Raw genomic sequence first — 57,671 nt, 5'->3', positions numbered from 1 at the left:
TCAGAACAATTGGCAGAGCGCTTACGGAAAGAAGGTCTTACCAATTTTAGAGTTTTAAATGCCCGCTATCATGAGCAAGAGGCTTATATTATTGCCCAAGCAGGGGTTCCTGGTGCTATAACCATTGCAACCAATATGGCTGGTCGTGGTACTGATATCCAGCTTGGCGGTAATATTGAAATGCGTATCCGACAAGAATTACAAGATATCCCCGAGGGAGAAGAGCGGACAGCTAAAATAGAAGCAATTAAAAAAGATGTTCAACAGCTTAAAGAAAAAGCATTGGCTGCAGGAGGTCTTTATGTCATTGCCACGGAACGCCATGAAAGCCGTCGTATTGATAACCAGTTACGTGGTCGCTCTGGTCGCCAAGGCGATCCTGGTCGTTCAAAGTTTTTTCTTTCTCTGCAAGATGATCTTATGCGTATCTTTGGCTCCAACCGTATGGACAGTATGCTGCAAAAACTGGGCTTGAAAGAAAATGAAGCAATTACCCATCCATGGATTAATAAAGCTCTTGAAAAAGCACAGAAAAAAGTCGAAGCACGCAATTTTGAAATTCGTAAAAATTTATTAAAATATGATGACGTCATGAATGATCAACGTAAGGTCATTTTTGAACAACGTATGGAAGTCATGGATTCAGACGATTTATCTGACATAATCCTTGAAATGCGTAATGAAGTAGTTGAAGATCTCGTAGAAACCTATATCCCATCTGGAACATATTCCGAAAAATGGGACGTAAAAACTCTACAAAAGGAAATTCACCAACTCTTCAATCTTGAACTTCCTGTAGAGGAATGGATAAAAGAAGATGGAATTGCCGAAGAGCAAATTTTTGAACGTATATCAGATGCTGTTACCAAACTTGAAAATGAACGTACTGAACGCTACTCCCCAGAAATTATGGCTTATTTTCATAAAGCCATGTTACTCGAAACTATTGATACATTATGGCGTGAGCACTTGGTAAGCTTAGATCATTTACGTTCCATTGTTGGCTTTCGTGGTTATGCACAACGAGATCCACTTAATGAATATAAAACAGAATCATTTGAACTCTTTCAAGTTATGCTTAAAAATTTGCGTAGAAGTGTTACTTCTAAACTTATGTGTTTCGAAATTACTCAGCAACCTACAGAACCACTTCCAACAGAGCATCATGATGCGAGTTCTCCTCGCTTAAACGATCAAAATAAAGAAAGTGGACAAGCTGCATGGACGTTATCACAGGGAAATAGGATTGTGAATCCTAAAGACCGTGATCCAAATGATTCAACCACATGGGGAAAAGTTGGGAGAAATGAACGTTGTCCTTGTGGTTCAGAGAAAAAATACAAACACTGTCATGGAGCCTTCGTTTGAGAAACAAACGATTAAGAAGATGAGTAAAAAGAGAAATTATGAACAGGAATTACGAACTGCGGGTTTGAGAGTAACACGTCAAAGACGTGTTATTCTTGATATTTTGACGGATACAAATGATCATCCAAACGCGTTTGAAATTTTTCAACGTGCCCATAAAATAGACTCTAGTATTTCCCTTTCAACAGTTTACCGAACCATGAAAACATTAGAAGGAAATGGGACAATTCACCGCCATACCTTTAGTGGTGGACCATCTCGTTTCGAGCAAGCAGATGGACAACACCATGATCACCTTATTGATGTGGAAACGGGAAAAGTGATTGAATTTCATTCTGATATCATTGAAAAGCTGCAAGAAGAAATTGCGAAATCTCTTGGCTATGATATTATCCACCATCGCCTTGAACTTTATGGAAAAAAACGTAACACTTAATACAATAATCTTGTATGTATAAGCAAAAATCTTCTTATATACATTGAATTTATATAGGTTTACCTTAGAAATTATAGATCCAATGGTAAAAAACTTTCTGCTTTATGGTGTCTTTTATCTGATGCTATAAAGCACTCAATTTCTAATATTAAAACGAAAAATATTATCATAAATTAGGCTCATATTATCATGGTTCCTCTTCCACAAGATCGCATGAAGCAACTTGAAAAGCGCTTTGAAATAATTGAGGGCCAAATGGCTCAAAATCCGAATACTGAAACGTACATAAAGTTAGCTTTTGAATATGCAGAATTACAACCAATTGTTAGCTCTATACGCGCATTAAATGCTCTTTACACAGAAATCACAGAGCTAGAAATGCTCACTCATGATAAAGTAACAGATATAGAGATACGTAACCTTGCTCAAGAGGAATTACCATTATTACATCAGAAAATAGAAAAACTTGAACAAGAGCTTCAGATTCTTCTTTTGCCTAAAGATGTTGCCGATGAAAAAAGTGCCATTATTGAAATTCGAGCAGGAACCGGTGGATCAGAAGCAGCACTTTTTGCTGGTGATCTTTTTCGCATGTATGAACGTTATGCCGCTTTTCATCATTGGAAAGTTGAAGTTGTTTCACTCAATGAGGGCGAAGTTGGTGGATATAAAGAAATTATTGCAACTATTTCAGGAAAAGGTGTCTTTTCTAAATTGAAATTTGAATCAGGCGTTCATCGTGTGCAACGCATCCCTGAAACAGAAACAGGTGGACGCATCCATACATCTGCTGCTACTGTTGCCGTCCTTCCAGAGGCAGAAGAAATTGATATTGAAATTCGTCCAGAAGATATTCGTATCGATACAATGCGTGCATCTGGAGCAGGAGGACAGCATGTCAATACAACTGACTCAGCTGTTCGTATCACCCATATTCCAACTGGAATTATGGTTGTACAAGCAGAAAAATCACAACATCAAAACCGTGCACGTGCGCTCCAAATCTTACGCGCACGCTTATTTGATATCGAACGACAAAAAGCCGAAAGTGAACGCTCAGCTTCCCGTAAAAACCAAGTCGGCTCTGGTGACCGCTCAGAACGTATTCGCACCTATAATTTTCCACAAGGACGTGTCACTGATCATCGTATTAATCTCACCTTGTATAAACTTGACCGCATCCTAGAAGGAGATCTTGAGGAACTTATTCAGGCACTCATATCCGATCACCAGACAGCACTTCTCATGGAAATGGATCATAATGGATGAAATTCATACTCTTAATGAGATTCTTTTTAAAACGCGGGAAAAACTACGTGCTCAAGGTGTTTCTGAAGCTCATCTTGATGCAAAAGTGCTTGTGGAATGGATAACAAATACAAATACATTGGCTAGAATTACCCAACCAGATATGTGCCTCTCTCTCGAACAAGTTGCACAGCTAGAACGAGCCATACAACGACGCCTTAATGGTGAACCTGTTTATCGTATTATTGGCAAAAGAGAGTTTTATGGCATATCTTTTACCCTATCTCAGGATACATTAGAACCCCGTTCCGATACAGAAACGCTCGTAGACCTTGTTTTGCCACTCCTCAAAAAACAAAGTGAAAAATCGGAAAAAATAACACTGCTTGATATGGGAACGGGAAGTGGCGCTATTGCTATTGCGATTCTCAAACAAATTTCCCAATCTTATGCAATAGCAGTTGATATTTCTGAAGATGCTCTTAAAACAGCTACAAAAAATGCAGAGAATGCAGGGGTTATGAACCGTTTTACCCCTCTTCTGAGCGATTGGTTTGATAGCGTCGCTGGTCAATTTAACCTTATTATTTCCAATCCACCCTATATTCCAGAAACAGATATCAAAAATCTTGCAAAAGAAGTCCGTTTACATGATCCCCTACGCGCATTGATTGGCGGAAAAGATGGTCTTCATTTTCACCGAAAACTTGCACATGATGCCCCAAATTACTTAAAAGAAAAAAGCTATGTGGCTGTTGAAATCGGCTATTCTCAAGAAAAAGAGGTCTGCAACTTATTTGAAAAGAATAGTTTCCAGTGTCTAGAAATACGCAATGATCTTAATGGCATCCCCCGTGCCATTCTCTTTTCATATCAAAACTAAAACTCCCAATCATCATCTGTAGTCGCAACCGCCTTACCAATCACATAAGAAGAACCAGATCCAGAAAAGAAATCATGATTTTCGTCAGAGTTTGGTGATAAAGCCGCTAAAATAGCAGGATTGACGTGACAAGCTTCTGGCGGAAAAAGAGCTTCAAACCCTAAGTTCATCAAAGCTTTATTTGCGTTATAATGAAGAAAAATTTTTACATCTTCTGTTAAACCAAGGGTATCATAAAGATCTTCAGTATATTTACATTCAATATTGTAAAGATCGAAGAGCAAACTAAACGCAAAATCTTTAATTTCTTTCTTTTCAGCTTCATCAAGCTTTGCAAATCCTAATTGAAATTTATAGCCTATATAATAACCATGGACCGCTTCATCACGGATGATAAGTCTAATGAGATCAGCTGTATTTGTTAATTTAGCACGACTTGACCAATACATTGGTAGATAAAAGCCCGAATAAAATAAAAAGCTTTCTAGTAAAGTCGAAGCAATTTTCTTTTTGAGCGGATTAGCTGCTTCATAACGTTCAAGCACTAATCTAGCCTTTTTCTGCAAATGAATATTTTCCTCTGACCATCTAAATGCATCATCGACTTCTGCAGTCGAACATAAAGTTGAAAAAATAGAGGAATAAGAACGTGCATGAACCGCTTCCATGAAGGCAATATTCGTCAATACTGCTTCCTCATGTTCCGTTATCGCATCAGCCATAAGTGAAATGGCTCCCACGGTATTTTGAATCGTATCCAAAAGCGTTAATCCTGTAAAAACACGAATCGTTAATTTGCGCTCATCTTCCGTCAAGCTTGACCATGAAGGGATATCATTAGAAAGTGGGACCTTTTCAGGCAACCAAAAATTTCCAGTTAAACGATTCCATACCTCCAGATCTTTCTCATCGCGCAATCTATTCCAATTAACAGCACTCACAACAGGATTCTTGGTCGTAATCTTTGTCATATGATCATCTCCCTATAAGCTGCATGAAACACAACCATCCACTTCTGTTCCTCTCAATGCGACCTGCCGCAATCGTATGTAATAAATACTTTTTATACCTTTTTTCCAAGCATAAATTTGGGCGCGGTTAATGTCACGCGTGCTAGCGGTATCAGGAAAAAATAACGTTAATGAGAGACCTTGATCTACATGTTGCGTAGCAGCAGCATAGGTATCAATAATTTTTTCAGGACCAATCTCATAAGCATCTTGGTAAAAATCTAAATTCGTATTATCCATGTAAGGAGCAGGATAATAAACACGCCCAATTTTTCCCTCTTTTCTAATTTCAATCTTTGAAGCAATTGGATGAATAGAAGATGTTGCATGATTGATATAAGAAATAGAACCCGTGGGAGGAACAGCCTGTAAATTGCGATTATAAAGCCCATACCTAACCACTAAATCTTTAAGTTCCTGCCAGTCTTTTTGATCTGGTATAGCAATGTTATTACGCGCAAAAAGCTCCCGGACAAGGGTAAATTCCGGTTTCCATTCTTTCTCAATATATTTTGCGAAAAAGCGACCATCTGCGTAAGCTGACTCTTTAAAGCCTGCAAATGTTTTCTGGCGCTCACTTGCAATTAAATTAGAAGCACGAATTGCATGATACGTCACAGTATAAAAATAGATATTGGTAAAATCGATAGCTTCTGGAGATCCATAATAGATCTGCTCACGCGCTAAAAACCCGTGCAAATTCATTTGCCCCAAACCGATTGCATGACTTTCAGCATTGCCTTTTGCAATAGAAGGCACGCATGCGATATTGCTCATATCAGAAACTGCGGTCAGAGCGCGAACAGCAGCTTCTACAGTTTTCCCAAAATCACAACTTTCCATTGCTTTTGCAATATTCATTGAACCAAGATTGCAAGATATATCGCTTCCAACAGTACGATAAGTCAAATCCGTCTCTAGTTCACTCGCTTCACTAACCTGCAAAATTTCTGAACATAAATTGCTCATACTTATACGACCCGCTATTGGGTTTGCTCGGTTGGCAGTATCTTCAAATAAAATATAAGGATAACCTGATTCAAATTGAATCTCTGCTAATGTCTGGAAAAAAACACGTGCACTTATTTTCTTTTTACGAATCTTGGCATTATCAACAAAAGAGCGATAATGCTCTGTCAAAGAAATATCGCTAAAAGGTTTCCCTGTAACACGCTCAATATCATAAGGTGAGAATAGATACATATCCTCATTATTACGTGCAAGCTCAAAGGTAATATCAGGAATAACGACACCAAGCGAAAGTGTTTTAATTCTGACCTTTTCATCAGCGTTCTCACGCTTTGTATCTAAAAACTTCATAATATCTAAATGATGTGCATGCAAATAAACAGCACCAGCCCCTTGCCGTGCACCAAGTTGATTGGCATAAGAAAAAGAATCTTCTAAGAGCTTCATCACAGGCAACACACCTGAAGATTGGTTTTCTATTTTCTTAATCGGTGCGCCAGCTTCCCGTAAATTTGTCAAACAAAGCGCAACACCTCCACCACGCTTTGAAAGTTGTAAAGCTGAGTTGACCGAACGTCCTATTGACTCCATATTGTCTTCAACACGCAGCAAAAAACATGATACCAACTCACCACGTTGCCTTTTTCCTGCATTTAAAAATGTTGGCGTCGCAGGTTGAAACCGACCTGTAATAATCTCATCTACAAAAGTCTCAGCAAGCGCTTTATCACCTTGTGCTAAATATAATGCGACAACACAGACACGGTCTTCATAACGCTCAAGATAGCGCTTCCCATCAAAAGTCTTGAGAGTGTAACTCGTATAATATTTAAACGCTCCCACAAATGTAGGAAAACGAAATTTAAAAGCATAAGCACGCCTGAAAAGCTTTTTGATAAAAGAAAAATCATAAAGCTCAAACAAAGCTTTTTCATAATATCCCTCTTCTATCAAATAATCTATTTTCTCCTCAAGATTATGAAAAAAAACTGTGTTTTTGTTCACATGCTGAAGAAAATATTGACGTGCAGCCAGACGATCCATATCAAACTGGATATGACCATTTTCATCATAAAGATTAAGCATTGCATTCAACGCATGATAATCCATGATCTGATCTGATTTTTGTGATTGTTCTATATCGGCTCTTTCCAAAATCTTTCCAATCCCTTCTTTACACAAATAATATCTTCATCAGTTCCACGTAATTCAAAACGATATAAGCAAGGCACAAAACATTTTTCAGAAATGATCTTGCTCGCTAAACTATAATAGCGACCAAAATTACGATTCCCACCACCAATGACACCACGAATGAATTTGCGGTTCTCTGGTTCATTGAGAAAGTGAATAACTGCTTTCGGTACAGCCCCCCTTCCTTCACCATCTGCATAAGTAGGAACGGCTAATACATAGGGCTCACCAACCAACAAAGATGGTTTTTTTTGATCAATCTTGAAGAGGCGCTGACCAAGCTGAGAGACAAAATGTTCCGTATTACCCGTTGCACTCGAATAATAAACAATAAGCCCCATTAAACACAAAGACCACTAATCATATCCGGTCTAAAACCAGACCAATGATTTTCACCACAAACAACAACAGGAACCTGACGATACCCCAAAGACTGAACAAAGATATATGCTTGTTCATCACGAGAAATGTCCACAACATGATAATCAATACCTTTCGCATCAAAGGCACGACGCGTAGCATCACATTGAACACAAGACGGCTTGCTATAAATAGTGATCGACATTTTTTTAACTTTCACAATTTTTAAAAATCAACCCTTAAAGGATACTAATTCTGACAACTTTATATAGAGACTCAAAAATGATAAAAACGGCCATGGTACGCAAAAACACACGACACACTCTGACTCAAACAACATATAACTTCTTAAGACATAAGATAAATTCTCACACAATAATTCAAAAATTACGACGAGAATGAACGATTATTCTACAACTTAAATGGTAAAGCTCCTCGGTTATAAAACAACCCTTTCCTTGCATTTAAATTCCCTCCTACTGCCTAAAAAAAACCAAAACCCCGACCCGCTTTCTGATACTAAATACGCTCTCATGATAAAAACGAACTTATAAAAATGAAAAGAAAACCTTCCAAGAAAAATATCAGCAGAAATACTGCCTCACCCTTGCTCAACAGCCCCTTTAACAATTACATCATGGGAATAACTTAGACGCCAAACGAAACACACTCTACCCTCACTTTGTGTCTATTTAGAATCACAAATCATTTTGATACTATATATAGTATACACACTCTCTTTTTCGTCAAGAAAAATCCAACCGTTTTTTTGAATTTTCCACGATCTTCCCACTAAAACTATCAACGTCCAAAATATACGTAATAATGTAACATTTTATTGACAAACGTTATATTATTACATAACTATTCGAGATCAATAAAAAGGTAGTGCAAATTATGGGACTGCATTTCAATAACGCGACATTAGGCTACGCTCATAGAGTAGCAATAAAAAGCTTTTCAGCAAAATTACAATCTGGCGCATTGGTCGCCATAACAGGTGATAACGGTGCTGGAAAGTCTACACTCCTCAAAACCATCGCTGGATTAATTAAACCCCTCCAAGGCAGAATCATAAAGCCCAAAAGAAGTCGAATTGCATATCTTGCTCAACAATGTGATATCGACAAAACATTTCCAATTGATGTAAGAACACTTATAAAAACAGGACTATGGTCTTTTTGTGGATTATGGAAAAGCCAACGTCCTTATCGCTCTAAAATTCAAAACGCACTTGAGACAGTTGGGCTCACAATGCTCGCAACCCATTCACTGGAAACGCTCTCAAGTGGACAGTTACAACGGGCTCTTTTCGCGCGTATTATTATACAAGATGCTGATATTATCTTGCTTGATGAGCCTTTTAATGGTGTTGACCATAATACCCAAAAAGATCTTCTTGCGTTGATCTCGCAATGGCAGAAACAAGGACGGACAGTTCTTACAGTCCTTCATGATCCTCTCATTGTGAAAAAATATTTTCCCAACATCATCCATATTGATAGACAGAACGCCTTTTATGGAGAAACAATACAGTTTCTTCCTAATAATAGGAGCTACCACGTCATTCCCCCGCTTACACCCAACTCTTTAGGGATCAACGCACCAAAACAAAACTTTTCTCTTAATGATTCTCATTCTATGAGGTTATAATTTAAGTGTACTCATTTTTTCTTGCTCCTTTCGTTGACTTCCATTTTATGCGAAATGCACTTATCGGTTCAGTTCTCTTATCTATCAGTGCCTGTCCTGTTGGTGTATTTTTGATGCTGCGTGGAATGAGTTTAACAGGGGATGCCATATCTCATGCTATTCTTCCTGGTGTTGCAGTCGCTTTTCTTTTTTCTGGCTTCTCCCTTATATCTATGACTCTTGGTGGTATCTTAGCTGGTGTCATTGTTGCTTTAGCAACTGCCTTGACTTCACGTAACAGCGTGCAGAAAGAAGATGCGTCTCTGACAGTCTTTTACCTGATTGCACTCGCGGCAGGTGTCATTATTGTTTCCCTTAAAAATTCCACGGTCGATCTCCTTCATTTCTTATTTGGTTCAGTGCTTGCTCTTGATACACAATCTCTTCTACTGATCGCAATCATAACGCTCATCACAGTGTGTAGCCTCAGCATTTTCTGGCGCGCCCTTGTCGTGGAAAGTTTTGATCCCTTCTTTTTTAAATCACTCTCTCCATTGAGCAAATACATTCATGTATCACTGCTCGGACTTGTAGTATTGAATCTTGTAGGAGGATTTCAATCACTGGGAACATTACTCTCTGTCGGCATTATGATGATTCCAGCAATTACTGCCCGTTTTTGGCTTTCACGTTTGGGACCTATCTGCATACTTTCCATTCTTCTAGGAATTGTCGCTAGTATCTGCGGACTCCTGCTTTCTTTTCACCTATCCCTTCCCTCTGGTCCCGCTATCATTATTGCCGCTGGATCTATTTATCTTTTTTCATGCTTCATAAGTCCACGCGGCTTTATTATGGTACGATTTCCCCACCTTTTGTATAAGTACCTTCTCATCTCAAGGAAATAATATGACTCAATTTTTTCAAAAATTTGTTTTTCTTGGTACTTTCTTATTGCTTTTCTTTTTTCCTTTCTCTGCTTCTGCACATAATAAAATTAAAGTTGTCGCGAGTTTTTCTATTCTTGCTGATTTTGTAAAAAATGTGGGAGGAGATCATATTTCGATGACCACTCTTGTAGGTCCTAATGCAAATACCCACACTTATGAACCCACGCCTCGTGATGCGCAAACTCTTAAAAAAGCTGAAATTATTTTCATTAATGGACTTCATTTAGAAGGTTTTATTGACCGCCTCATCACAGCGAGTGGCACAAAAGCGCTTCTCGTCAACGCAAGTGCCAATGTTTCACCCCTTGAACTTAAAAATCAAGAACACAGCACCCAGCAACATCACCATCACAGCAATATTGATCCACATGCTTGGCAAACTATCCCTAATGTTGAAATTTATATTAAGAATATCGCGGCTGCTTTCTGTAAAATTGATCAAAAATCCTGCGTAAATTATCGCAAAAACGCTGATTCCTACATTCAAAAACTTCAAAGAATGCAAAAAACACTTAAAGCAAAGCTTGCTACAATCCCAAAAGATAAACGAATTATTATTACATCTCATGATGCCTTTGACTATTTTGCCAAAGAATATGATTTTACCATACTTGCACCCCAAAGCGCTTCAACAGAATCTGAAGCGACTGCAGCCGATGTCGCCAAACTTATCAAACAAATTAAGACTTATAAAGCAGCCGCACTATTTGTCGAAAATATATTTACCCCCCGCCTTATAAAACAAATTTCAGAAGAAACAGGTTTAAAAATAGGTGGAACACTCTATTCTGATGCACTCTCAAACGAAAATGGCCCTGCTGCAACTTATCTTGATATGATAGAGCATAATATTGAGACTATTATCGATGCGATAACAAAATAAAAAAATGTCCCTATAAAATAAAAATAAAAAATCATAAGAGTTAGAACCTACAATAATATTTGATGATATTCTTATTGGGCGAAATCAGCTATGAGTAGGAGATAAAGATATAATAATTTTGAAATAGAAAACTTAAAATCTCTCAACAGACTTTTTAAATATCTTCTACATCACAGTCTGAGAGCTGTATCAAAAACGCCAAAATGAACCCTACTTTTCTTGTTCATAAAAGACACCATTAAACATTCAAAATAATCTTCGTAACCTTTAGAATCAAAATGTTAGAGTTGTTCATAAAGCACCAACCTGACGCATAACTTTGATGCGTTAACAAAAAATTTGAGAAATAAAAACGTCACAATAGATTTTTAAAATCACTATAATCGGGATAACAACAACTTCAAAACTAGGATTTCCAAATTATAAGATAAATAATACAACAGCTAAGAATCATCTCGATGATCATAAATGAATACGGTAAGAATTTTAGCCAAATGGCACTTTGTATCTATATTTTCGCTTTTTCCCCCTGTTGTTTTTCATATTTTGACTATTTCTCATTTATAGTAAGATCTTTATAAATTTATATTTCATTAAAATGTCTTCGCTCTCACAAAGGAAAACTGGAGAATCTAAACAAATTTATTTGACCTTTTAGTGGTTCCTGTTTAAATGAACTTGTTTATTTTTGAAATAAATTGTCATGGCATGTGCATGTGTAATACTGTAAACTTAGAGAGAACTTGCATTCCATCACTTAAGAAAGGGGGAAGCATGAATCGTTTTTGTTTTTCTATAGCGGCATTCACGGTTGCTGTCAGCATGACAACGGTGTCTCTTGCGCAAACAAAAATTAGTTTTTGGCATTCTATGAGTGGTGAACTGGGAAAACAAACTGAACGTCTCGTTCATGACTTTAATGCTAGTCAATCTGAGTATGAAGTCGTCCCATCGTTTCGTGGTGAATATGAAGAAGGCATGATTTCGCTCATTTCAGCATTTCGCGGAAAACAACAACCGGTTCTGGCGCAAATTTATGAAATAGGTACTGGAACTATGATGGCGGCGCAAGGTGCTGTTTACCCTATTTATCAGCTTATGGCTGATGCAAAACAAGAGTTCGATTCCGCTGATTATTTACCTGCTATTAGTGGTTATTATTCTGATATTCAGGGACGAATGCTTTCTATGCCATTTAATTCTTCAACAGCTATTCTTTATTATAATAAAGATATTTTTAAAAAAGCAGGACTTGATCCAGAACAACCACCTAAAACATGGCAAGATATAGAAAACTTCTCCCAAAAAATTCTTGAGACTAAAGCAGCAAGTTGTGGTTTCACAATGTCTTATGCTGCTCAATGGATTGGAATAGAAAATTTTTCAGCATTGCATAACATTCCTTTTGGAACGAAAGAAAATGGTTTTGGTGGTCTTGATTCACAACTTTCCTTTAATGGGCCTTTACAAGTGCGTATGTGGTCTGATCTTAAAAAATGGTCTGATCAAGGAATTTTCCGCTATGGAGGACCAGCAGGCGCATTGGATGCGACGCCCATGTTTATGACACAAAACTGTGCAATTTTTATGCAATCTTCAGGATCGCGTGCTGGAATCCTTTCCGAGGCGCAGTTTAACGTTGGGTTTGGTATGCTTCCCTATTATGATGATGTAAAAAGTGCACCACAAAACTCAATTATTGGAGGAGCTTCTATTTGGGCTTTAAGAGGGCATACTCCTGAGGAATATGCAGGTGCTGCCGCCTTCCTTAAATATATTTCGAGAGCAGATAATCAAGCTCGCTGGCACCAGATAACAGGATATCTGCCAATAACAAAAGCTGCTTACGAATTAAGTAAAAAAGAGCATTACTATAATAAAAATGTTGGAGCGGACATTGCCATTAAACAAATTAATCTCCACACACCAACTATAAATTCAAAAGGCATAAGATTTGGTAACTTACCGCAAATTCGTTCCATTCTTGATCAGGAATTAGAAGCCGTTCTTAATGGTTCAAAAACACCCCAAAAGGGATTAGACACAGCTGTTGAACGTGGTAATAAACTATTACGTGAATTTGAAAAAGTCAATCGTTAGAGTTTATTGTGATGACTAAGAGGGTTAATGGATCAACTTACAAGTTGAATGTTTTAATCCTCTCCTGTTCATCTTTCTAAGGTTTCGGTATTTAAAGAACTCTCCAAATGCAAGAAAAACATGCATATTTCAAAAATATCTTACTCTCTTACTGGCTGATTTTGCCTCAACTCATTATAACGATTTTGTTTTTCTTTTGGCCTGCAGCCCAAGCAATAAAATCATCCTTTGAGCGTGAGGATCCTTTCGGTTTTAAGACCACCTTTATTGGTTTTGACAATTATATCACCCTTTTTTCTGATCCTGCTTATCTAAAGTCACTTCTTACCACTGCAGTATTTTCCATTTCCGTCACTGTCACTTCAATGACAATATCACTTCTTTTAGCTGTCTGTGTTGATCGTGTCATCCACGCAAAAAAAGCTTACACAACGCTTTTACTCTGGCCCTATGCTGTTGCTCCAGTATTAGCTGGAATATTATGGTTGTTTATCTTTCATCCAACCATCGGGATTGCCCCAGCACTTCTCAAAAAAATAGGTGTTATATGGAATTATCGTATTAATGGTACTCAAGCAATGATTCTTATTGTGATTGCAGCCAGCTGGAAACAAATATCCTACAACTTTCTCTTTTTTCTTGCCGGCCTTCAATCTGTTCCCCGTTCTCAAATAGAAGCAGCGGCAATTGATGGTGCTCATCCTTTTAAACGATTTTGGACCATCGTTTTTCCGCAAATTTCACCAACTACTTTTTTTCTTCTTGTTGTCAATATCCAGTACGTTATGTTCGATACATTCGGTATTATCGATAACATAACCTCTGGAGGACCTGCACGTGCCACAAGCACTCTTGTCTATAAGATATATGATGATGGTTTTAAAAATCAAATCATTGGTGCCTCAGCGGCACAATCTACAATATTGATGTTGATGGTTATCGCTTTAACGTTTATTCAGTTTCGCTGGATTGAACGCCGCGTACAATATTAGGAAGCAAATTATGGTTGAAAACCGCCCTATTTTAAAAGCTCTCACCCATCTTGTTCTCATTATTGGCATTATCATTATTTGCTTTCCCGTTTATATCGCTATCATTGCATCAACCCATAGTTCAGAAGCATTCAACTCAGGCACACTTCCTCTTTTACCGGGAAGCTACACTCTGGAAAATTATAAAACAATCTTTGGCGATGGGCTTTCCCAACTTGGACTACCTAACCTTTGGCCACTTTTAATGAATTCACTTATTATGGCAATTGGTATTAGTGTTGGAAAAATTATTATTTCAATCCTTTCTGCTTATGCAATTGTCTACATGCGTTTTCCTTTTCGAAAAACTGCTTTTGCTCTCATCTTTATCACACTGATGTTGCCTGTAGAAATTCGTATTATCCCAACATATACAGTCGTTGCACAATTAGGTATGATAAACAGCTACGGTGGAATGATCATTCCACTCATTGCATCCGCAACTGCTACATTTTTATTTCGTCAATTTTTTCTAACTGTTCCTGATGAACTTTTAGAAGCAGCTCGTGTTGATGGTGCAGGTCCCTTTAAATTTTTTAAAGATATTCTTCTTCCTCTTAGCAAGAGCAATATAGCTGCCTTATTTATCATTATGTTCATCTACGGATGGGTCCAATATCTCTGGCCTCTTATCGTTACAACAGATCAAAATCATCAAACTATTCTTATTATTCTGAAGCAACTTATCGTTGAATCAATTCAACATGATCCTCAATGGAATATCCTTATGGCTGTATCGGTTGTTGCCATGGTGCCGCCTGTTCTTGTCGTCATTTGCATGCAACGGCTTTTTATCAAAGGCCTTATTGAAACGGAGAAATAACTGTGGCTATAATCCAGTTATCAAATATAAAAAAACAATATGACAACGGCATTATAGTCATTCATGATTTAAACTTAACAATTGCCGATAGAGAACTTCTTGTCCTTGTTGGTCCTTCAGGATGTGGCAAGTCAACACTGTTACGCATTATTGCAGGGCTTGAACAAGTTACCTCAGGTGAGCTCTTTATTGATAATGAGCGTATCAATGAACGCGAACCAGCTGATCGCGATGTTGCTATGGTTTTTCAAAATTACGCACTTTACCCCCATATGACAGTTCGTGGAAACTTAGAATATGGTCTTAAAAATCGTAAAACCCCTAAAGATGAGATAAAGAGACGTATCACACATGCTGCAAAACTTTTACAAATAGAGTCGTTTCTGGATCGTAAACCACGACAATTATCAGGAGGACAACGCCAACGTGTTGCCATGGGACGTGTGATTGTACGCAAACCACGCGTCTTTCTCTTTGACGAGCCTCTTTCAAACCTTGACGCGAAATTACGTGCGCAAATGTGTATCGAAATTAAAACACTCCAACGCTCCTTAGGAACAACCAGTCTCTATGTTACCCATGACCAACTAGAAGCCATGACATTAGCTGATAGAATCGTTGTTATTAACAAAGGCAATATAGAGCAAATTGGAACACCAATGGAAATTTATGATTACCCAGCAACAACATTTGTTGCCGGTTTTATTGGCTCACCTCCTATGAACTTTCTTGATCGTCAAAATCTAGAACAATATTTAGGTCACTCATTATCCTATAACAACGAAACTGATCTTTTAGCATTCAGACCAGAAATAATCTTATTAGGAGAATACCCAGATCAGGGACCTATCTTTCACACACAAATTGAACTTATCAAACCTATTGGAACAGGATGCCATATTTTAACGCGTTGGAATGACAATATTTTTACCATTGAAATAAAAGAACGCTTGACACACGACTATGGTAAAAACCTAAGTTTTACAGTCGCACATAAAAACTTTCATACTTTTAATAAAAGCACTGGAAAACGCACAACAAATAAGTAAAGATCGGATTTGGACATCATAACCAATCTTAATCAATATTGCTTACGTTTTTCTATCATTCCATTTCTTTAAGAAGCGTTGCTTTTTGTATTATAAGTGCGTGTTTTTATCTTTGTGTGCGCAACTGTAAAGCAAGATCAGGTTGATCTGTTGTGATATAATGCACAGGCATGTCAAGCCAATGCAATAACCGAGCTTTCCCGTTGATTGTCCATACTCCTACAGTAAAACCAGCATCAACCGCAGATTCAACAAAATCCCGTGGCACAATGGAGCCGTCTAAACTTAAATCCGAATATCCCTGTTGTCTCCACTCAGAAAAACGCTGGTGCATCCCCCCTTCAAAACTATCAATACACGGGCCAGATGTTATGCCTGCTTCAATAAAGGGGTGGAGACTTGCAGGATCAAAGCTGATTGCAGAAACGCGTTCTGTTAAATTTCGGCTTTTTACCAACGCCAGTGCTTTTTGAGATAAAGTCTTCTCACACTCAACTTTACCGCATGTTTTAATTTCAAGATGTAATGCAACATTGGTTGGTGCTAAAAGATCGAGCACTTCTTCTAGCAAAGGAGGAGCCTCAGCACTTCCTCTGACACGAAGTTGTTTGCGTGTTTCATTATCAATATCATGAATATATCCTGTTTTTCCAACCAATTGTTCTAGACGAAAATCGTGAAATACAACCACTTCACCGCTTTTAAGCATATGAACATCACATTCAATTTCATCAACTCCCAACGCAATTGCATGACGAAATGCCGAAAGTGTATTCTCAGGATAAAGATGAGCTCCACCACGATGTGCAACAATTTTTTTCTCAGACATATAAAATTTCACATTTCTCCGTTTTTAATGAATTAAATAACACAGGACCAGATAGTGATTTCTCAAAGTTGTGCCAAAAAAAACAATAAGTTTTTGAAAGCATTGTCTTTTCCTGATTATTTTCTCAAATATCAAACTCTCAAGGCATCTTTCTTAAGAAGTTTGTATTTTAATCTCTCACGCAATTATAAACTATAAATCATTTTAAAAAACATATTCTTATCTCATGTAACAGAAATACTACGAAAAATCTCATGCTGAGATTAAAAGGTTAGAACTTTCTTATTTCGTCAACCTTTCTACTCCTTACCAGAAACATACTGCCCGCTGGAATATCAACTTAAAATCGATTAGTCATTCTAGAATATCACGCCAACAGACTGCACAGATAATATACAGCAGCTTGAATACCTCTTCCGGACCAAGTGGCTTTGCCCCCTTCCTCAACCAAAAGAAAAGTTTATTATTAAGGGATTTATGCCGTTTTTATAGCAACTTTTTTGAAATTAAAATGGGAGACTGTCAAAATTATAGGTACTTTTCTGAGCTTGAACCATTCCAGATTGAATCTTTTCTTCTAGTGATTTGATAAACCGAATCAAAGCTGCGATATAATTGAAAATTAAAAGACTTTCTTCATAATTGAGGACTGGATTATCATGGACTAAGCTTTTATTGTTACGCACACCGTTAAAATCCTCTAACACTGAGATACTACTTTTCAGGATACGCTCAGTCATCCTTGACTCAAGATACCTCTCCTTTTTAAGCGCCTTCACATACTCACCAAAAACACTATTTAATGACTTATCACGAGTAATTTCGATATCGTACGCTTTGCATCTTGGTCGGAGGAACTTGTGGACGAAGGTATGTAGTCGATCCAAACCACCCTCAGGCTGATTCTTATCAATAGCGTCACGGATATGCTTTGCTACTAATTCAAAATCCAACTCATCAGTGGTAGCAATTAACGCATCCAGTTCGGCTACAGATTGGCAATTGAGGAGTCGCTGTGCAATTTCTTGACATTCATTAATCAGTTGTTGGTTATTTATTTTACAAAGCCACCCCTGTACAAGAGTATAGTTTATCACTCCTTCAATAACCGTACCCACAATATAGTTACCATTTCTATTCCAAAAAGCACGCATCCAGTTAGCTTTGGATGTTCCTATCACATAGTATTTTTCATCATCTATATTGATTTTATAGCTTCTAAAAAAATCGCTAAAAGTAAAGTTACTAAATTCCAACACATAACCGCTACGCATGCCAAAAAGTTGTTCTAATTTTGCACGTTCAATCATACTGAGATCAGACATTTTTCTACCTTTATTCTATAGGATACGATACAAAAATATATTTTGTTGAAGTGGACAGTAAGAGGAAGCATCACCTTGCCCGTGGCTCTGTTTTGCATGCAACCACCCCAATAATGCCCCACAATGCCTCTGTAAAAAATAGCCTCGTCACACGCCAAAACAGCCCTCCATTCACAACCATAGATTAGCAAGATCAGCATGAAACGAACCAATAACTGGTAGCCCCCTACCAAAAACAACGCATCTTTTACCATACAGCATCACATCAATATCTAAGCCTGTCAGTACGATAACATTGAGACAACCTCTTTTGCATCATACTCCCCAATGTGGGCTAGAACACTGTTCAACAAAAAACACGAAACTCAGTTCTGTATAATAATCTGGACTATCCCACTATGCCCACCAAGGCTAAAGATAATTTCTCTTCCGAGAAAAATCCAAAATAGAACACAGCTCACCCCTTAACATATCCAGAAATCAACGTCTCATACCCAACAAGATAAGTGATTAAACTTATGCGAGAACACATCGCGTTAACAACACGAATACTGATTCATAGATAACAGATCATCTCTATTGATTTACGAAAAAAACAGAAGTACTGAAAGCTCGATTATTTTAATATTTTTCAGCAAATTTTAGGACACAATAATAAAACTTTTTCACATGTTTATAAAACTATCGTTTTTGTACATCCCGCGGTATACGATAATACAGCTTAAAAATTTAAAGAAACGAATAGGAGACTCAATATGGGAAAGACATTCCAAAAAATATACCAATCTATAAATCGCCAATATCATCATCCACAAAGCATAATATTGTACATTGGCTTTTTGAAAGAATCCAAAATTATCGGTGCCATGTCCCTTGCTATTGATAAAGTACAACTGGATAAATGTTCTAACAATCGGTTTAAAATGGCTAAAAAACACATGAGTGCTCTTTCATTATCGTTCCTCATTTCAGAAAGAGCATAAGCTGCATCTTTCACGTAAAGTCCTCATAGCTTCCTGAAAATCTATCCTTTTCGTTCTTATTGTTTCATCCTAGTGAGTAAAAAAGCGTTTGCAGTAACCTCAGCCAGCAGCTTAAAATTCTGCTTACCACCTTTGTCAATACAATTCTAAAAAGACAATAGCGGTTGTCTAGTGTACGACCTTCCCTGACTTTCAAGCCTATTATGCTCTAAAAGCCCTTGTATTAAGACCATTCATAAGAAGTGTATTACTTCTTTTTTTAATATTTTGATCCACATGCTCATGGCGCTTATAATACACAAGCAAATGATTTTGATTGATGTAACATAAAACAGATTTGAAACAAGAAAATTTAGAATCTTCAGTGCTCTTATTTTACATTTAAAATGATGAATTATCATTTATAAATCAATTATGTTACTATGATACTGTATTTCCGATAAGCATTCAGTAAAAGCGCCCATACTTTTCGCCCCAATTTATTTAAAACTTAGTCATCTCAAAAATACAGATTCCTTATTACGACAAACAATACTCATTGCCGAAATTGTAGCATCCACTTCCTTCACCTTGATGAGATAGTACCACGATACAAAGCCTATCATTTCTGCTTTTATATAAACTTCTGTCGATCAATCTTGTAGCAGAAAAACAAAGGCTTAAGTCTCCTTCTTTAGCACTTTCGCCAATTGTTGCTTTATAACAAACATAAAAATAAAAAAGCCTAAAAGCCTTATTGATTGAGTGCATTTCCACACCATTAAGTGCATTCCTTAAAATGTTGGATCATTCCCACTCAATGGTCCCAGGAGGTTTTGAAGTGACATCATAAACAACACGATTAATGCCCCTGACTTCATTAATAATACGTGCTGCGGTTTTGCTTAAAAATTCCATATCATAGGGATAAAAATCAGCAGTCATTCCATCGACAGATGTTACTGCACGAAGAGCGCAAACAAATTCATAAGTGCGCCCATCACCCATCACCCCAACAGTCTGAACAGGAAGAAGAACAGCAAAAGCTTGCCAAATTTTATCATAAAGACCAGCTTTACGAATTTCATCAAGATAAATAGCATCCGCTTCACATAAAATTTCTAATTTTTCACGTGTCACTGCACCTGGGCACCGAATTGCAAGACCAGGACCGGGAAAAGGATGACGACCAATAAATTGCTCTGGTAGTCCCAACTCTCGCCCTAGCGAGCGAACCTCATCCTTAAACAACTCCCGTAATGGTTCTACAAGTTTCATATTCATCTGTTCCGGCAACCCCCCTACATTATGATGGCTTTTAATTGTTACCGATTCACCAATGGCTGAAACACTCTCAATGACGTCTGGATAAAGTGTACCCTGTGCTAAAAACTCCGCCCCTCCAATTTTCTTGGTTTCTTCTTCAAATACTTCAATAAAAAGACGACCAATTGTTTTGCGCTTTTTCTCTGGATCTGTCTCACCTTCTAGAGCAGCGAGAAACATGTGGGCAGCATTTACATGGATAAGCTCTATATTATAATGGTCACGAAAGAGTGTAAGAACCTCTTCCGCTTCATTCTTGCGCATCAATCCGTGATCTACCAAAATACATGTCAGTTGATCTCCTATCGCTTCATGGAGAAGCACAGCCACAACTGACGAATCCACACCACCTGAAAGGCCACAAATGACACGACTTTTTCCAACTTTTTGCCGTATCATAGCAATTGCTTGCTCACGGTAGGAAGCCATGGACCAATCATCTTTAAGACCAGAGATATTATGAATAAAGTTTTTCAAAAGCTTCGTACCATCTGGTGTATGCACCACTTCAGGATGAAACTGTACTGCGTAAAAGCGCCTTTTTTCATCAGCAATCGCAGCATAAGGTGCCCCTTTTGATGTTCCTATAACATGAAACCCTTCTGGTAACATTGTTACACGATCACCATGACTCATCCATACTTGATAACAAGAGCCTTTTTCCCACACTCCGTCAAAAAGTGCACTTTTCTCTTGCACTTCCAAAAGAGCGCGCCCAAATTCACGCTCATATCCAGCTTCAACTTTCCCGCCAAGTTGAACACACATCACTTGTTCGCCATAGCAAATACCAAGGACTGGAACACCAATCTCAAAGACCTCCATCGGGGCACGTGGCGAACCATCATCAATCACTGAAAAAGGGCTACCCGATAAAATAATGGCTTTAGGTTTTATTCGTTTAAGGCTTTCTAAAGCAGATTGAAAAGGAACAATTTCACAATAAACACCTATTGCCCGCACTCGCCGTGCAATAAGTTGTGTCACTTGTGAACCAAAATCAATAATAAGAAGAGTGTCTGGATGTGAGATGCTCATAGAAAACCAATCAATCAATTATAAAAGCGAACAAATAGGATTTATTATTCAATCTTTCTCTTTTCACAAGTCTGTTTGTTTGAGAAAAATGTTCTTCTCATAAAATTTACAATAAAAAATGCAAAAATATGTATCAATGATTTTTTTGCAACACAGATAAAAAGAAACCATCTGTTTTTGTTGTTGCTGGCGATAAAGTGAGTCCATAACTCGAAAAGATTGGTTGAATAGATGAAAAATGAAAATATTTTTGCCAAAGTGTACGCATATTGATTGGGTAGAAATTGGAGTGTTGTTGAAGAAAATGAAAAATTTGCTCCTCATTTTCATCGACCAAGAGAGAACATGTAATATAAACCAAACGACCATTTGGCTTAAGATAATCTATAGCCTCATTTAAAATAGCCCTCTGTTCCGTTTGTCGTTGCCTTACCTGTTCTAACGTCAAATGCCATTTTGTATCTGGACGCCGCCGCCAGGTTCCTGTTCCACTACATGGTGCATCTAACAACACGATATCCATTTGACCTACGAACGGTTTTAGTTCTGCTAAATCCTCACATGGCTGTACATTACAAACACCAGCACGTCGAAGGCGATCAAAAATAGGCGCCAAACGAACTTTATCTGAATCGTAAGCATAAATTTTCCCCTGATTCTCCATAGAAGCAGCTAAAGCTAACGTTTTTCCACCAGCTCCAGCACAATAATCCAATAGCTGCATATTCGCTTTTGCTTCGGCAAGACAAGCAACAATCTGAGATCCTAAATCCTGTATTTCAAAGTGCCCCTCCTGAAAAGCAAACTCCACCTGAAGATTGGGATGACGCTCAAATTTTTCAATCGGTGCAACTCTTAAGGCTTGTGGAAACCATGGCAGCATTTCAGCTTTGTTTTTTGCTAATTCTTTAAGAACTTTTTCTGGTGTAGTCTTCAAACTATTCACACGCAAATCTAAAGGAGGACGTGTTGCTAATGCCGCAGCTTCAATAATAAAATTATCAGAATGTAAAGGGAGAAAATGTCCTTGACACCATTGAGGAATATCACCACGAATGTAATCTGGTGCATCAACTAATTGTTGTTTTTTCCATGATTGACGTTGTCTCGTTCCTAATCGCTGTGGCGAAAATCGATCTTCTTCTAATTCATCATCAATTTGTTCAATTGTCATTTGTCCAACATCTAATAAGGCACCAAAAGCGATATCCCTCATATCATCGCTTTCCATACGCCATTGTAAAGAATAACGCCGTCTTAAAACATCATAAACGATTGTAGCAATTGCTGCACGGTCGCTTGCCCCTGCAAAACGGTGAGAAATTCCCCAAGTTTTTAAAACTTCACTTGCAGGATAGTGCCGAGTTTCTATCTCTTGCAAAACATCTATCGCCGCACGCAAACGCCCACCTAAGCGCATTCACCTCTCCTATATAAGTTTTTATAAAACTCTCAACAATTTGAGAAAAAAATATTTTTCCTCATACCAATGAAATTTTGCTAACATTATAAAAATTTACATTGGAAGCTGAATAATTCTGATCACGCTTTTTATCGCATTGCAAACTTTTTGTCTCATATGCTCTCTGTTTTCCTATATCATTTCAAAGTCGATATATCACTCCTTGACATTACAAAACGAGCTATATCCTTGAAATCTCTCTCCAGATACATGCGGGTAAAAATCATCAAACTCTTCATTTTTTCATAAATTAAGTTTTTATAACTCTCTATAAAAGTGATAAACTTGCTTTTTATCTATATAGCTTACTGATTGTATATATGTTGTTTTAAGGTGAGGGATGCGTAAATTAAGTGAAGAAATAAAACTTTTTAACACTCCTCACAACCCATTCTTTGCAAAATGCTTCTAGTAATACTTTGAAGCCTTCTAAGTTTGTCGTGACACGCTATTTAAGATCTCATAAATTTGCTAATGATTTCATGTTGTAAGGAGCCAAAAGGCTTTATAGTGGAATTCTTGCGGCAATCATGAGTTTCTCTTCTTAAATTAGCTGCTATCTTTTGATCTAATTTATAGAGTCTATCATCTTTTCTTCCATTCCTACCGGAATAGACTTTTTTCCAATCTCTATAAACAGTATGAGATACTCAATATTGATATTTTTGAAAAAACTAGCTTTCTAAAAATGATAAAAATACTCTTATTTTATTGCTGATAGAATATTAACTTTTTGGAAAATGCTTGGAACCACTCTCTGACATAACCGTTTTTGCCACACTGGCTTTAAGTCAGATAATTTAAAAGGAGAAAATAATGAACACTTATAACAATGGGAAAATGGCTTCATCTAAAGGCCGTCACAACACAACTCCCTCAAACAATGGAAAGAAATCCATCCAAAGCGATCAGGCTAACACTCGCCAACGCTCGTCAAAATCAGATCGGAAGACGACAAAAAGCTAATTTCACATAACCTATGGAAAGAATTGGAATACTCGCTTTCAGTTCTTTCCCTTTTTAAACTATTACATCACAAAACAACGAAAAAAGACAATCCTTCTGCATTTTCTCAAAAGATCCTTTTACCATTGAACGTTGTTCTTATTATACATCAAACAGGTCCGCGATAATTTGGGCTCTCCCTTGTGATAGAAACGTCATGTGTATGACTTTCGTGAAGCCCTGCATTGGTGATACGAACAAATGTTGCTTTTTCACGAAATTCCGCTAAATCCTTCGCACCAACATAACCCATAGAAGCACGCAAACCACCAGCAAGCTGATGGAGGACTGAGGCTATAGGTCCCTTATAGGCTACTTGTCCCTCTACACCTTCAGGAACCAATTTAAGCTCATCACGCACTTCATCTTGAAAATAGCGATCTGCCGATCCCCTCGCCATAGCACCAACTGATCCCATACCACGATATGCTTTAAAAGACCGACCTTGATAAAGATAAACTTCACCAGGGCTTTCATCTGTACCTGCTAAAAGAGAACCGATCATAGCAGCACAAGCCCCACCAGCCAAAGCTTTAGCAAAATCACCAGAGGATTTAATCCCACCATCAGCAATAACGGGAATACCAGCTTTCTCAGCAACTTCTGCAGCACTCATAATAGCTGCCAGTTGAGGAACACCAACACCTGCCACAATTCGAGTTGTACAAATAGAACCAGGTCCAATACCAACCTTTATGGCATCTGCACCACTATCAATTAACGCTTGCGTTGCTTGAGAAGTCGCTACATTACCAGCAATAACAGCTGTAGAAGCTGCTATTTTTTTTATTCGTTCAACAGTTTCTAACACACGTTGAGAATGCCCATGAGCTGTATCAATGACAAGCACATCAACACCCGCATCAATAAGTCGCTCAGCCCGCTCAATCCCATCATTTCCTACACTACTCGCAGCTGCAACACGCAAACGACCTTGGGAATCCTTAGCAGCATTCGGATTTAATTGTGCTTTTTCAATATCCTTAACTGTTATCAAGCCAACGCAGCGATTTTGTTCATCTACAACCAATAATTTTTCAATACGGTGATGATGTAAAAGATACTTAGCTTCATTAAGTTGAACATTTTCACGCACTGTGATCAAATTTTCATGTGTCATTAATTCATGAATTTTCTGTTTTGGATCCGATGCAAAACGCACATCCCTATTTGTCAAAATGCCCACAAGTCGCCCAGCCGTCTCACCTTTAGCGCCATTTGCAACAACTGGAATGCCTGAAATACCATGTGAAAGCATCAAATTTTTTGCTTCTTCAAGTGTTGCATCTGGTCCAATTGTCACTGGATTAATCACCATACCAGATTCAAACTTCTTTACTTGGCGAACTTCTTCAGCCTGCTCTATAGAAGACATATTACGGTGGATAACACCAAGACCACCCGCTTGAGCCATAGCAATAGCCAAACGTGATTCTGTTACAGTATCCATTGCCGCAGAAAGCAACGGCAAGTTTAGTGTAATATCAGCTGCAATACGTGTTCTAAGATCTACTTGACTAGGCATAACACGAGAATGACCGGGCTGTAATAGCACATCATCAAAAGTCAGTGCCAATTCACCTGTCCCTGTTTCAACAATCTTTGCCATAGCCAAATTCCTTTAAATAAAAAAACACTGCACAGTGCTCTAAAATATAACTGCGGTTTCTTATACGTTGCGGATTGAAATGGAATTATGCCATGCCATAAAAAAAATAAAAAGAAAAATAATTTTTTAATTATAGTTTATAAAATTTATAGTTGCGACTCAATGGGTAACCAACTTACCATTTTAGCAAATGCGCGGCGCCAAAAATTGCTTTCTGGTTCATAGTCAATGCTATGCTGTTTTTCATTTTCAATAAAATCCCAATAAATGCGGTTATTATCACCAAGACGGAGACTATAACTCATTTCACCCGTCGTTTCTTCAGAAAAAAGTAAATTTAATCTTTCTGTAATGGGGGCACATTCAAAAAGAATACCCATTTCTGTATTCAGTGCAGCTGATCTTGGATCAAAATTTAAAGATCCAATAAAAGCCGTTTTTCGATCCACCAAAAAAGCTTTAGCATGTAAGCTCGCCTTACTTGATCGAAATAATCGCAACCCATGAATATTCCCATCTGGTTTCAACTCATAAAGCTTAACACCACTTTTCAATAATGCTTTACGATATGGTAAATAACCACCATGTACCAGCGCCACATCGGTAGCTGCTAAAGAGTTCGTAAGAATTTTAACATCAACACCCTTAGAAACCAAATTGCTAAAATTCTGCGTGCCCACTTTACCAGGAACAAAATAAGGTGATGTAATTTGAACTGTTTTTTGAGCATCCCCAATGACCTGTGAGAGTGCTTTCATAAGCCAGTTTCCAGCTTTTTTACGCAATGCTTTTTCTGGAGGATCAGAAAGCACCACAACGTTATCCGCTAAAAATAATCGCTTCCCTGCTTGAATAAAATATTCAAAATTAATGTGTTTTTTAACATAATCTAGATAAACTTTTGCAACCTTGGAATCGCGGAATTTGCGTAATTTATCTTTCCAAGAGCTAAGATCGCTTGCACTTTTAGGAACAACCAAAGTATGAATTGGTAAAACGACAGCACTATTCCAAAAGTCATCAAAAATACTTTCCACTTTTTTGACAGAAGGCCCTATTAACATCAGGTCTAAATCTCGAAAGTGTGATTCTTTACCAGCATCAAAATAAGAATCTGCAAGATTGCGTCCTCCCACAAACGCAACACGACCATCCACAATAAAAGCTTTATTATGCATTCTGCGTGTTACAGTAATTGCCCGCAATATAATCTCTAAACCACGACGTAAACCACCTTTACGAGAGCGCCCTGGATTAAACATTCTTACCTCAATATAAGGATGCTTATCCAAAGCAATATAAGCTGGATCACGCGCTTGAGCATTAATATCATCTAAAAGAAGACGTACTCGAACACCACGATCGGCAGCCTCCACGATTTCACTTAATAATAAACGCCCTGTTAAATCATCATCCCAAATATAATACATAAGATCAAGGCTACGTCCAGCCTGTGCTGCTCCTATCGCACGAACACAAAACGCATCCAAATTGTTAACAATGAGTGAAAGCGCATCTTTTTCAACTCCTAATCCATTCGTTTCTTCTGCTAACTGACTTATTATACGATCAAACTTGGTTTCATCTTCTTTAACAGTCAACGCATAAGAACATTCTCCTCTCGCACTTTTAATAAAACGTCCATATGTGTAAATCGCTAACATAGACGCAACCAAAAAAAATACGATAAAACCGATAACAATCTGTAACACAGTCAAAGAGGAACAACTTTCTATTTTTAAATCATCACATCATCATCAATATAAACCACAAGACTCAAGTTAATAACCTCATATTAACCATGCAATAGGTGGAATACTACTTTTTGCTTAAGAGAATATAAATCCAAGCTTATGATATTTACAAATATCATGCTCTATGCTTGGGGCCTACAGTAAACAATGTGCATCTTTTAACAGATAGAATGCTCTTACCGCTTATTAGAAATAAGCGAAGCAGTTTTTTCTGATCATGTTTTTTATAAATCCGAATTGGTTCGTAGAATTTACTTTTGTTCTTGATTTCTCTTTACTTTTAATTCCTCTACTTTTCTATAAAGCGTAGAGCGGCCTATATGCAAACGACGAGCAATCTCACTCATATGCCCCTTATAATGTTTAACCGCTTTCTCAATAATATCATGCTCCATCTCTATAAAAGTGCGAATATGCCCGTCAATATTTAAAAATTGTATCGATTCTTGTTCATGATTTTCTTGAACATCATTCTCAATAAAGTTTGGAACAGTTATTGGTGCATCTCCCATTAATTGAGGAAAATCCCGAACAGTCAATAATGGCCCCTTACTGAGTAAAACTGCGCGAAATAAAAGATTCTCAAGCTCAACCCGATTACCCGGCCAGTCATATTGCATGAGCAATGAAAGAGCTGAACCTGTCAATCCGTGCACGTGTGACCGCCCCGTTTCCGTAATAATGCGGTTAATCAAACATTGCGTAAGCTCTGGAAAATCATCTCTCAACTCCCGCAAAGCGGGAACACTAATCGATAATTGGGAAAGCTGTTCAAACAAACTGTGCGAAAAAAAATCTCCTTTGACAAGATCTGAAAGCCGCGATGATGAAATTGCCATAATACGAAAAGAAGGAGGTTTGTTTTTTATTGCTTTTGCCCTCTCTTGAAAGTAACTCGCGAAGCGTTTTTGCTGTATAGGCTCAAGCCGATCAACATCACAAAGGCAAAGTGTTCCCTTTTCAAGAGAAGAGGCTAAAGGTACAAACTCCTCAAACCATTGACGTTCTTCTTCCTCTGGATCGACAATAGCTGAACACTGAAAACGTATAAATCCCCCCTCTGATAATAAACCTTCATCATGAATAATACGGGCCAACGTTTCCCGACCAGTTCCAACTTCACCTTCTATGAGAAGATTCTGTAAAGAGGCCGCTGCATTCCTCGATTGTTCTAAAACTATCTGCATTGCCCTGCTTTTTATGCAAAGGTCAGAAAAGCGCAAGCAATTCTCATTTTTTCGCCGAAAAAAGCGAACTTCACGCTCCAATGCGGAAATAAGAGCAAGCGTATCCAAAGTAACTCTCAACCGCAGTGGTGTCACTGGATAAATCCAATAATCAATAGCTCCTGCCGTTAAAGCTTTTTGGAGGAGTTCTTGATTTTCTTGTTGCGCTATCACAACAATAGGAACGGAAACACCAGCTACTCTGATCATTTTAATTAAGTCACCTACACTCAAATCGCTCATAGCAACATCAAGGAGTGCAAGCACTATATTTTTACGTCTGTGTAAAAGATCAATCGCACGCAGACCATTTTCTGCTTCAATGACACGGTGACCAAAACCTCGAAGCATAGCAGAAAACTCTAAACGCCTTCCATAATCTTCACTCGCAACAAGAATGGGACCAACCATAATTTTAACAATCTCCTTTGAGACCATTAAGTCGCTTAATGTAAAAACTGTTATACATCATAAGAAATATTTTGCCTCTTACTTTTCACCTCTGCATTTCATTAAGCTGTTAATTAAATACAACATTAAGGCATTTTTTTCTATTTTTTTGCTTTTTCATTGATTTTCATAAAATTTTTCATATTGACACACGGGGAAATTTAACAATGTTATAGACGCTAGAGAGCAAAATAATATAAACAGAGTAAAATAAATGAAACATACCTACCGTATTTTATGTCTTACAATCGTTGCTTTGATAGTAAATGCCTGTGGCTTTGCGCACTATGGTGGACAAAATGTATCAACTAGAATTGATGGAAAGTGGGTTGATGAAAATGGTATTATTTCTTCTTTCCACGAGGGCATTTTTGAAACACGTGCAGCCGATACAAATGAAAAACTATCAGAGGGTACATATAGTTATGTTAATACCCAATATATAGAAATTGAAATACGCTCTATTCTTCGTGGAACAATATCTAAAGTTAGTTGTATGATATCAAATAATGCAACACATCTTCTCTGCACATCACATACAGGATCACAATTTTTTCTTAAGAGAAAGTCTTAATAAAGTAAAAGCTGTAGTTTGATAAAATATCATAAGAACACCTATATCAGGAGGTGCCAATTTTCCTCCTGATGAAAAGGTTTCATCTAAAATGGTGTAAAAATAGAGATATACTCTTCTATCAATAGTCAAATTTGCAAGCGCTGTGGAATACGGAAACAATCATCTTTCCTCAAAAACATTAATAAATAAACCCGCTGCATAAAAACTTTACATTATGTGAATACTTTAACTCACGCAGCACCAATGCGTAAAAGATCATGAAAGTGCACTATTCCCACTGGCTTTTTATTTTCAACCACAAAAAAAGCTCCAATATGGTGATCATTAATAAATGCCGTTGCTGCACCAACCAATGTATTTGGCTCTACCACTTTAGGATTTTTTGTCATCAAGTCATCAACTTTGAATTTTGATAAATTAAAGTGCATGTTGCGTGCAAGATCACCATCTGTCACAATCCCAATGAGTTCACCTTCATGATTCACAACACCAACACAACCAAAATGTTTTTCAACCAAAACATTCATCGCTTCAGTCATAGTTGCTCCCTGCACAACTAAGGGAACATGATCATCCCCATGCATAATATCACGCACATATTTCAGACTTGCTCCAAGTGAGCCACCAGGATGATAAATTTTAAAATCCGTTGCAGTAAACCCACGCATTTCTAAAAGAGCAACAGCTAAGGCATCTCCCATCGCTAACTGCATAATTGTTGAAGTTGTAGGCGCAAGCCCATGAGGACACGCCTCTTCTATCTTTGGCAATAAAAGTACGATATCAGCTTGCCTCCCTAATACAGAGTTTTCACCTGACGTCATAGCAATAAGCGGTATACGAAAACGTGCAGCATGATTGATAATGCCACTTAACTCCAAAGTCTCACCTGACCATGATAAGGCAAGAATAACATCATCAGATCCAATCATACCAAGATCACCGTGATTGGCTTCTGCCGCGTGAACAAAAAAAGCAGGTGTCCCTGTAGAAGCTAAAGTTGCAGCAATTTTTGTCCCTATATGACCACTCTTGCCAAGACCGGTAATCACCACATGACCATGAGCATTTTTTATGGTTTGAACCGCCATTTTAAAAGAGGACGAAAGATCTCCAAGAAGAGCTTTTTCTAGAGACTCAAGCCCTTGCTTTTCACTTGCAAGCGTTTTTTGCGCCGATGTGACAGCGCCCTGTAAAACTATATGAGGAATCTGTATTGTCATAATAAAGTGTGATAAATAAAATTAAACGAGAGCTCTATATCATATTTCAATTTTTATGGTTTCTAGTAAATTTTTTAATGAAGCAGAAACTTGGCTACATATATCAGAACGCGCTAAAGAAAATGCGACATTTGCTTCAATAAAACCAGATTTAGAACCACAGTCAAAGGTATGCCCTTCTAACTGAAAGCCAAAAAAATCCTGTTCATTTGAAAGCCGTACCATCGCATCTGTTAATTGAATCTCATTTCCTGCTCCTCTTTTTTGATCGGAGAGGATATTAAAAATTTCTGGTTGTAAAATGTAACGCCCATTGATGTATAGATTAGATGGAGCCGTCCCTTTTGCTGGTTTTTCTACCATTTTTGTAATTTTAAAACCGTTTGCAATCTGCTCCCCTTTTCCAACAATACCATATTTATGTGTTTCTTTAGGATCACATTCTTGAACCGCAATAACATTTCCTCCACCAATTTCATCATAAAGAGTCATCATCTCAGAAAGGCACCCTTTTTTAGCTTGTATCAGCATATCTGGTAACAATAAAGCAAAAGGCTCAGCCCCAACCAATTCACGCGCACACCAAAGAGCATGCCCTAATCCTAAAGGCTGTTGTTGCCTCGTAAAAGAAGTTGTGCCCGGTGAAGGCTGTAAATCATAGAGATGCTCTAACTCTTCTTTTTTTCCTCGTTCAAAAAGAGTTGTATATAACTCAACTTGCGTATCAAAATAATCTTCAATAACCGCTTTATTGCGTCCAGTAACAAAAATAAAATGTTCTATACCTGCTTCACGTGCCTCATCTACAACATATTGAATAACCGGCTTATCAACAACTGTCAGCATTTCTTTAGGAATTGTTTTTGTTGCAGGCAGAAAACGCGTTCCAAGACCCGCTACAGGAAATACAGCTTTCCGGATTTTACGTACTCTCACTTTCCTTCTCCCCATCTACTGTTTAATTTTCTCATTTCATTTAATGTATGTCTTAACTAAATAATAAAAAATATATCTTATTGTTTTAAAAGGAATACAAAAATATGATCGTTTATGGAGGATATTTTTCCAAAATAAATAATCTGTTTCAATAGTTCTTTATTTTCTTGATAACATCATCAATAACGCCAAATATATAAGCAAAATTCTTGGACATCAAAACATTTGGATATTGAGGGGGAATTTTAAAATGCCAAAAACACAATATAAAACATTCTCTTCTTTAAAGGAAGCAATCAATTGGAAAAAGCTTATCATAGGTTTAGCTGGTTTTCTTTCTGCTTTTGTAATGTTTTGTACATCATCTTTACATGCTGATAGCGGTTTTACACACTGGATTAAGGAATTTAAAAAAACAGCTCTCGCCAACAATATTTCACCCTCTACATTTGATATGGCTTTTAAAACCATTACAACAATGGATCCAGAAGTTTTAAAAAGAGCTGCATACCAACCAGAATTTGTTGCTCCTTCATGGAACTATTTCGATAATCGTGTTCACGATATTGCAATTTTGGAAGGGCATCGCCAAGCCCAAAAGTGGCACACATGGCTTCCTAAAATCGAAAAACGTTTTGGTGTTGACCGTAATATTCTACTCGCTATTTGGTCGATGGAAAGCAATTATGGAAAGATTTTAGCAAATAACAGCGTGATGCGCGATACCATTCGTTCGCTTGCAACCCTAGCTTATGCTGATAAAAAACGTGCAAAATATGCACAAGTACAATTAATTTCTGCCATGAAGATTCTTCAAAGCGGTGAAATTACGCGTACACAACTGACTGGATCTTGGGCCGGAGCAATGGGGCATACGCAATTTATTCCAAGCAGTTACCTCTCTTATGCCATTGATATGGATGGAGATGGACGACGTGATATCTGGAATTCTGTTCCAGATGCCCTTGCGACTGCCGCTAATCTTCTTCACATGAATGGTTGGCAACCTAATCTGCCTTGGGGTATAGAAGTTAAATTACCACAAGGGAAAAAACTCTCCAATGATTGGCATTCATTTGCACACTGGGCAAAACTAGGGATAAAAAACGCCAATGGGCACCCTCTTCCCAGATCATTTGAAAAAGCAATATTGAAATATCCAGATGGACCAAAAGGACCAATCTTCTTAGTCACAAAAAACTTCTTTGTCCTTAAACGCTATAATAATGCAGATCGATACGCTCTCGCTGTTGCCCTTCTCGCTAACCGTATTGCCGGGCATCCTGGCTTAGTTCAAGATTGGCAGCGTCCATTTAAACCTCTTACTTTCCATGAGTGCAAAGAACTACAATCTCGTTTAACCGCACTTGGCTATTATAAAGGAGAAGTCGATGGTAAAATTGGGACAGCTTCTCGGAAAGCACTTAAAGCTTTTCAACGTCACCATGGTTTAAAGGTCAATGGATATCCTACCCATGAAGTCCTTTCTCTTCTTAGAAAACAATAATTGGGAGTAAAATGTTTGTTCTGTTTTCGCCAGACATATCTTATTTTCTTGTTTTTTTCTATCTTCGCTCTAAGCGTCATACAACCATCTTCTAGTAAAGCAACAAACTTCTTTAAATGGTTATTACAACATAACAAACAAGAACAGCCACAGCCACAGCCACAGCCACAGCCACAGCCACAGCCACAGCCACAGCCACAGCCACAGCCACGAGTTATAAAACAAAAAATATACAAGCCACAAGAAAAAACGGCACCCCAGAAGCCTACACAAAAATTAAAAGAAAAAAATGCAAAACACATTCTTATTCTAGGGGACTTTGTTGCTTCTGCTGTTTCTGATGCTCTCAAAAAGGTTTTTATCGATCATAATGATATTATTATCATTGATAGTACAGTACCAAACTCTGGCTTAGCCAGAATTGACTATTACTCTTGGGGAAATCATATTTTTGAACTCATCGATAAAAATAAACCCGATGTGATTATTATGGTGATAGGTGCTAATGATAATCAACCAATCAAAACACCCCATGGTATATTCAATGCAATTGAACCAGAATGGGTGAATATCTATAAACAAAGAATTACCGAAATTACTGAAAACCTGCATGCTTCAGGAAAACCATGGATATGGATGGGGCAACCTGCTTTTGGAGATGATAATTTAACACAAAAAGTGAAAATTTTTAACAAGCTTTATAAAGAAATAACAGAAGTAGAAGGAGGATACTTTATCGATATTTGGGATGGCTTCATTGACAAACAAGGGCAATTTTCTTTTGCAGGCTATGATATAAATGGAAAAATGATTCAATTACGCACGCATAATGGCATCAACTTTACTTCTGAAGGAAAAAGAAAACTTGCCTCTTATTTAGAAAAACCATTGAAAGATATTTTAAGTTTTTACATATCCCCTCATGAAAACCCACTTTTGACCCATGTTAAGACTCTACAGTTTAACCAAAAAACACAAAAGATCGAACGCCAACTTCCCATGAACCTTGATTATATAGCACAACAAAATACAAGCTTACTCAAAAAGGTAGAAAAAGGCTTCATAAAAAAGTCGTGGCTTCCGCTCAATGGTCATCAAAAAGACCGCGCTGATAATTTTTCTCTCCCCTAATTTCTTTTAAAATACAGAGACTTCATTCTCTTTGTTCATATGAGCATAGAAAAATGGAATTTTACATAAGTCTTCACTGAAAAAAGAATATAATGGTATGGTATGAACCATACCATTATATTTTACAGTCCACGCTTTTTGATCATCGCCTCTGGTGAAGGTAATCGCCCTCGAAATGCTTTATAGAGCTCCTCTGGATCACGGCTTCCCCCAGCAGAATAGATAAAACGCTTTAAGCGATCAGCAAGTTCTGAATTAAAAACATCACCTGTTTCTTCAAAAGCTTGAAAAGCGTCTGCATCAAGAACTTCCGACCACATATAAGAATAATAACCAGCAGCATAGCCATCTCCTGAAAATATATGCGTAAAATGCGGAGGACGATGACGCATAACAATTGTACTAGGCATGTGTAACTTTTCCAATTCCTGATGTTCAAATATTGTTGGATCAGTGACTGCCTTTCCCTGATGAAAAACTATATCCACGAGAGCCGATGAGATAAATTCAACCGCAGAAAAACCAGCATTAAAAGTCTGCGCTGATAAAACTTTGTCCATTAACTCCTGCGGCATTGAACATCCTGTTTTTGTATGTGTAGCATAAGATTTTAAAACTTCTGGTACGGTTAACCAATGTTCATAAAGCTGGGATGGAAGTTCAACAAAATCACGCGAAACAGATGTTCCTGCTACCGATGGCCATGTAACATCAGAAAGTAAACCATGCAAAGCATGACCAAATTCATGAAAAAGAGTACGTGCATCATCAAGTGATAAAAGTGCAACCTCCCCTTTTAGCGGCTTAGCAAAATTACAAATATTATAGATAATAGGCTTTTGTCCGCTACCCAATTTGTGTTGTGATTGCAATCTGCTCATCCATGCCCCAGACCTTTTTGAAGAGCGCGCAAAATAATCACCAATAAAATGCCCTAAAAAACTTCCATCAGGTTTTCTTACTTCCCACAAACGAGCATCAGGATGCCAAAGTGGAACAGCATTTTTTTCTTCAAATGTAATTCCAAAAAGTTTTTTTGCGACTCCAAAAGCCGCTTTAATCATATGATCAAGCTGAAAATAATGTTTAATTTCAGATTCATCAAAAGAAAATTCCTCAGCACGGAGCTTTTCAGCGTAATAACGCCAATCCCACGCTTTTAACGTTTCATTTCTTCCTTGATCATTTGCAAAGTTTTGCAATTTAATCTGTTCACTAGAAGCTTTAGCTCTTGCTCGCTCCCATACAGGTGTGAGCAAATCCATAACGGCATTAATACTTTTTGCCATAGTATTATCAAGTTTTAAATCTGCGAAGGATTTGTACCCTAGTAATTTAGCTTGTTCATCACGAAGTGCTATAATCTCTACAATAATCGCTCGGTTATCATTCTCGTTATTATTTTCACCACGCTTTGTCCAAGCTTGGAAAGCAACTTCACGTAAATCACGACGATGTGAAAATTTCAAAAATGGTTCAACAATTGAGCGTGCCAATGTTAGTGCATAAGCTTCTTCACGACCCTTTTCAAACGCAATTTCCTTCATTGAAGCAATAAGATCATCAGGTAAACCAGATAAATCTGTTTTTTCTAAAAATAAAACCCATTCAGCTTCATCTTTTAAAACATGCTGACCAAAAGTAGCCCCTAAAAAAGCAAGTTTTTCATTAATTTTTACAAGCCGATTTTTACCTTCTTCATCAAGTTTTGCGCCATGACAAATAAATTTCTTCCACCATAATTCAAGCACACGTGTTGTTTCGCGATCATACACGCCCTGCTGCGACTGTTTATAGAGTGCATCCATTTTTGCAAATATCCGCGTATCCATCATAACTTTTGAAGAGTAATGGGAAAGTTTAACAACAAACTCTTGTTCTAACTGTTGAATCAATGCATTACTATGCGCACCTGAACGCAAGAAAAATATTGAACATATACGATCAAGCGCTTTGCCACAAAGTTCAAAAGGCTGCAAAAAATTCTCGAGCGTTGGTGGTTCTTGTACTCTTGCAATTGTCTCTAATTCTTCTTCTGCTTCTTGAAGAGCCTGCTCAAAGGCAGGTTTAAAATCTTCATCACTAATGGAAGCAAAATTAGGAATCCCTGAAACTTCCCCCCAATCCAACAGTGCTGTTTTTGTCATAATACTCTCTACCTCCTATATAAACTTAAGCTGTAACAATTATATTTATGATACAAGCTGATAATAGACCAAAATCATTTAATATGCCTTCAAAACTTCTTTCATACTTCTTGTTTAAGAGCAAAAATAAAAACTTTAATCACAATACAATAAATAGAAACTAAGAATCTTTACGTATCTCACGCAATAAGTTGTGAACAATCTACAGTTTATCCTTGACTTTATTTCAAACATTAACAATTGAAGGGGTACTGTTGGGGATGATTTTTGCTTAAATTTTCCATAATTTTTATTTTGTCTTATCCATGATATAAATTTTTTTATCCTATAATCCTTCGGAAGGTACTTTATTATGACTGAAATTAAAACGACCTTCGACTTTAAAAGCTCTTCTCCTGAAGTTATCGCCGAGGAATTAAAAAGTCATCATTTTGCTGATGCAATTGATATCATCAATGACCTTGATATTGCAGAACGTGTCGCTGTTCTGAACCTTTTACCTCTTGATTATACGATTGAACTCTTTGACAAACCAGAGCTTGAAGAACCTGCAGCTATTCTTGAACTTCTGCCTATTAATCGCTCAGTTGAAGTTCTTGATGGTATGTCTGCTGATGCTGCAGCCGATGTCTTTCAAGAAATGAATAAAGAAACCCGTACGCAGCTTTATGCATTGCTTAACCCATTAACGCGTGCTGAACTTAAAAAACTCACGAGTTACCCTGATCATACAGCAGGGGCACTGATGACGACAGAGTTTATAGCCGTTCCTGCAAATTGGACTGTAAAAAAAACTTTGGCTCACATTCGCGATGTCGAACGGACACGTGAAACAGTCTATACAAGCTATGTTATTGATCCCAAGACAGGAACACTTCTCAAAGCTGTTTCATTACGCAATCTCATCCTTGCCTCACCTGATGATCAAATTTTAAATATCGCGACACATGATACACCTATTACAATATCTCCCCTTACACATCATGAAGACATCGCTCGTCTTTTTCAGCGTCATGACCTTCTCTCTGTGCCGGTGATTGATGACACTAACCATGTTATTGGTATTGTAACAGTCGATGATGTTCTTGATACAATGGTCGATGAGATGAGTGAAGATGCTTATAAGTTTGGGGGTATGGAAGCTCTCAATAAACCCTATATGCAGATCAACTTTCTTGGAATGATGAAAAAGCGTGGTGGTTGGCTTGCACTCCTTTTTCTTGGTGAAATGTTGACAGCAAGTGCTATGCAATATTTTGAAACAGAACTTGAAAAAGCCATCACTCTCACCCTGTTTATTCCTCTCATCATGAGTTCAGGAGGAAACTCTGGCTCGCAAGCAACATCACTTATTATTCGCGCTTTAGCTTTGCGCGAACTCTCACTGCGTGATTGGTGGAAAATTGCCCTACGTGAAATTCCTGCGGGAATATCTCTCGGAGTTTTGCTGGGTATTATTGGAATGATGCGTATTGCTCTTTGGCAAAAGTTTGGTATTTATGACTATGGTGAACATTGGATTTTTATTGCTATAACAGTGGGGACAGCTTTAATTGGCATTGTTACTTTTGGCTCCTTATCGGGCTCCATGCTTCCTTTCATCCTTAAAGGCCTTGGATTTGATCCAGCAAGTGCTTCAGCTCCCCTTGTCGCAACCTTAGTAGATGTTATGGGAATCGTGATTTATTTTTCTGTTGCCTCTCTTATATTGTCTGGAACTTTGCTATAACTTGAAAAGAAAGACACGCCCCACATAACTTAAATTTTTTTCTACATAGCAACTGTTTGGAAGCATGTTCTGACGTGAACTTTTCATGTAATGAGCAATTAGTATCTAGCATGCTTCTCTTTAAGGAATAACACTCCTTATATAAAAAAGAAGAACAGCATTGTGTTACACATTCATGTTTTTTTCAAAGAAACATTTTGCAACGTCCCCTATTTCACAACAATGTTCATATATAGTATTGCATAAATCTATTAAGGACGACCATCTCTATAGTTGTGAGGAACAAACCAGTATCACCCTTCTATTTGCCAACTTATAAGTATCACAGCACCCCCTCACATTGAAGCAATTCAATAAGGAGCATTTCTACTCTCAGTATTTTTTCAACACCGTTGTTCTGTTTGTAACGTACAAGCAGGTAATTGTAATTGATTCAACAACCAATAACTTTGAAATGAGAAAACTTTACGATATCACAGTCTCTCATTCAGCATGCAAGACATTTTAATATCCGTTCATATCTTGTCCTAAAAAAATATGATTTAAGCATTGTAACCTTCTAAGGAAAATCCATCATAATATCTAAAAATACTTCAAAAGAAGGAAGGCACCCAAAAAGGCTTCTACAAAAAAGACGTATACTGAGTTATTTATGACTTAGAGCTATGCTAAATCATAATTTGTTTTCATCGCTCACCAAGCCGGTACTGTGTTCAAACCAGCTATCTAAAACCTCATCACTAAATGGACTTAATAACGGATTTTCCATTTAAAATCCTAGACAATGCTACACACGACATACCAAAGCATTCAGTTGTTTCAATAACAGAGAGCCAACCAAGCTCTGCCATTATATCTTCATTCAAGAGCGCATTGGGATGTGAGGATATTCTAAATCATTGATTACCCCCCTTAACACCTTTTAAAAGATGTCGTTAAAAAACAGATAATTCAAATCACTTGGTTCTGCAAGCTAGCACCATCATTATATTTGCCAGTTCTTGGGTGTTGCTACAGCCCTTGCATTAAGACGGTTCATGAGAGCCAATTTTAATCTTTTCTTTTACAGTTTTTACCACATGCTAGCCCCGCTTATGACCTGCAAGCAAGTGACTTTAATTGATTCAATATAAAGAGATTTAAAATGAGAAAACCTTACGTTATTCGGAGTTCTCATTTAATCTCAATAACGCTAAATTATATATATAAATCAATATGTTGCTTCATCCACATCAAAGGCAGTAAAAATATATTTTCATTTTTGAGTACAGGTCGGTCGAGTTCTTTTATACGACCAATACTTTAGAAAGATTCAAGCCCTTTCTATTTAAATCTCAAGGTCATTATTTACTCTATCATTATAAAATACAAAAAACTTATTTACTGTCATTAAAAATAAAATGTTTTTCCATTTAACAAACTATAAAGTTCGATTTAAGCACCTTTATAGCCTTTCTTTCATCATGTTTTCGAAGCCCGCGTGAGAAGGACAAAAGAAGCCATTGTAATTATTGATCAAAAACGTCAGTGGCTTTAAAGGATTTTTTTGCCTCTAGCCAAAGCTTGTTAGTTCTCTTAATAAAGGCAGATTTTATGTCACAATTTTGGTGAGTAGACAGAGAGTTTAAGAGGCGAAACCCTCCCAACTATAAAAGTGCAGTGCAAAAAATGTTTACAGGAAAGGGAATATACCTTCACATAGCGCCAAAGTAACCAACCTATACGTGTAAACAAGCTTAAAAAAAATAACAATTTCTGTTGCTTTTGAAGAAAAATTCAAATCTTTGTGTGATTATTCATCTCTGGGTTCTTTTTAACTTGTACCAAAAATTGTCCTTACTCTATCCTAAAGTGTTTCAAATCTTTTCTTTTGGTTTTTGCAACCACTCCCTGTTTATTCTTAATATAAGAATAAATCTTCTAACACTTTGAGAGATATCAATCCTTCTATTCTTTGTAATTATGCAATGCAATCCCGATAACTAGAAGTTTCAGTAAAATAAAGCGTCGTTGTTTTAAAAGCAAACTTAGAAAAAGCCACTAAAATATTGACACGATCAGACTGCTTAATACCACCAAAAAGAGATGAATCACCACGCTCTATTAAACCAGCGCTAAAGATATTTAGTTTTCATTCTTTATTGTTAGCAATAATCGTTTCTTTATCTTTGTTTTGATTCAATACACATACTCTTTTTTGCTAATTTTAGTGGATACAAAGCAACATGCAATATTATTCTTACTTGCCTTAAATATACTGGTTCACGCGTTGTTTTCGATCCTTCAAACAAAATCGCTCCAATTGTTCAAGAAACAAGAAAATGCATATATAAAAATATCGTATATGTTCTTCACCTACCTAAAGAATTAACAAAAGCTTTTAATCCTTTAGATTGATTATTAGATGAATAACATACCAACCTCTGGTTCCGTAGAAACCTCTATTCAACATATTGATTTATATAAAATTTAAACTTATTCGTATTCAATAAAAATTCCGAATAATATAGGTTTCTTTTATTTCAAACCCTTTTATGCTGAATCAATCAAAATCCTTGTTTGCACATCACAAGTAGAGCTAGCATGTGGATAGAGTTGCATAAGACAAAGGGTAAAAATACCTCTTATGAAAAATCTTAAAAGGCTTGAGCAACATCCACAAGCTGATAAATATTATAATAATGGTGCCAGCAAAATACCGTCGTGTCTTGTTTATGATTCCTTTACCTTAAAGCATCCCTTGAAAATACACTTCCAAAATTATAAAAAAACATGTAAAAGGTTTTGTAATCGTAAGGTAAAGCTTATAAAAGCTTTATCTCAAATGGAATTTCACAAAAGAAAAGAAGAAAATTTATGCAATTGCGTAATATCGCCATCATTGCTCACGTTGACCATGGCAAAACAACACTCGTAGACGAACTTCTCAAACAATCAGGAAATTTTCGTGATAATCAGCGTACCAGTGAACGTATGATGGATTCAAATGACATTGAAAAAGAACGCGGAATTACAATTTTAGCAAAAGCGACATCTGTTGTCTGGAAAGATACTAGAATTAATATTGTTGATACACCAGGTCACGCCGACTTTGGTGGAGAAGTTGAACGTATTTTGAACATGGTGGACGGCGCAATTGTACTTGTTGATGCTGCTGAGGGGCCAATGCCGCAAACAAAATTTGTTGTTGGAAAAGCATTAAAGGTAGGACTACGCCCTATTGTTGCTATCAATAAAATTGATCGAGCGGACGCACGTCCTGATGAAGTTATCAATGAAGTTTTTGATCTTTTTGCAGCTCTTGATGCGACCGATGAACAGCTTGATTTTCCCATTCTTTACGGATCAGGCCGCGATGGGTGGATGGCTGAATCCCCCGAAGGACCCAAAGATCAGGGACTTAGTCCTTTGTTTGATCTTATAACGCGTCATGTTCCTTCTCCTCGTGTAGCGGAAGGGCCGTTTCGTATGATCGGGACTATTCTTGAAGCAGATCCATTTCTTGGACGAATTATTACAGGTCGGATACATTCCGGCTCTATAAAGTCTAATCAAAATGTTAAAGTTCTTGGACAAGACGGAAAACTTTTAGAAACTGGACGTATTTCAAAAATTTTGGCATTTCGTGGATTAGAACGCCAACCTATTGAAGAAAGTAGCGCTGGTGATATCGTAGCAATTGCAGGGCTACAAAAAGGTACCGTTGCGGATACCTTCTGTGATCCTGCCGTTAATGAGCCTCTGCCAGCTCAACCAATTGACCCTCCTACTGTTACGATGAGCTTTCTTGTCAATGATAGCCCTCTTGCAGGCACTGAAGGTGATAAAGTAACAAGTCGTGTCATCCGTGATCGTTTATTGAAAGAAGCAGAAGGAAACGTAGCTCTAAAAATCGAGGAATCAGCAGATAAAGATTCTTTTTACGTTTCAGGACGAGGAGAGTTGCAACTTGCTGTTCTCATTGAAAATATGCGCCGTGAAGGATTTGAACTTAGTGTTTCACGTCCACGTGTTGTGATGCAAAAAGATGAAAATGGAACAACTCTTGAACCAGTTGAAGAAGTTGTCATCGATGTTGATGAAGAATACTCTGGAACTGTTGTTCAAAAAATGTCTGAACGTAAAGGTGAAATGGTCGAATTGCGCCCCTCTGGAGGAAATCGTGTTCGTCTCGTCTTTTACGCGCCAACGCGAGGACTCATTGGCTATCAATCTGAGCTGTTAACTGATACACGTGGTACAGCTATTATGAATCGTCTTTTTCATGCCTATGAACCTTATAAAGGGGATATTAGTGGTCGTGTCAATGGTGTCATGATTTCAAATGATAGCGGTGAATCTGTCGCTTATGCTCTTTTTAATCTTGAAGATCGTGGGCCGATGATAATCGATGCCGGTGTTAAAGTCTATCAAGGAATGATTATCGGTATCCACTCACGCGATAATGATTTAGAAGTGAATGTTTTAAAAGGAAAAAAACTTACCAACATGCGTGCTTCCGGAAAAGATGAAGCGGTAAAACTAACTCCGCCTCTTAAAATGACGTTAGAGCGTGCCTTATCATGGATACAGGATGATGAACTTGTAGAGGTAACTCCTAAAAATATTCGTCTACGCAAACTTTATTTGGACCCAAACGAACGCAAACGTTTTGAAAAAACACGTTCATCAACTCCAATCTAATTCCATAACTGCTTAAGTTAAATACTTCATTATATTTAACTTCATCATACTCCTGAAAGGATCTTACATGAATATTAAAGAAATACCTGTTGGTAAAAATCCACCAGAAGACGTTAATGTTATTGTAGAAGTCTCTTGTGGTGGTCAACCAATAAAATATGAGATGGATAAAAAGTCGGAAACATTGTTTGTTGATCGTTTTCTTCATACGTCAATGATTTATCCGGGAAATTATGGTTTTGTACCACATACTCTTTCAGATGACGGTGATCCCATTGATGTTCTTATCTGCAATACGCGTCCACTGCTTCCTGGTTGTGTTATCAATGTCTGTCCCATCGGAGCCCTGATTATGGAAGATGATGGTGGCAAAGATGAGAAAATTATTGCCATTCCTGCCCCAAAATTAACAAAACGCTATATTGGCATTCATGACTATACAGATCTTCCCGAAATTACACTAAAGCAAATTGAGCATTTTTTTGAACATTACAAAGACCTTGAACCTGGGAAATGGGCCAAAATTGAAGGTTGGCGTGATAAGAGTTTTGCATATGAACTCATTAAACAAGCAGTTGAACGCAATAAAAAATAAAGCCTGTTTTTTAATGGGCTTTTATCTACTTCTACATAGAGGTATGTTTCTCTAATGAGAGCCATATCTTCTTGAGTTCTTCTAAGTGTGTTGAAAAATGAAGTTGTTTATAGCGAGATGTTGCGCCACTCTTTAGAGCAATACAAGAAGATGGAACCTTCCATTGCTTCGCTAAAAATTTAATAAGCGCTTTATTTGCTTTTCCATTTTCAGGAACAGCACGAAGGCGAATGACTAAATATTGCTTTCCATCATCCCTATCTTCAACTCCCATTATTTTGTCGACAGCCGTTTTAGGAATTAGTCGTACAAATAAAATCAAACCATTCCTATCAACTTGATGAAACATTTTCATTCATTTCATAGATATTTCTATATATACATACTTGCATAAGCATGCCACATAAAAGAACGAAATAAATAAATAATAATAAATACAACAATAGGAGAAATATCAATAGCTCCAAGATCTGGTAAAACACGTCGAACACGACTAAGGACTGGCTCTGTCAACTGATATAGAAAGTTTCTTATTAAAATAACAAAGCGATTGTGCGCATTTATTATATTAAATACATAGAGCCAAGAGAAGATAACGTTGATAATTAAAACATCAATATAAATATTAAAAATAAGGTCTATGACTTGAAGCAATGTATAAACCATGCTTTATTCCTCTTTTAATTTAAAAAAATAGAAGAGCGTGTAGTAGAGCATTTAAAATAAGCTTCTCTATACACAATGGTTTTATGCGCGAACGCCTTTTTCTCCATAAACAAAGAAACCCGACACTCCAATTCATCATTTCTATATCATGATGATATCTAACATACATTGAAGTAAAAATAATTAATCAAAATAAAAACAATGACTAAAAAATGAAAATCTCTGAAAAAGATTTTGAATCTCTTTTAACAAAATAATCTTGTTGTTTTAGCCAAAGCCCGCTACAAAAATGCTAAAAAATAAAAACGGCCTTTTAAGGCCGCTTTCATTATATTCTTAGAATTATTTCTGCAAAACAGTCAAACGATTAAGAGCATTACTAAAACCATTTAACTGTACGAATAAATCATTCAAAGGTGGTTCACCTAAATCAGCAATTGTCATAGCCAACTTCAAATGCTTACCAGCCCGTAGAGCTGCTACATAACTTTTGTCAAAAGCGATAGGAACAACACAGCCTGCTGGTACACAAGTCCGAATACCGGTTTCAATAACAGCCTTTCCCTCATCGACTTGTAAACGAACAGGCTTAGAGACCAAAATGCCAAAAGGAACGATCAAGTTACCAGACACAGCGCCATCAGCATTGAGATTAACAGTCATAGCCACAACTGTACGCCCCTGATCATTGACCTCCTGACGATGCATCAAGCAAACTTTTTTTCCTCCCTGTATACCACAGTTGATAGTCCACAAACCATAGGTTTCAGTTAAAGAAGAAGCGCCATTTGGCAATGTAGCTGCTGTAGCTTTCGTTGCTGCTGGTTTGGAATCCGATGCAAACGCCACAGAAGAAATACTCAAAAGAGCAGAAACTATAATTAAATTAAATAACTTTTTCATTTTATATTCCAATTCTTTACCTAAAAAAGAAACATGCTTATTATTTTCTGAAATTTATATAATAAAATACAATATTATACAAAGCATCTTAAAGAAAAAAAGCTTTCTACAGTTATATAGCTTTTATAATCATTTAAGGCTACCTTGAAATTCACTAACAACTTTCGTATAGACCTGCTTTTTAAAAGAGACAACAATTGAAGGAAGAGTTTTTAGATCAACCCACTTCCACTGGTCAAATTCAGCTTTATTACCATCAGGCGGCGGATTGATTGCAATTTCAGAAAGCTCTCCTGTAAATTGAAAGGCAAACCATTTTTGTACTTGTCCACGATACTTATTGCTTAATGTGGATCCAATAAGTTCTTGTGGAAAATCATAATGAAACCAATTCCGTGCCTCCTTAATAAATTTTACAGACTGAATACCCGTTTCTTCGTAGAGTTCACGATATGCTGCATCTAATGGTTTTTCATTTTTATCAACTCCTCCTTGAGGAAGCTGCCAACGATGAGACATTTCGGTAACGGCATGAGGGGACGTCACCAAACGGCGCCCAACCCAAACTTTACCCTCATGATTAAAGACAACAATTCCAACACATTTCCGATAAGGAAGAGCCTTTAAATTCGTCACTTCATCGCTCATTCAATTCCCCTCAAAAGCATCAACTCTATCCATATTTTTGCTCACTTCAAAACATCCTTATTAGGATCTGGTGGAAATGCTGCATTTTTTATTTCACCACGCAACAGCTTATAAGCCTCATGTAATTGAATATCATCCTTAGGATCTTGCGGAACAAAAGCTGCTGAACCAGACCCTTTATTGTCTTCCCGCTTTCCTTTGATATGCCCTTTTAACGCAGATTCACCAATCTTTACATCATAGCCTTTATATTTTTCAGGCAGTGGTTGCTCTACAAGAATATCAGGTGTAATCCCAGTACCTTGAATTGAGGTGCCTGATGGCGTGTAGTAAAGCGCTGTTGTTAAACGTAAAGCACCATTCTCACCCAAAGGAATAATTGTTTGAACAGATCCCTTCCCAAAAGACTGTGTACCTAAAATTGTAGCACGACGATGATCTTGCAATGCACCTGCCACAATTTCAGAAGCACTTGCCGAACCACCATTAATGAGGACAACGAGAGGTTTTCCATTAATAAGGTCACCCGGCTTAGCGTCAAATCTTGTCACATCACTTTTTTTACGGCCACGGGTCGATACAATCTCACCTTTATTAAGAAAGGCGCTCGAAACACTCACAGCTTGATCGAGAAGACCACCAGGATTCAGCCGTAGATCAAGAACATATCCTTTCAGCTTATCTTTAGGAATTTTAGATTGAATATCTTCAATTGCAGCCCGAAGGTTTTTAAAAGTTTGTTCAGAAAACTGAATAACTCTTAGATAACCAATATCATCTTCAACGCGATATTTCACCGCTTTCACCTTGATGATATCACGAACAACTTTAATTTCGAGTGGTTTATCAACACCAGAACGAAGAATTGTCAATGTGATTGGTTCTCCAGGAGCTCCTCGCATCTTATTAACAGCTTCATTCAATGTCTGCCCATTTGTCTGTACACCATCAATTTTTGAAATGAGATCCCCCGCCAAAATACCAGCTTTTGAAGCAGGTGTATCATCCATGGGAGAAACAACTTTAACCAAACCTTTCTCCATAGTAACTTCAATACCAAGTCCTCCAAACTCTCCCTTCGTAGAATCCCGCATCTCCTTGGCTTCTTCAACATTTAAATAAGATGAATGAGGATCAAGCGATGTGAGCATACCATTAACGGCATTTTCAATAAGCTTTTTATCATCCGGAACCGTCACATATTGCATACGTACACGCTCGAAGATATCACCAAACAAAGCCAGCTCTTTATACGCATTACCTTCATTATTGGCAGCAACAGACTGCACCATAATCATTGAACTGGCGCCGAGCAATACCCCAGCGACCAAAAGAATAACTTTACGAATCATTTTGGTTCCTTCTCGTTTTTTCAGTCCGCCACCAAGGAGTTGGATTTACAGGCTTTCCCTGTTTTCTAAACTCAATGTAAAGCATTGGAACAGTTTTGCCTATATCCAATGCAACACTATTCGCAATAAATTGCGTTCCCATCATTCCAAGCGGCTCCCCAGCAAGGACAAACTGCCCTTGTGTTACATTGATTCTTGACATTCCAATAAGAACAATATGATAGCCATTTCCGACATTGAGAATAATTAATTGTCCATAAGAACGAAATGGTCCAGCAAAAGCAATAAGAGCATCAGCAGGTGATACCACAACAGCTTTCGATTCTGTTTCAATCATCTCACCAAAACGCATGACCTGTGAACTATTATGGACATGCCGAATTCTTTTTCCCAAAACAGGGAAAAGTAAAGAGCCTTTGCGTTTTTCAAAATTGGACTGCTCTAACAATTGTAAACTTTTCCGTATCTGTGTTGATGCATCAAAACTAAATTTTGATTGACGGTCAAGTTCTAAAATTAATTCTTCCAAAGATTGTGCTTTTTCAACAAGAGAAATGTTTTTTTGTTGTTGTTCTGTTAATTCTTCTTCTGACTTTTTTTGTAATTTGGCTTTTTTATCCAATAAAAGCTCTAAACGCTTTTGCTCTTCTGCTTGACTTTGCATTTTAGCCTTTAAAACTGCATATTCTTTAGCAATGGAGTCGCTCAAATGGGTCAACTCTTTAAGGCTTTCAACTAAAGCCCGTGTTTTCTCTTGCATTTGAGGAACAACAGCTCCCAATAAGACAGAGCTACGTATAGAAGCCAACACGTCCTCAGGACGCGCCATAAGCGCAGGAGGTGGATTTAATCCCATACGTTCTAAAATAGCAAGCACTTCTGCAAACTCAGCGCGACGACTCTTTAAGCTCTGCTGAACTTGCACTCGTTGTTCTATCATTATTTTTAGCTTTTCTTCTCTTTCAGCAATATTATGTGCTATTGCACGTTCTGTTTTAGCCGCTATAATAAGCGCATCGCTCAAAACACGCTGATCTTTCTTTAAACCCTCAACTTGATGCATAAGAAAGGAAACACGTTTACGCGAGAGTGAAATGTTTTCGCGAATCTCTACCAACGCTTTATGTACTTCTGTTGCACTACTCACGGCGTCTTCAGCACGCGATGCTGAAAAACAAAATCCTATACTCAAGAGTGGCACGACAAACATCATGCCTTTCTTATATAAATACTGCGCCTTTCTAGGAAGAGGCTCTTTCATTTTTCTAACCATTAAGCATCATCACATAAATTATCGATGCTTTAAAAGATCTCAGCTAAAACAATATTAATAAATGCATAAATAAGTACTAAAAATAGCACAAGACTATTAAAAACGATGATAAGGATGGTTGCTAACAATTGTTACTGCACGATAAAGTTGCTCTGTAAGAAGTATACGTGCAATTTGATGCGGCCACGTCATAAAACCAAAAGATAAAAGGAAATCAGCACGTTTTCTTATCTCCTCACTATGTCCATCAGGCCCTCCTAAAGCAATGATAAGATCACGAACACCTTCATCACTATAAGACCTTAATTTTTCAGAAAAAGCAGGGGATGAAATTGATTTTCCTCGCTCATCCAATACAATTAATCGACATTTTTCAGGTAAAAACGCGATGAGCTTTTTTCCCTCTTCCTCCATACGCTGGCACACTGTCTGAGCACGACTTTCTGATATCTCTTGTAGTTTTTTTAAATGCCACCCTACAACTCTAGAACTTGTAGAAAAACGATCCAAATAGTGCTCAACCAACTTATGCTCTGCCCCTTTCTTCATACGCCCAACAGCAAAAATAGAAATTTGCACGTTAATGATCTCCCAAGAACACTGATTTTGGATTATTTAAATCTGGAGAAAGCCACATTTTTTCTAAATTGTAGAAGAGACGAATTTCTGGACGAAAAAGATGAATAATAATATCACCTGTATCAATCAATACCCAATCACCTCCAGAAAGCCCTTCTACACGTGCAAGGGTGTATCCACTGTCTTTCCAAGTGCGTAATAAATGATCAGCAATAGCGGATACGTGACGATGAGAATGTGCTGAAGCGATGACCATGTAATCAGCAATAGACGACTTACCCTGAATATCAATGGAAACGATATCTTCTGCTTTTGTATCCTCTAAACTCTTGAGAATAATTTCGAGACTGTTAATGACAGAAGTATTTTTTTTGGCTGTCAAAGATACAACACTGTCAGAATGTTTTTTTGAAATATTTTTCAGATTAATATCCTTTCTTATTATTTAAAATATCAAAAACAGAAGCAGAATCTTATAAAGTTTTCAAGCAAAATCATTCTTTTGGAGACGAAGTTTTGTTGAAGACTGAAAAGATAAAGGTCCGTGCAAATAAGTCCAGACCGGTGGTTTCATAAAAGGTAATCGTATACTTTCCCGTTCATCTAAACGAAAAGAACGATAAATTTGCGCCATAGGAGAAGAAAGTGCTGGTATCTGACAAAGAGGACGATCGATAACTGCAATAGGAAGCATCGATATAATATCATGCCATCGGTACCAATGGTGAATTGTTGCAAAACTATCTGCCCCCATAATCCACACAAAATGAACCCCGCGACAATGCGTAAGAATATGAGAAACTGTATCGGCTGATATTTTACTGCCTATAGCCTGCTCAAAACCTGTTATGCGAATCTTTGGATGATCAATAAGTTCAAAGCTTAACCGCATTCTCTCATCTAAAGACAATAAGTTTGTATAATCCTTTAGAGGATTCCCCGGTGTTACCATCCACCATAATTGATCAAGGTGTAAACGCCGAATGGCAATCTTTGCGACAAGAAGATGCCCAGTGTGGGGTGGATTAAAAGACCCACCAAAAAGACCAATCACGTTAGACCTTTCCACATGTGGCATATGATTTTTCCAAGAAAAAAATAGATTCATAAAGGTCTAACCTGCCCATTTCCTCTAATATGGTATTGAAATGATGTGAGTTGTTCAACTCCTATAGGACCACGCGCATGCATTTTCCCTGTAGCAATACCAATTTCTGCTCCAAAACCAAATTCACCCCCATCAGCAAATTGTGTTGACGCATTATGAAGCAAAATAGCCGAATCCAAACGATTAAAAAATATTTTTACCACACCCATATCCTCAGCAATAATCGATTCTGTATGTCCTGATGAATAACGTTGAATGTGCGCAATAGCTTCCTCAATACCATCAACTGTTTTTACAGAAAGAATAGCATCAAGATATTCATGCGACCAATCCTCTTCAGAAGCCAATTTGAGCTCTGGCATAAGAAAAACAATATCCTCTGTTGCGCGAATTTCACACCCTTTTTCTTGCAAATCCCTCAGAACAGGAAGAAACTTTTTTAATGCTTGACGGTCTATGAGAAGGGTCTCGACAGCACCACATATACCTGTCCGACGCAACTTGGCATTAAAAACAATATGACGCGCCATCTCTAAATCTGCGGACTGATCAATATAAATATGACAGAGCCCCTCTAAATGCGCAAAAGTCGGAACACGTGCATCAGACTGAACCCGCGCAACAAGACTTTTCCCACCACGAGGTATAATAACATCAATCATACCATCCAACCCTTTAAGCATTTCTCCAACAGCAGCACGATCTGTCGTTCCAACCATTTGAATCGCATCTTTAGGAAATCCAGCCTTCTCTAACCCCCTTACCAACGCTAAATAAAGGGCATGGCTAGAATGAAAACTATCTGAACCACCACGTAAAATTGTTGAATTTCCAGCTTTCAAACACAAAGCACTTGCATCAACTGTAACATTTGGGCGACTTTCATAAATGATACCAATGACACCAAGAGGCGTACGAACGCGGCTAATATGAAGCCCATTAGGACGTATCCATTCACTCATGACTTGTCCAATAGGATCAGGCAAAGCAGCAATCTGATATACACTGTCTATGATCGCGTGCAAACGCAGTTCATCTAACTTGAGACGATCAATTATCGCTGGCTTCAAGTTATTATGAGCCGCATTTTCTAAATCCTGATGGTTTGCCCGTAAAATTTCAGTTGAATGTGTCTCCAAACTCAAAGCAATCATCTCTAATGCTTTATTCTTTTGTTCAGAAGACATAACAGCCAGAATCGCAGCAGCACGACGCGCTTTTTGCCCCATATCCTTCATCTGTTCTTTTAAAGCCATAGTATAATCCACTCTGCCAAAACGATAAACAAGGTAAAAATAGTTTTTTAAGCAGAATCGCTCAAGCAGCGTAGAACCATGTCATTACGATGGACAATAGCAGAGCGTGCTGCATAGCCAATGATCGATTCAATTTCTTCGCTTTTACACCCCATAATACGCACTGCTTCATCTTTGCTGTAATTAACAAGTCCACGAGCAACTTCAACACCATTGATATCAACAATCGCAACCGTATCTCCACGATCGAATCTGCCCTTAACCGCAATAACCCCCGCAGCTAACAATGATTTTCCAGATTCAAGTGCCTTAACGGCTCCCTGATCAATCGTCAAAGTACCAGATGGATCTAAATGGCCAGAAATCCACGTTTTCCAAGCATTAACAGGCTTTTCACTCGCAGCAAAAAAACTTTTGCGCTCCCCACAATCAATTGCTGAAAGAGGATTCATACGCTTTCCTGAAGTAATAACCATTGCTGTCCCAGCGGAATTCGCTATTTTTCCCGCATCGAGTTTTGTTTTCATTCCTCCACGAGAAAGTTCTGAAGCAGCAACATCAGCCATTTTTTCAATATCGCTGGTAATTGATGAAATAAAAGGAATAAATTCAGCTGCTGGATCACGATGAGGAGACTTTGTATAAAGACCATCAATATCTGATAAAAGAATTAAAAGATCTGAACCCATCATTGTTGCCACACGCGCTGCTAAACGATCATTATCACCATAGCGAATTTCACTCGTCGCTACAGTATCGTTTTCGTTAATAACGGGTATAGCTCCAAAACGTAAAAGCACATTAATCGTAGCACGTGCATTGAGATAACGCCTTCGCTCTTCCGTATCAAAGAGAGTCAGCAAAATTTGACCTGTTTTTAATCCATATTGCGCAAGAACATTGCCATATGTTTTTGCTAATTCAATTTGTCCCAGTGCCGCACATGCCTGACTTTCTTCTAATTTCAAAGTTCCCTTAGGAAGCTGTAACAATGTTCTTCCTAAAGCAATAGCACCTGAAGAGACTAATAAAACTTCAACGCCATTTTGATGCAACTTAGCAATATCACTTATCAAACTATTGAGCCACTTAACACGTAAGCCTGTCTGAGAATCAACCAAAAGCGCAGACCCAACTTTGACGACAATACGTTTATAATTTGCAAGTTTTTGCAACCCAGCTTCCATACTTAATGAACCTTAATATGCCCCACTATCGCTCTCTTTGCGTGCCATTTCAATAACATGCGCAACAGCACGTAACACATCTTCTACTCCTTCACGAGTGACCGCAGAAAACATTTTCACAGATTGGCCTACTACTTTTTGCAAAATTTTTTGTTTTGCTTTACGCTCTTCAACTGTGAGAGTATCTATCTGACTTAAAGCTACAATTTCAACCTTATCACTAAGATTATTTCCATACGCCTCTAGTTCACGACGTACAACTCGATATGCTTTTTCCACATCTTCTTCTTGAGCAGAAATTAAATGGAGCAAAACACGACAACGCTCCACATGTCCTAAAAAACGATCTCCAATCCCCACGCCCTCATGTGCACCTTCAATCAAGCCTGGAATATCAGCCAAAACAAATTCACGAGCATCAATGCGCGCAACACCAAGATGAGGGTATAGAGTGGTAAAAGGATAATCTGCAATTTTTGGTTTGGCAGCGGTCACGGAAGCTAAAAAAGTTGATTTTCCAGCATTGGGCAAACCAACAAGCCCACCATCAGCAATTAACTTCAAACGAAGCCACAATGTACGCTCTTCTCCAGCTAAACCTGGATTCGCATGACGAGGAGCTCGATTTGTAGATGTTGTAAAATGAAGATTCCCAAAGCCGCCATTCCCCCCTTTTGCAAGGCGATAACGTTGCCCAACTTCTGTTAAGTCACAAATCAACGTTTCATTATCTTCTTCAAAAATTTGTGTGCCAACCGGTACTTTCAGGATAATATCATCACCCTTTTCACCCGTCATGTTACGCCCTTTACCGTGTCCCCCTGTTTTGGCTTTAAAATGCTGCTGATAACGATAATCAATCAGTGTGTTGAGCCCATCAACAACAAGAGCCCAAACGTCACCGCCACGTCCTCCATTACCACCATCAGGTCCCCCAAATTCAATGAACTTTTCACGACGAAACGATACCGCGCCTGCTCCTCCAGTACCAGAACGAATATAGACTTTAGCTTGATCAAGAAACTTCATTGGAAACGCTCTCTCGAGGAATCAACACCTCTACCTCTATAGGCAATACATCAATTTTACCAGTTTTTCATTGTAGACAAAAGAACAACTATCGACGATATCGCTGTCAAACATTCAAAAAAATCTTATGTAAATAAATTTCAACCTTTTGAAAAGAGGAAGTTGTTTTCACTCTTCTATTTTTCCTTTAAATTTAAGTGCCAAAAGATAAAGCTCTACGGATTCTGATCGACTTGCAGGTGGCTTAACATGATGAACTGTCTTAAAATTTTGTTTCAATGTCGTCAGGAGGGTATTTTCTGCTCCACCTTGAAAAGCTTTTGCTAAAAAATGCCCTCCAGGTTTAAGAACTGAAAGAGCAAAATCAGCAGCAACCTCACATAAATGAATTGTTCTTAAGTGATCAGTCTGACGATGACCTGTAGTTGGTGCTGCCATATCCGAAAGAACAACATCCGGCTTTGTTCCTAAAGCATCAATTAATTTTTGTGGTGCATCTGCATGTAAAAAATCCATTTCTAACATCACAACCCCAGGCAATGGCTCAACATGCAAATAATCAATACCAACCACACTAGGATTTTGATCATTTGATCCTATAGCGCGTAGCGCAACCTGACACCATCCCCCAGGCGCTGCTCCAAGGTCGATAACTTTTTGCCCTTTTTTAAGAAATTTATAACGTTCATTCATTTCGATGAGCTTATAAGCTGAACGAGAACGATAGCCATCTACTTTCGACTGATGAACATAAGGATCATTTAGATGCCTCTCTAACCATCGCCGTGACGACGCTTTAATGGTTCCTGCTTTTTTCCTGACACGCTGGTATAATTCATGCGACCCTGAACCACCATATCCGCCAGTGGATGTTTTGATCGTTTTCTTCATCTTTTTTCATTGTCTCCGTATTCTGATAGCTTCTAACGCTTAAAGCTTCTTCTCTTCCTATGCTAAAAACTATACACCATCTTGTAACAAAAACACTATGAAAACTCCTTATTTCAATCTAGGATCAGCAACTCTTAATCGTTTAAAAAACCGATCTTCTTGGCTTCTTGTGTGACAGCTAAAGTAAAATCTTTCCTCCCTCCCAATATAAATGTTGTTGGCGCATTTTTTTATGTCCCATAATAGTTTTACGTCTTTCATCATGAGATTTCATGTTTGCATCATTCATTCAAATACTATCAGTCAATTTTCTTCCAATCATAACGCTCTCAATTAAGGTATATCCTTTAAAGCTATCATCACTCCAGAAGTTCCCCAAAATAAAACTTCAAACTCCAAGCTACAGCCTCTAATTTATAAAAATATGAAAAATTATTTATAAAACCTCGCACATAACTTCTCACTATTTCAAAAACATCTAGATTAATATTATTTCCGAAAAAACATTCAGAAGTCGTCACAACATCAACAAACAAATAAGTGTAAACTGCAATCTATTTCATTAAACGTAAAGAATGCTATTTAGGAAAATCAAGCAGAATAGTTTCTGATGCCTATCCTCCTATATCAAAAAGCACAATTGTACTAACGTGTAACTCAATAAACCCATCGTGCTCTATAACAGAAAAACGTGCTTCCATTTCCCTATTTAATAATTTCCAATTCTAGGACAACATCATCCAAAACATATTAAATAAAACATCAAAGACCGTTTTCCGAACGCACAAGCCTCCGTCGCAACGAAGCGATAACACTTAATACGCCTTTACTTTAACTTTAAATAACAAATCTTTTATGCATCAATCGCACAGTCCACAACTCATATATTTAAGAAACTAAATCTTTTCCTAATCATATAACATGCGAGAAAGTACCAATAATTCGAAAATAGTCCGTTTTTCTAGGAGAAACCGGTAAACAATAATTATCTAGTCCTACGTAAAAAAATGAGAGTTTTAATTGAAAAAACATGAAAAAAGTTATTTCAATTTTTTTGGTACCTATAATTATTTAACCATGGAATTGAAACTCCGTGTCCTTTTGTATAGGAACCTAATTTTTTCAATATCTTTGTTTCCGCCTCTTCTGCCACTCAGTAGAAATAAAGTATGCTATTGTCTGCTACAACGTAGTATAATTATTTTTATTGTCTCGCGCGACTACACAATTTTTTAGCACTAATATCAAATTTTCTTCATCACTTTGACTGCTTTGCATTATAATTTAATAGAGATATTTTTCCTTATTCATGAAGTATTTTTTCAAAATAACGAAACATGTAAAAACTCTTCCCTTTATTCTTAAAAACAAAGTAACAACGTAAAATTACATTATAAAAAGAATAGTATTCTCTACTTTTCTATTATAAAGATTTTAACCACTCCTATCACTAAGATTTTTGAATAATTGTTCTACAAAGTCATACTTTTCTTGGTAACTCTAACGCTATAAATAAATCGTCTATAATTACATAATTTCTAACTATCTGGCTCCTCTTTCATTAGACATAAGTTTATAGATTTAACTAAATATTCAGTCTATTTGAAACTATGAGTTAATCATTTCCTCCTTTATGTAAAGCACCATTAAAGTAAGTCCTTAATTAAATCATCATAAAGTAAATTTTTATCCAAAGGCCCATATGAAACTTTTTTTGATATTCATGACAATAATTTATATTTGTTTCAAAATCTTAACTTTATTTTTATAATCCATACGTTGCTTCACTAAACTATTAATTGCACTCTCTTGATTATTGAAAAACGACTAAAAAATTCGGACAATCTCTATCTTCATCCTAAGTCTTATTTAACTCTTTTCATATCGCCAACTTATTAAGAGCTAGCCTCGTGATGACATTTCATTTATATTCTTTTTATCCAATTTTATTGCTTCTATGATACCAATATCATAAGCAAATCATTGATTTATTTAAGCATTGAAGTTCTAGAAGATCTGGGGTACTTTCCTTTTAAAAGTCAAGGATATTACCCAGACACTGACGTGCGTATTATATCAGAAAATATTTTAAATCATTTAAAAAGAGCATAACGAAATTATAATCTAGGAGTTCTATCATATCGCTCATACTCAAATTTATAAAAAGGAGTTGAATAAACTTCTAATATAATTTGTACCGGTTATATCTTTAATGCAAGAAGATATGCGCATATTCCTAGATATTTTTTAAATTTTATTTTATATTTACACGATACAGCTTTTAAGTTGTATTTTTTAGAATGGCTAAGTTCTTATATCTTCATTATAAAAATAACTATTGCGTATTAATAAACAATCACTAATTGTTAAATACTCCTCTTTAAAAACCCATAAAAGTTTTCCATAGAAATAACCCTGCTAAAGGATTCTGTATAGCCTATCGTTGTAAAGAATAAAGCGCTTCACTTAACCCTTTAAATGGCAAAGTAAAAGAAAATTCTTTCCCTTTTTTAACCCTATAAGAAATACGTACTTCTTTATTCTGCTCTATTTGTTTATTTAAAATTGGTTTTACAAGAAATTGTGCTAAGCAGACGAATTTATCACATTGCGTATAACGAATAAGGAGGGGCTCTTTAACACCTTCCATAAACAATCGAATAGGAACTTTTGTATCAGCATTTGGTAATGTTCGCAAAAGCATTACTGCTTGACCGCTCTTCGTAGAAACCAAAGACCAACTAAAAACAGTATTATCCTCTTGATCATGAACGGCTTGCGTTACATTACATACACCTTGCCTAAGTTTTTCTTTTTCATCACAAATTAAAGTCCAGTAATAAAATTGCGTAATAATACGACGTGTTTCACCAGGCGCCCCTTTAGGAATAGATAATTGCGGTGGATGCACCGTATAAGTATTATTTTTTTCATTAGCAAGGCTTTCACCCTTGCCCATTAAAGCAAGGGTGAACAGAATATATGCAAAAATATTTCGTTTTTTTATAATAATATCAATTCTTTTCATTGTTACCGCAACCTTAGAGTAATCCCTGCACCAATACCCCAATGACCGCCAGAACTGGTTACAGATATATTAGAACGGATATTTCCATCTTCAGAAGTATATCCAGCACCAACAGCAAAGGCTGATTGATTACGCCATGCCCCCGTACCAAACGAAAGACTTAAAGATCCAGGTATATCATAATAACGTAAATTAGATACTGCCAAACCAATAGCTGCCGCTTGTCTTGCTTCTTTCCGGACATCCTCAATCGCATAACTTAATGTTTCGAATTTTGTATCTGTGTAGAACTTCGCTTCAT

The 57,671-nt window shown here is 37.3% G+C and carries 48 protein-coding genes (1 of these 48 running past the window's edge); 19 read left to right on the top strand and 29 right to left on the bottom strand.

The genetic code is table 11. The annotated features are described in order from the left end of the window. The 4 genes from secA to prmC all read left to right on the top strand — a co-directional run. Positions 1-1,368, top strand: partial view of a preprotein translocase subunit SecA gene (gene secA, locus ABID23_RS03765; protein ID WP_354189481.1) — the 3' portion only. Its footprint begins 1,350 nt before the window's first position; only the last 1,368 of its 2,718 coding nucleotides appear in the window; its start codon lies off the left edge, out of view; it ends in the stop codon at positions 1,366-1,368. Then, positions 1,307-1,804 carry a Fur family transcriptional regulator gene (locus ABID23_RS03760; RefSeq protein WP_354189479.1) on the top strand — a complete coding sequence of 166 codons (498 nt, stop codon included), beginning with the start codon at positions 1,307-1,309 and terminating at the stop codon, positions 1,802-1,804. Before secA ends, ABID23_RS03760 begins: the two co-directional genes overlap by 62 nt. 189 nt (positions 1,805-1,993) lie before the next feature. Then, positions 1,994-3,073: a peptide chain release factor 1 gene (gene prfA / locus ABID23_RS03755; RefSeq protein WP_354189477.1), complete on the top strand. Its 1,080-nt coding sequence runs from the start codon at positions 1,994-1,996 to the stop codon at positions 3,071-3,073. Beyond that, positions 3,066-3,935 carry a peptide chain release factor N(5)-glutamine methyltransferase gene (prmC, locus tag ABID23_RS03750; RefSeq protein WP_354189475.1) on the top strand — a complete coding sequence of 290 codons (870 nt, stop codon included), beginning with the start codon at positions 3,066-3,068 and terminating at the stop codon, positions 3,933-3,935. Before prfA ends, prmC begins: the two co-directional genes overlap by 8 nt. Here prmC and nrdF read toward each other — a convergent pair. From nrdF to nrdH, 4 genes are read right to left on the bottom strand one after another with little or no spacing between them, the layout of a single operon-like run. Then, complete coding sequence (gene nrdF / locus ABID23_RS03745) at positions 3,932-4,906, bottom strand: class 1b ribonucleoside-diphosphate reductase subunit beta (protein ID WP_354189473.1); 975 nt, start codon at positions 4,904-4,906, stop codon at positions 3,932-3,934. The genes prmC and nrdF overlap by 4 nt on opposite strands. 12 nt (positions 4,907-4,918) lie before the next feature. Continuing rightward, on the bottom strand, positions 4,919-7,069 hold the full coding sequence (nrdE, locus tag ABID23_RS03740) for a class 1b ribonucleoside-diphosphate reductase subunit alpha (RefSeq protein ID WP_354189471.1): 2,151 nt from the start codon (positions 7,067-7,069) through the stop codon (positions 4,919-4,921). After that, a complete protein-coding gene (nrdI, locus tag ABID23_RS03735; protein WP_354189469.1) occupies positions 7,051-7,449 on the bottom strand; it encodes a class Ib ribonucleoside-diphosphate reductase assembly flavoprotein NrdI in 399 nt (132 codons plus the stop codon). Before nrdI ends, nrdE begins: the two co-directional genes overlap by 19 nt. Then, complete coding sequence (nrdH, locus tag ABID23_RS03730) at positions 7,449-7,673, bottom strand: glutaredoxin-like protein NrdH (protein WP_354189466.1); 225 nt, start codon at positions 7,671-7,673, stop codon at positions 7,449-7,451. Before nrdH ends, nrdI begins: the two co-directional genes overlap by 1 nt. A gap of 692 nt (positions 7,674-8,365) precedes the next feature. Between nrdH and ABID23_RS03725 the strand changes: the two genes are divergently transcribed. The 7 genes from ABID23_RS03725 (at position 8,366) to ABID23_RS03695 (ending at position 15,936) form a co-directional block, all read left to right on the top strand. After that, positions 8,366-9,121: an ABC transporter ATP-binding protein gene (locus tag ABID23_RS03725; RefSeq protein WP_354189464.1), complete on the top strand. Its 756-nt coding sequence runs from the start codon at positions 8,366-8,368 to the stop codon at positions 9,119-9,121. Between the two features lie 5 nt (positions 9,122-9,126). Beyond that, positions 9,127-10,008, top strand: coding sequence for a metal ABC transporter permease (locus ABID23_RS03720; RefSeq protein ID WP_354189462.1), 882 nt, complete (start codon positions 9,127-9,129; stop codon positions 10,006-10,008). Position 10,009: 1 nt separating this feature from the next. After that, a complete protein-coding gene (locus ABID23_RS03715) occupies positions 10,010-10,933 on the top strand; it encodes a metal ABC transporter solute-binding protein, Zn/Mn family (RefSeq protein ID WP_354189460.1) in 924 nt (307 codons plus the stop codon). Between the two features lie 774 nt (positions 10,934-11,707). After that, on the top strand, positions 11,708-13,033 hold the full coding sequence (ugpB, locus tag ABID23_RS03710) for a sn-glycerol-3-phosphate ABC transporter substrate-binding protein UgpB (protein ID WP_354189458.1): 1,326 nt from the start codon (positions 11,708-11,710) through the stop codon (positions 13,031-13,033). 107 nt (positions 13,034-13,140) lie between these two features. After that, on the top strand, positions 13,141-14,025 hold the full coding sequence (ugpA, locus tag ABID23_RS03705; protein WP_354189456.1) for a sn-glycerol-3-phosphate ABC transporter permease UgpA: 885 nt from the start codon (positions 13,141-13,143) through the stop codon (positions 14,023-14,025). 10 nt (positions 14,026-14,035) lie between these two features. After that, positions 14,036-14,887: a sn-glycerol-3-phosphate ABC transporter permease UgpE gene (ugpE, locus tag ABID23_RS03700; protein WP_354189453.1), complete on the top strand. Its 852-nt coding sequence runs from the start codon at positions 14,036-14,038 to the stop codon at positions 14,885-14,887. 2 nt (positions 14,888-14,889) lie between these two features. Beyond that, positions 14,890-15,936 (top strand): sn-glycerol-3-phosphate import ATP-binding protein UgpC, encoded by a 1,047-nt coding sequence (locus ABID23_RS03695; protein WP_354189451.1) that lies wholly within the window; start codon positions 14,890-14,892, stop codon positions 15,934-15,936. A 106-nt stretch (positions 15,937-16,042) separates the two neighbouring features. On the opposite strand, the gene ABID23_RS03690 is transcribed toward ABID23_RS03695, so the two are convergent. Both ABID23_RS03690 and ABID23_RS03685 read right to left on the bottom strand, forming a co-directional pair. Next, positions 16,043-16,765, bottom strand: a complete 723-nt coding sequence (locus ABID23_RS03690; RefSeq protein ID WP_354189449.1) for a glycerophosphodiester phosphodiesterase — start codon at positions 16,763-16,765, stop codon at positions 16,043-16,045. A gap of 506 nt (positions 16,766-17,271) precedes the next feature. After that, a complete protein-coding gene (locus tag ABID23_RS03685; RefSeq protein WP_354189447.1) occupies positions 17,272-18,090 on the bottom strand; it encodes an abortive infection family protein in 819 nt (272 codons plus the stop codon). 755 nt (positions 18,091-18,845) lie between these two features. Here ABID23_RS03685 and ABID23_RS03680 point away from each other — a divergent pair. After that, entirely contained in the window at positions 18,846-19,073 is a 228-nt protein-coding gene (locus ABID23_RS03680) for a hypothetical protein (protein ID WP_354189445.1), read from the top strand. Between the two features lie 786 nt (positions 19,074-19,859). Here the strand turns inward: ABID23_RS03680 and guaA are convergent. The 5 genes from guaA to ABID23_RS03655 all read right to left on the bottom strand — a co-directional run bounded on the left by guaA (position 19,860) and on the right by ABID23_RS03655 (position 28,883). Beyond that, the gene (guaA, locus tag ABID23_RS03675) at positions 19,860-21,416 is read right to left on the bottom strand and encodes a glutamine-hydrolyzing GMP synthase (RefSeq protein ID WP_354189443.1); all 1,557 of its coding nucleotides are present in this window, start codon (positions 21,414-21,416) and stop codon (positions 19,860-19,862) included. Positions 21,417-21,549: 133 nt separating this feature from the next. After that, positions 21,550-22,836 (bottom strand): RsmB/NOP family class I SAM-dependent RNA methyltransferase, encoded by a 1,287-nt coding sequence (locus tag ABID23_RS03670; RefSeq protein ID WP_354189441.1) that lies wholly within the window; start codon positions 22,834-22,836, stop codon positions 21,550-21,552. Between the two features lie 1,156 nt (positions 22,837-23,992). Further along, entirely contained in the window at positions 23,993-25,492 is a 1,500-nt protein-coding gene (guaB, locus tag ABID23_RS03665) for an IMP dehydrogenase (protein WP_354189439.1), read from the bottom strand. Positions 25,493-25,638: 146 nt separating this feature from the next. Continuing rightward, the gene (locus tag ABID23_RS03660; RefSeq protein ID WP_354189437.1) at positions 25,639-27,210 is read right to left on the bottom strand and encodes a phospholipase D family protein; all 1,572 of its coding nucleotides are present in this window, start codon (positions 27,208-27,210) and stop codon (positions 25,639-25,641) included. A 287-nt stretch (positions 27,211-27,497) separates the two neighbouring features. Continuing rightward, positions 27,498-28,883, bottom strand: a complete 1,386-nt coding sequence (locus tag ABID23_RS03655) for a sigma-54-dependent transcriptional regulator (RefSeq protein WP_354189435.1) — start codon at positions 28,881-28,883, stop codon at positions 27,498-27,500. 253 nt (positions 28,884-29,136) lie between these two features. On the opposite strand from ABID23_RS03655, the gene omp10 reads away from it, so the two are divergent. After that, positions 29,137-29,496, top strand: a complete 360-nt coding sequence (gene omp10, locus ABID23_RS03650) for an outer membrane lipoprotein Omp10 (RefSeq protein ID WP_354189433.1) — start codon at positions 29,137-29,139, stop codon at positions 29,494-29,496. 233 nt (positions 29,497-29,729) lie between these two features. Here omp10 and ABID23_RS03645 read toward each other — a convergent pair whose 3' ends face one another. Continuing rightward, positions 29,730-30,722 (bottom strand): KpsF/GutQ family sugar-phosphate isomerase, encoded by a 993-nt coding sequence (locus ABID23_RS03645; protein WP_354189431.1) that lies wholly within the window; start codon positions 30,720-30,722, stop codon positions 29,730-29,732. A 39-nt stretch (positions 30,723-30,761) separates the two neighbouring features. Next, a complete protein-coding gene (galU, locus tag ABID23_RS03640; protein WP_354189429.1) occupies positions 30,762-31,673 on the bottom strand; it encodes a UTP--glucose-1-phosphate uridylyltransferase GalU in 912 nt (303 codons plus the stop codon). A 235-nt stretch (positions 31,674-31,908) separates the two neighbouring features. Between galU and ABID23_RS03635 the strand changes: the two genes are divergently transcribed. Together ABID23_RS03635 and ABID23_RS03630 are read left to right on the top strand one after the other, a co-directional pair. Further along, entirely contained in the window at positions 31,909-33,165 is a 1,257-nt protein-coding gene (locus ABID23_RS03635) for a lytic murein transglycosylase (protein ID WP_354189427.1), read from the top strand. A 15-nt stretch (positions 33,166-33,180) separates the two neighbouring features. Next, positions 33,181-34,296 carry an SGNH/GDSL hydrolase family protein gene (locus ABID23_RS03630; RefSeq protein ID WP_354189425.1) on the top strand — a complete coding sequence of 372 codons (1,116 nt, stop codon included), beginning with the start codon at positions 33,181-33,183 and terminating at the stop codon, positions 34,294-34,296. Between the two features lie 122 nt (positions 34,297-34,418). On the opposite strand, the gene ABID23_RS03625 is transcribed toward ABID23_RS03630, so the two are convergent. Further along, positions 34,419-36,443 carry a M3 family metallopeptidase gene (locus tag ABID23_RS03625; RefSeq protein WP_354189423.1) on the bottom strand — a complete coding sequence of 675 codons (2,025 nt, stop codon included), beginning with the start codon at positions 36,441-36,443 and terminating at the stop codon, positions 34,419-34,421. Positions 36,444-36,795: 352 nt separating this feature from the next. On the opposite strand from ABID23_RS03625, the gene mgtE reads away from it, so the two are divergent. The 4 genes from mgtE (at position 36,796) to ppa (ending at position 43,450) form a co-directional block, all read left to right on the top strand. Beyond that, positions 36,796-38,172, top strand: a complete 1,377-nt coding sequence (gene mgtE, locus ABID23_RS03620; protein WP_354189421.1) for a magnesium transporter — start codon at positions 36,796-36,798, stop codon at positions 38,170-38,172. Between the two features lie 2,181 nt (positions 38,173-40,353). Next, positions 40,354-40,569 (top strand): type IV secretory system conjugative DNA transfer family protein, encoded by a 216-nt coding sequence (locus ABID23_RS03615; RefSeq protein ID WP_354189509.1) that lies wholly within the window; start codon positions 40,354-40,356, stop codon positions 40,567-40,569. A 459-nt stretch (positions 40,570-41,028) separates the two neighbouring features. Further along, positions 41,029-42,855, top strand: a complete 1,827-nt coding sequence (typA, locus tag ABID23_RS03610) for a translational GTPase TypA (RefSeq protein WP_354189419.1) — start codon at positions 41,029-41,031, stop codon at positions 42,853-42,855. 67 nt (positions 42,856-42,922) lie between these two features. Beyond that, positions 42,923-43,450, top strand: a complete 528-nt coding sequence (gene ppa, locus ABID23_RS03605; RefSeq protein ID WP_354189417.1) for an inorganic diphosphatase — start codon at positions 42,923-42,925, stop codon at positions 43,448-43,450. 31 nt (positions 43,451-43,481) lie between these two features. On the opposite strand, the gene ABID23_RS03600 is transcribed toward ppa, so the two are convergent. From ABID23_RS03600 to ABID23_RS03530, 15 genes are all read right to left on the bottom strand, one after another. After that, a complete protein-coding gene (locus ABID23_RS03600) occupies positions 43,482-43,799 on the bottom strand; it encodes a DUF167 domain-containing protein (RefSeq protein ID WP_354189415.1) in 318 nt (105 codons plus the stop codon). Positions 43,800-43,822: 23 nt separating this feature from the next. After that, positions 43,823-44,116, bottom strand: a complete 294-nt coding sequence (locus ABID23_RS03595; protein WP_354189413.1) for a YggT family protein — start codon at positions 44,114-44,116, stop codon at positions 43,823-43,825. Positions 44,117-44,458: 342 nt separating this feature from the next. Beyond that, positions 44,459-45,019, bottom strand: a complete 561-nt coding sequence (locus tag ABID23_RS03590; RefSeq protein ID WP_354189411.1) for an invasion associated locus B family protein — start codon at positions 45,017-45,019, stop codon at positions 44,459-44,461. A 129-nt stretch (positions 45,020-45,148) separates the two neighbouring features. Continuing rightward, positions 45,149-45,667, bottom strand: coding sequence for an RNA pyrophosphohydrolase (locus ABID23_RS03585; RefSeq protein ID WP_354189409.1), 519 nt, complete (start codon positions 45,665-45,667; stop codon positions 45,149-45,151). Between the two features lie 41 nt (positions 45,668-45,708). Further along, positions 45,709-47,019 (bottom strand): S41 family peptidase, encoded by a 1,311-nt coding sequence (locus tag ABID23_RS03580; RefSeq protein WP_354189407.1) that lies wholly within the window; start codon positions 47,017-47,019, stop codon positions 45,709-45,711. After that, positions 47,009-48,292 carry a murein hydrolase activator EnvC family protein gene (locus ABID23_RS03575; RefSeq protein WP_354189405.1) on the bottom strand — a complete coding sequence of 428 codons (1,284 nt, stop codon included), beginning with the start codon at positions 48,290-48,292 and terminating at the stop codon, positions 47,009-47,011. The genes ABID23_RS03580 and ABID23_RS03575 overlap by 11 nt, the downstream gene beginning before the upstream one ends. 96 nt (positions 48,293-48,388) lie before the next feature. Continuing rightward, positions 48,389-48,871 (bottom strand): 23S rRNA (pseudouridine(1915)-N(3))-methyltransferase RlmH, encoded by a 483-nt coding sequence (rlmH, locus tag ABID23_RS03570; protein ID WP_354189403.1) that lies wholly within the window; start codon positions 48,869-48,871, stop codon positions 48,389-48,391. A 1-nt stretch (position 48,872) separates the two neighbouring features. Then, the gene (gene rsfS / locus ABID23_RS03565) at positions 48,873-49,316 is read right to left on the bottom strand and encodes a ribosome silencing factor (RefSeq protein WP_354189507.1); all 444 of its coding nucleotides are present in this window, start codon (positions 49,314-49,316) and stop codon (positions 48,873-48,875) included. A 39-nt stretch (positions 49,317-49,355) separates the two neighbouring features. Beyond that, entirely contained in the window at positions 49,356-49,949 is a 594-nt protein-coding gene (locus ABID23_RS03560; protein ID WP_354189505.1) for a nicotinate-nucleotide adenylyltransferase, read from the bottom strand. Between the two features lie 26 nt (positions 49,950-49,975). Continuing rightward, a complete protein-coding gene (locus ABID23_RS03555; protein ID WP_354189401.1) occupies positions 49,976-51,235 on the bottom strand; it encodes a glutamate-5-semialdehyde dehydrogenase in 1,260 nt (419 codons plus the stop codon). Positions 51,236-51,282: 47 nt separating this feature from the next. Next, complete coding sequence (proB, locus tag ABID23_RS03550) at positions 51,283-52,422, bottom strand: glutamate 5-kinase (RefSeq protein WP_354189399.1); 1,140 nt, start codon at positions 52,420-52,422, stop codon at positions 51,283-51,285. Positions 52,423-52,434: 12 nt separating this feature from the next. Beyond that, entirely contained in the window at positions 52,435-53,451 is a 1,017-nt protein-coding gene (obgE, locus tag ABID23_RS03545; RefSeq protein ID WP_354189397.1) for a GTPase ObgE, read from the bottom strand. Between the two features lie 168 nt (positions 53,452-53,619). Then, entirely contained in the window at positions 53,620-54,342 is a 723-nt protein-coding gene (locus ABID23_RS03540) for an RlmE family RNA methyltransferase (protein ID WP_354189395.1), read from the bottom strand. A gap of 2,437 nt (positions 54,343-56,779) precedes the next feature. Beyond that, positions 56,780-57,370 (bottom strand): invasion associated locus B family protein, encoded by a 591-nt coding sequence (locus tag ABID23_RS03535; protein ID WP_354189393.1) that lies wholly within the window; start codon positions 57,368-57,370, stop codon positions 56,780-56,782. A gap of 2 nt (positions 57,371-57,372) precedes the next feature. Further along, positions 57,373-57,671 (bottom strand): YadA-like family protein (locus tag ABID23_RS03530; RefSeq protein WP_354189392.1); only part of this gene is annotated, 299 nt, incomplete at its 5' end.

Source organism: Bartonella silvatica (assembly GCF_040545155.1).
Lineage (GTDB): Bacteria > Pseudomonadota > Alphaproteobacteria > Rhizobiales > Rhizobiaceae > Bartonella > Bartonella silvatica.
The sequence above is the reverse complement of the archived record's forward strand: the minus strand, read 5'-3'. Positions and strand labels throughout refer to the sequence as shown.

Excerpts from the sequence above, each read along its gene's own strand:
- ABID23_RS03760 (WP_354189479.1), top strand. The coding sequence starts at position 1,307 with ATGAACGTTGTCCTTGTGGTTCAGAGAAAAAATACAAACACTGTCATG.
- prfA (WP_354189477.1), top strand. The coding sequence starts at position 1,994 with ATGGTTCCTCTTCCACAAGATCGCATGAAGCAACTTGAAAAGCGCTTT.
- prmC (WP_354189475.1), top strand. The coding sequence starts at position 3,066 with ATGGATGAAATTCATACTCTTAATGAGATTCTTTTTAAAACGCGGGAA.
- nrdF (WP_354189473.1), bottom strand. The coding sequence starts at position 4,906 with ATGACAAAGATTACGACCAAGAATCCTGTTGTGAGTGCTGTTAATTGG.
- nrdI (WP_354189469.1), bottom strand. The coding sequence starts at position 7,449 with ATGGGGCTTATTGTTTATTATTCGAGTGCAACGGGTAATACGGAACAT.
- nrdH (WP_354189466.1), bottom strand. The coding sequence starts at position 7,673 with ATGTCGATCACTATTTATAGCAAGCCGTCTTGTGTTCAATGTGATGCT.
- ABID23_RS03725 (WP_354189464.1), top strand. The coding sequence starts at position 8,366 with ATGGGACTGCATTTCAATAACGCGACATTAGGCTACGCTCATAGAGTA.
- ABID23_RS03715 (WP_354189460.1), top strand. The coding sequence starts at position 10,010 with ATGACTCAATTTTTTCAAAAATTTGTTTTTCTTGGTACTTTCTTATTG.
- ugpB (WP_354189458.1), top strand. The coding sequence starts at position 11,708 with ATGAATCGTTTTTGTTTTTCTATAGCGGCATTCACGGTTGCTGTCAGC.
- ugpA (WP_354189456.1), top strand. The coding sequence starts at position 13,141 with ATGCAAGAAAAACATGCATATTTCAAAAATATCTTACTCTCTTACTGG.
- ugpE (WP_354189453.1), top strand. The coding sequence starts at position 14,036 with ATGGTTGAAAACCGCCCTATTTTAAAAGCTCTCACCCATCTTGTTCTC.
- ABID23_RS03690 (WP_354189449.1), bottom strand. The coding sequence starts at position 16,765 with ATGTCTGAGAAAAAAATTGTTGCACATCGTGGTGGAGCTCATCTTTAT.
- ABID23_RS03685 (WP_354189447.1), bottom strand. The coding sequence starts at position 18,090 with ATGTCTGATCTCAGTATGATTGAACGTGCAAAATTAGAACAACTTTTT.
- ABID23_RS03680 (WP_354189445.1), top strand. The coding sequence starts at position 18,846 with ATGGGAAAGACATTCCAAAAAATATACCAATCTATAAATCGCCAATAT.
- guaA (WP_354189443.1), bottom strand. The coding sequence starts at position 21,416 with ATGAGCATCTCACATCCAGACACTCTTCTTATTATTGATTTTGGTTCA.
- ABID23_RS03670 (WP_354189441.1), bottom strand. The coding sequence starts at position 22,836 with ATGCGCTTAGGTGGGCGTTTGCGTGCGGCGATAGATGTTTTGCAAGAG.
- guaB (WP_354189439.1), bottom strand. The coding sequence starts at position 25,492 with ATGGCAAAGATTGTTGAAACAGGGACAGGTGAATTGGCACTGACTTTT.
- ABID23_RS03655 (WP_354189435.1), bottom strand. The coding sequence starts at position 28,883 with ATGGTTGGTCCCATTCTTGTTGCGAGTGAAGATTATGGAAGGCGTTTA.
- omp10 (WP_354189433.1), top strand. The coding sequence starts at position 29,137 with ATGAAACATACCTACCGTATTTTATGTCTTACAATCGTTGCTTTGATA.
- ABID23_RS03645 (WP_354189431.1), bottom strand. The coding sequence starts at position 30,722 with ATGACAATACAGATTCCTCATATAGTTTTACAGGGCGCTGTCACATCG.
- galU (WP_354189429.1), bottom strand. The coding sequence starts at position 31,673 with ATGGGGAGAAGGAAAGTGAGAGTACGTAAAATCCGGAAAGCTGTATTT.
- ABID23_RS03635 (WP_354189427.1), top strand. The coding sequence starts at position 31,909 with ATGCCAAAAACACAATATAAAACATTCTCTTCTTTAAAGGAAGCAATC.
- ABID23_RS03625 (WP_354189423.1), bottom strand. The coding sequence starts at position 36,443 with ATGACAAAAACAGCACTGTTGGATTGGGGGGAAGTTTCAGGGATTCCT.
- mgtE (WP_354189421.1), top strand. The coding sequence starts at position 36,796 with ATGACTGAAATTAAAACGACCTTCGACTTTAAAAGCTCTTCTCCTGAA.
- typA (WP_354189419.1), top strand. The coding sequence starts at position 41,029 with ATGCAATTGCGTAATATCGCCATCATTGCTCACGTTGACCATGGCAAA.
- ppa (WP_354189417.1), top strand. The coding sequence starts at position 42,923 with ATGAATATTAAAGAAATACCTGTTGGTAAAAATCCACCAGAAGACGTT.
- ABID23_RS03600 (WP_354189415.1), bottom strand. The coding sequence starts at position 43,799 with ATGTTTCATCAAGTTGATAGGAATGGTTTGATTTTATTTGTACGACTA.
- ABID23_RS03595 (WP_354189413.1), bottom strand. The coding sequence starts at position 44,116 with ATGGTTTATACATTGCTTCAAGTCATAGACCTTATTTTTAATATTTAT.
- ABID23_RS03590 (WP_354189411.1), bottom strand. The coding sequence starts at position 45,019 with ATGAAAAAGTTATTTAATTTAATTATAGTTTCTGCTCTTTTGAGTATT.
- ABID23_RS03585 (WP_354189409.1), bottom strand. The coding sequence starts at position 45,667 with ATGAGCGATGAAGTGACGAATTTAAAGGCTCTTCCTTATCGGAAATGT.
- ABID23_RS03580 (WP_354189407.1), bottom strand. The coding sequence starts at position 47,019 with ATGATTCGTAAAGTTATTCTTTTGGTCGCTGGGGTATTGCTCGGCGCC.
- ABID23_RS03575 (WP_354189405.1), bottom strand. The coding sequence starts at position 48,292 with ATGGTTAGAAAAATGAAAGAGCCTCTTCCTAGAAAGGCGCAGTATTTA.
- ABID23_RS03560 (WP_354189505.1), bottom strand. The coding sequence starts at position 49,949 with ATGCCACATGTGGAAAGGTCTAACGTGATTGGTCTTTTTGGTGGGTCT.
- ABID23_RS03555 (WP_354189401.1), bottom strand. The coding sequence starts at position 51,235 with ATGGCTTTAAAAGAACAGATGAAGGATATGGGGCAAAAAGCGCGTCGT.
- proB (WP_354189399.1), bottom strand. The coding sequence starts at position 52,422 with ATGGAAGCTGGGTTGCAAAAACTTGCAAATTATAAACGTATTGTCGTC.
- obgE (WP_354189397.1), bottom strand. The coding sequence starts at position 53,451 with ATGAAGTTTCTTGATCAAGCTAAAGTCTATATTCGTTCTGGTACTGGA.
- ABID23_RS03540 (WP_354189395.1), bottom strand. The coding sequence starts at position 54,342 with ATGAAGAAAACGATCAAAACATCCACTGGCGGATATGGTGGTTCAGGG.
- ABID23_RS03535 (WP_354189393.1), bottom strand. The coding sequence starts at position 57,370 with ATGAAAAGAATTGATATTATTATAAAAAAACGAAATATTTTTGCATAT.